At 44.7% G+C, this 57,671-nt stretch carries 48 protein-coding genes and 1 pseudogene (2 of these 49 cut by a window edge); 13 read left to right on the top strand and 36 right to left on the bottom strand.

Annotation, left to right across the window (positions count from 1 at the left end; all coding sequences use genetic code 11):
- The 10 genes from MKY97_RS14615 to MKY97_RS14570 all read right to left on the bottom strand — a co-directional run.
- Positions 1-1,175, bottom strand: the 5' portion of a protein-coding gene (locus tag MKY97_RS14615) for a sensor histidine kinase (RefSeq protein ID WP_342556116.1). Its footprint begins 580 nt before the window's first position; the window shows 1,175 of its 1,755 coding nt (coding positions 1-1,175); it begins with the start codon at positions 1,173-1,175; the stop codon falls past the left edge of the window.
- Between the two features lie 11 nt (positions 1,176-1,186).
- Complete coding sequence (locus MKY97_RS14610; RefSeq protein WP_342556115.1) at positions 1,187-2,911, bottom strand: response regulator; 1,725 nt, start codon at positions 2,909-2,911, stop codon at positions 1,187-1,189.
- Between the two features lie 249 nt (positions 2,912-3,160).
- Entirely contained in the window at positions 3,161-4,519 is a 1,359-nt protein-coding gene (locus MKY97_RS14605) for a glycoside hydrolase family 30 beta sandwich domain-containing protein (RefSeq protein WP_342556114.1), read from the bottom strand.
- A gap of 15 nt (positions 4,520-4,534) precedes the next feature.
- Positions 4,535-6,178 carry a sugar ABC transporter substrate-binding protein gene (locus tag MKY97_RS14600; protein ID WP_342556113.1) on the bottom strand — a complete coding sequence of 548 codons (1,644 nt, stop codon included), beginning with the start codon at positions 6,176-6,178 and terminating at the stop codon, positions 4,535-4,537.
- A gap of 52 nt (positions 6,179-6,230) precedes the next feature.
- A complete protein-coding gene (locus MKY97_RS14595) occupies positions 6,231-7,118 on the bottom strand; it encodes a carbohydrate ABC transporter permease (protein ID WP_308721788.1) in 888 nt (295 codons plus the stop codon).
- 14 nt (positions 7,119-7,132) lie between these two features.
- Positions 7,133-7,996: an ABC transporter permease subunit gene (locus MKY97_RS14590; RefSeq protein ID WP_205127951.1), complete on the bottom strand. Its 864-nt coding sequence runs from the start codon at positions 7,994-7,996 to the stop codon at positions 7,133-7,135.
- 259 nt (positions 7,997-8,255) lie between these two features.
- Positions 8,256-9,281 (bottom strand): LacI family DNA-binding transcriptional regulator, encoded by a 1,026-nt coding sequence (locus tag MKY97_RS14585; RefSeq protein ID WP_342556112.1) that lies wholly within the window; start codon positions 9,279-9,281, stop codon positions 8,256-8,258.
- 214 nt (positions 9,282-9,495) lie between these two features.
- Positions 9,496-11,874, bottom strand: coding sequence for a glycoside hydrolase family 95 protein (locus tag MKY97_RS14580; protein ID WP_342556111.1), 2,379 nt, complete (start codon positions 11,872-11,874; stop codon positions 9,496-9,498).
- A gap of 298 nt (positions 11,875-12,172) precedes the next feature.
- Entirely contained in the window at positions 12,173-13,162 is a 990-nt protein-coding gene (locus MKY97_RS14575) for an alpha/beta hydrolase (protein ID WP_342556110.1), read from the bottom strand.
- A 367-nt stretch (positions 13,163-13,529) separates the two neighbouring features.
- On the bottom strand, positions 13,530-14,828 hold the full coding sequence (locus tag MKY97_RS14570; protein WP_342556109.1) for an NCS2 family permease: 1,299 nt from the start codon (positions 14,826-14,828) through the stop codon (positions 13,530-13,532).
- A gap of 432 nt (positions 14,829-15,260) precedes the next feature.
- Here MKY97_RS14570 and MKY97_RS14565 point away from each other — a divergent pair, with 432 nt between their 5' ends.
- Positions 15,261-16,631: an alkaline phosphatase gene (locus tag MKY97_RS14565; RefSeq protein ID WP_342556337.1), complete on the top strand. Its 1,371-nt coding sequence runs from the start codon at positions 15,261-15,263 to the stop codon at positions 16,629-16,631.
- A 155-nt stretch (positions 16,632-16,786) separates the two neighbouring features.
- Here the strand turns inward: MKY97_RS14565 and MKY97_RS14560 are convergent, their stop codons facing one another.
- Both MKY97_RS14560 and MKY97_RS14555 read right to left on the bottom strand, forming a co-directional pair.
- On the bottom strand, positions 16,787-17,986 hold the full coding sequence (locus tag MKY97_RS14560) for a macrolide family glycosyltransferase (protein ID WP_342556108.1): 1,200 nt from the start codon (positions 17,984-17,986) through the stop codon (positions 16,787-16,789).
- Between the two features lie 63 nt (positions 17,987-18,049).
- A complete protein-coding gene (locus MKY97_RS14555; protein WP_342556107.1) occupies positions 18,050-19,477 on the bottom strand; it encodes an MFS transporter in 1,428 nt (475 codons plus the stop codon).
- 184 nt (positions 19,478-19,661) lie between these two features.
- On the opposite strand from MKY97_RS14555, the gene MKY97_RS14550 reads away from it, so the two are divergent.
- On the top strand, positions 19,662-20,885 hold the full coding sequence (locus MKY97_RS14550; protein ID WP_342556106.1) for an FAD-dependent oxidoreductase: 1,224 nt from the start codon (positions 19,662-19,664) through the stop codon (positions 20,883-20,885).
- A gap of 168 nt (positions 20,886-21,053) precedes the next feature.
- Here the strand turns inward: MKY97_RS14550 and map are convergent, their stop codons facing one another.
- From map to MKY97_RS14525, 5 genes are all read right to left on the bottom strand, one after another.
- Entirely contained in the window at positions 21,054-21,794 is a 741-nt protein-coding gene (map, locus tag MKY97_RS14545) for a type I methionyl aminopeptidase (protein WP_342556105.1), read from the bottom strand.
- Between the two features lie 281 nt (positions 21,795-22,075).
- On the bottom strand, positions 22,076-24,124 hold the full coding sequence (locus MKY97_RS14540) for a glycoside hydrolase family 16 protein (protein ID WP_342556104.1): 2,049 nt from the start codon (positions 24,122-24,124) through the stop codon (positions 22,076-22,078).
- Positions 24,125-24,330: 206 nt separating this feature from the next.
- Positions 24,331-25,779, bottom strand: a complete 1,449-nt coding sequence (locus MKY97_RS14535) for a family 1 glycosylhydrolase (protein WP_342556103.1) — start codon at positions 25,777-25,779, stop codon at positions 24,331-24,333.
- 15 nt (positions 25,780-25,794) lie between these two features.
- Positions 25,795-26,634, bottom strand: coding sequence for a PRD domain-containing protein (locus tag MKY97_RS14530; protein WP_342556102.1), 840 nt, complete (start codon positions 26,632-26,634; stop codon positions 25,795-25,797).
- A 44-nt stretch (positions 26,635-26,678) separates the two neighbouring features.
- Entirely contained in the window at positions 26,679-28,580 is a 1,902-nt protein-coding gene (locus MKY97_RS14525) for a beta-glucoside-specific PTS transporter subunit IIABC (protein WP_342556101.1), read from the bottom strand.
- A 292-nt stretch (positions 28,581-28,872) separates the two neighbouring features.
- On the opposite strand from MKY97_RS14525, the gene MKY97_RS14520 reads away from it, so the two are divergent.
- From MKY97_RS14520 to MKY97_RS14510, 3 genes are all read left to right on the top strand, one after another.
- Entirely contained in the window at positions 28,873-29,058 is a 186-nt protein-coding gene (locus MKY97_RS14520) for a hypothetical protein (RefSeq protein ID WP_342556100.1), read from the top strand.
- A 78-nt stretch (positions 29,059-29,136) separates the two neighbouring features.
- Entirely contained in the window at positions 29,137-29,592 is a 456-nt protein-coding gene (locus tag MKY97_RS14515; RefSeq protein WP_342556099.1) for a hypothetical protein, read from the top strand.
- A 121-nt stretch (positions 29,593-29,713) separates the two neighbouring features.
- Positions 29,714-30,184, top strand: a complete 471-nt coding sequence (locus MKY97_RS14510; protein WP_342556098.1) for a ferritin-like domain-containing protein — start codon at positions 29,714-29,716, stop codon at positions 30,182-30,184.
- Between the two features lie 142 nt (positions 30,185-30,326).
- Here the strand turns inward: MKY97_RS14510 and MKY97_RS14505 are convergent, their stop codons facing one another.
- Positions 30,327-31,214 carry a cation diffusion facilitator family transporter gene (locus MKY97_RS14505; protein ID WP_342556097.1) on the bottom strand — a complete coding sequence of 296 codons (888 nt, stop codon included), beginning with the start codon at positions 31,212-31,214 and terminating at the stop codon, positions 30,327-30,329.
- Between the two features lie 196 nt (positions 31,215-31,410).
- Here MKY97_RS14505 and MKY97_RS14500 point away from each other — a divergent pair.
- Positions 31,411-31,648, top strand: a pseudogene (locus MKY97_RS14500) (hypothetical protein).
- 161 nt (positions 31,649-31,809) lie between these two features.
- On the opposite strand, the gene MKY97_RS14495 reads toward MKY97_RS14500, so the two are convergent.
- The 3 genes from MKY97_RS14495 to MKY97_RS14485 all read right to left on the bottom strand — a co-directional run bounded on the left by MKY97_RS14495 (position 31,810) and on the right by MKY97_RS14485 (position 34,788).
- Entirely contained in the window at positions 31,810-32,529 is a 720-nt protein-coding gene (locus MKY97_RS14495; protein ID WP_342556096.1) for a hypothetical protein, read from the bottom strand.
- 127 nt (positions 32,530-32,656) lie between these two features.
- On the bottom strand, positions 32,657-34,051 hold the full coding sequence (locus MKY97_RS14490) for a HAMP domain-containing sensor histidine kinase (RefSeq protein ID WP_342556095.1): 1,395 nt from the start codon (positions 34,049-34,051) through the stop codon (positions 32,657-32,659).
- A gap of 29 nt (positions 34,052-34,080) precedes the next feature.
- On the bottom strand, positions 34,081-34,788 hold the full coding sequence (locus tag MKY97_RS14485) for a response regulator transcription factor (RefSeq protein WP_342556094.1): 708 nt from the start codon (positions 34,786-34,788) through the stop codon (positions 34,081-34,083).
- Between the two features lie 157 nt (positions 34,789-34,945).
- Here MKY97_RS14485 and MKY97_RS14480 point away from each other — a divergent pair, with 157 nt between their 5' ends.
- Positions 34,946-35,203: a GlsB/YeaQ/YmgE family stress response membrane protein gene (locus MKY97_RS14480; protein WP_342556093.1), complete on the top strand. Its 258-nt coding sequence runs from the start codon at positions 34,946-34,948 to the stop codon at positions 35,201-35,203.
- 102 nt (positions 35,204-35,305) lie between these two features.
- Here MKY97_RS14480 and MKY97_RS14475 read toward each other — a convergent pair whose 3' ends face one another.
- Positions 35,306-36,073, bottom strand: a complete 768-nt coding sequence (locus tag MKY97_RS14475) for an alpha/beta hydrolase (RefSeq protein ID WP_342556092.1) — start codon at positions 36,071-36,073, stop codon at positions 35,306-35,308.
- Positions 36,074-36,211: 138 nt separating this feature from the next.
- Between MKY97_RS14475 and MKY97_RS14470 the strand changes: the two genes are divergently transcribed.
- Entirely contained in the window at positions 36,212-36,847 is a 636-nt protein-coding gene (locus MKY97_RS14470; RefSeq protein WP_342556091.1) for a TetR/AcrR family transcriptional regulator, read from the top strand.
- A gap of 103 nt (positions 36,848-36,950) precedes the next feature.
- Here MKY97_RS14470 and MKY97_RS14465 read toward each other — a convergent pair whose 3' ends face one another.
- From MKY97_RS14465 to MKY97_RS14440, 6 genes are all read right to left on the bottom strand, one after another.
- Positions 36,951-39,602, bottom strand: a complete 2,652-nt coding sequence (locus MKY97_RS14465) for an FtsX-like permease family protein (RefSeq protein ID WP_342556090.1) — start codon at positions 39,600-39,602, stop codon at positions 36,951-36,953.
- Positions 39,595-40,287, bottom strand: a complete 693-nt coding sequence (locus MKY97_RS14460; RefSeq protein ID WP_342556089.1) for an ABC transporter ATP-binding protein — start codon at positions 40,285-40,287, stop codon at positions 39,595-39,597. Before MKY97_RS14460 ends, MKY97_RS14465 begins: the two co-directional genes overlap by 8 nt.
- Before the next feature lie 112 nt (positions 40,288-40,399).
- A complete protein-coding gene (locus tag MKY97_RS14455; protein WP_342556088.1) occupies positions 40,400-41,644 on the bottom strand; it encodes a HAMP domain-containing sensor histidine kinase in 1,245 nt (414 codons plus the stop codon).
- On the bottom strand, positions 41,644-42,345 hold the full coding sequence (locus tag MKY97_RS14450; RefSeq protein ID WP_342556087.1) for a response regulator transcription factor: 702 nt from the start codon (positions 42,343-42,345) through the stop codon (positions 41,644-41,646). Before MKY97_RS14450 ends, MKY97_RS14455 begins: the two co-directional genes overlap by 1 nt.
- Before the next feature lie 246 nt (positions 42,346-42,591).
- Positions 42,592-42,780 carry a hypothetical protein gene (locus tag MKY97_RS14445; RefSeq protein WP_308721801.1) on the bottom strand — a complete coding sequence of 63 codons (189 nt, stop codon included), beginning with the start codon at positions 42,778-42,780 and terminating at the stop codon, positions 42,592-42,594.
- A 73-nt stretch (positions 42,781-42,853) separates the two neighbouring features.
- Complete coding sequence (locus MKY97_RS14440; RefSeq protein ID WP_342556086.1) at positions 42,854-43,594, bottom strand: methyltransferase domain-containing protein; 741 nt, start codon at positions 43,592-43,594, stop codon at positions 42,854-42,856.
- A 139-nt stretch (positions 43,595-43,733) separates the two neighbouring features.
- Here MKY97_RS14440 and MKY97_RS14435 point away from each other — a divergent pair, with 139 nt between their 5' ends.
- Both MKY97_RS14435 and MKY97_RS14430 read left to right on the top strand, forming a co-directional pair.
- On the top strand, positions 43,734-44,936 hold the full coding sequence (locus MKY97_RS14435; protein WP_342556085.1) for an MFS transporter: 1,203 nt from the start codon (positions 43,734-43,736) through the stop codon (positions 44,934-44,936).
- Positions 44,923-45,570, top strand: a complete 648-nt coding sequence (locus tag MKY97_RS14430) for a TetR/AcrR family transcriptional regulator (RefSeq protein WP_342556084.1) — start codon at positions 44,923-44,925, stop codon at positions 45,568-45,570. The genes MKY97_RS14435 and MKY97_RS14430 overlap by 14 nt, the downstream gene beginning before the upstream one ends.
- A gap of 188 nt (positions 45,571-45,758) precedes the next feature.
- Here the strand turns inward: MKY97_RS14430 and MKY97_RS14425 are convergent, their stop codons facing one another.
- A complete protein-coding gene (locus MKY97_RS14425) occupies positions 45,759-46,796 on the bottom strand; it encodes a 2-dehydropantoate 2-reductase (protein WP_342556083.1) in 1,038 nt (345 codons plus the stop codon).
- A 13-nt stretch (positions 46,797-46,809) separates the two neighbouring features.
- Entirely contained in the window at positions 46,810-47,556 is a 747-nt protein-coding gene (locus tag MKY97_RS14420) for an acetoacetate decarboxylase (protein WP_342556082.1), read from the bottom strand.
- Between the two features lie 164 nt (positions 47,557-47,720).
- Between MKY97_RS14420 and MKY97_RS14415 the strand changes: the two genes are divergently transcribed.
- Together MKY97_RS14415 and arr are read left to right on the top strand one after the other, a co-directional pair.
- Entirely contained in the window at positions 47,721-48,605 is an 885-nt protein-coding gene (locus MKY97_RS14415; protein WP_342556081.1) for a LysR family transcriptional regulator, read from the top strand.
- 316 nt (positions 48,606-48,921) lie between these two features.
- Positions 48,922-49,338, top strand: a complete 417-nt coding sequence (gene arr / locus MKY97_RS14410; RefSeq protein WP_342556080.1) for an NAD(+)--rifampin ADP-ribosyltransferase — start codon at positions 48,922-48,924, stop codon at positions 49,336-49,338.
- 1 nt (position 49,339) lies between these two features.
- Here the strand turns inward: arr and MKY97_RS14405 are convergent, their stop codons facing one another.
- The 4 genes from MKY97_RS14405 to MKY97_RS14390 form a co-directional block, all read right to left on the bottom strand.
- Complete coding sequence (locus MKY97_RS14405) at positions 49,340-50,518, bottom strand: MFS transporter (protein ID WP_342556336.1); 1,179 nt, start codon at positions 50,516-50,518, stop codon at positions 49,340-49,342.
- A gap of 142 nt (positions 50,519-50,660) precedes the next feature.
- Entirely contained in the window at positions 50,661-50,963 is a 303-nt protein-coding gene (locus tag MKY97_RS14400) for a metalloregulator ArsR/SmtB family transcription factor (protein ID WP_342556335.1), read from the bottom strand.
- Positions 50,964-51,173: 210 nt separating this feature from the next.
- Positions 51,174-52,418: an MFS transporter gene (locus MKY97_RS14395; protein WP_342556079.1), complete on the bottom strand. Its 1,245-nt coding sequence runs from the start codon at positions 52,416-52,418 to the stop codon at positions 51,174-51,176.
- 3 nt (positions 52,419-52,421) lie between these two features.
- Positions 52,422-54,098: a family 43 glycosylhydrolase gene (locus MKY97_RS14390; RefSeq protein WP_342556078.1), complete on the bottom strand. Its 1,677-nt coding sequence runs from the start codon at positions 54,096-54,098 to the stop codon at positions 52,422-52,424.
- 301 nt (positions 54,099-54,399) lie between these two features.
- Between MKY97_RS14390 and MKY97_RS14385 the strand changes: the two genes are divergently transcribed.
- Positions 54,400-55,311 carry an AraC family transcriptional regulator gene (locus tag MKY97_RS14385; protein ID WP_342556077.1) on the top strand — a complete coding sequence of 304 codons (912 nt, stop codon included), beginning with the start codon at positions 54,400-54,402 and terminating at the stop codon, positions 55,309-55,311.
- 171 nt (positions 55,312-55,482) lie between these two features.
- Here the strand turns inward: MKY97_RS14385 and ascB are convergent, their stop codons facing one another.
- Entirely contained in the window at positions 55,483-56,949 is a 1,467-nt protein-coding gene (gene ascB, locus MKY97_RS14380) for a 6-phospho-beta-glucosidase (RefSeq protein ID WP_342556076.1), read from the bottom strand.
- An 87-nt stretch (positions 56,950-57,036) separates the two neighbouring features.
- Positions 57,037-57,671: the 3' end of a beta-glucoside-specific PTS transporter subunit IIABC gene (locus MKY97_RS14375; RefSeq protein WP_342556075.1), read on the bottom strand. The gene runs 1,348 nt beyond the window's last position; 635 of the gene's 1,983 nt are visible here — the last part of the coding sequence; its start codon lies beyond the right edge, outside the window — the gene reads right to left on this strand; the stop codon is at positions 57,037-57,039.

Below are 57,671 nucleotides of genomic sequence, written 5' to 3'. Positions count from 1 at the left end.
GTGTTATACAGAAAGTGAGGATTAATCTGATCATGCAGTGCCCGCATCTCGGCGGCAGCCTTCTCAATCTCTTCCTGCTGCATTCGTTCCACCATACGTTTTAATTCATGAGACATGCGGTTAAATCGGGTGGATAAATGACCGATCTCATCGCGAGAGCGGATGTCCTGCACGTGTTCGAACTGCCCCTTTTCGACAAGACGAATATTATTGAGCAGCTTTTTGATGGGACGAGTAATAACATGAGATAAGAAAATGGAAATAACCGCGGCAAAAAGAGACATCACGATAGCCAGCGTTACCAGGTTTCGGCCTAATATTTTACCATCAGCGGTCAGCTCTTCTAGCGGCATATAGACATATGTGGTCCATTTCTGCTGACTAAGCGGGCTCTTCACGACCACATTGGTTGCTTCGGGCGGGCGAACGTTATCCCGAAACAACGTGCCGATCAACTGGTCATTCACGTTGTAGACGATCTTTTCATCCTCGTCGATAATCATAAATCTGGACCTGAGCCCTTCCTGCAGATTGCGGTTGACGATCTCGATAAATTTGATATCGATGCTGACAACGATTACACCAAGCAGTTTGCCATTGGTTACGTCGTGAATTTTCCGTGCATGGGAGACGGCGAGTACTTTATTTTCCAGCTGCTTATCGATCCGGGTCGTCAAAGTGATCGTTCGGTCGTCTTCATGCATAAACTTTTTGAACCACAATTCATTTCTTACATTAAAGGCGGGGTCAATCGGTTGATGCGGACTCACAAACAGGTCCTGCCCACCGTTAAGGTTGTATAGATATATGGAAAATACACGATCTTTCATCATAATGTAATTCATCAAAATGTTGTATGCGGCAATCTCGTTCTCTTCGTCACTTACACGCAGAAAATCCTGAATCGGAAAGCTGCCTTCATGAGTCGCAGACAAACTGTCGCTAAGCCCGTTACTGGCGAGAAGTGTGATTTTTTCGATTTCTTTGAGAAATTCGTCAATGCGAATATTCGTTTGTTTGGTCAGATCACTGAGCAGTGTGGTGTAATTTTGCGATAACAATCGTTCAGAAGAGTAATAGGAGTTAATCGTCATAACAAAAACAGGAAAAATAATGACAATCATACAAATGATAATAATTTTGTATCTGATCTGAAAAGGCTGGGTAAATTTCATGAAGTGCACCTCTATTCACGGATGACATGAACCTGCTGTTGTTCTCGGTATTCCTCGGGGGTAAGACCCGTGTTTTTCTTGAAAATTTTGCTGAAATACGTGTAGTTGTGGTACCCGACTTTGTCGGCTATTTCATATATTTTCAGCTCTCTGCTCAGCAGATAAGCCTTCGCGTGTTCAATGCGAATCCGGGTTAAATAAGAGATGAAATTTTCTCCCTTTTCCTGTTTAAACAATCGGCTTAGATATGATGGGTGAACGTTAATCTGGCTGGCTACACTCTGCAGCGAAAGATCCTCTGCGTAATACTTGTTGATCATGTCAGCAGCGAGTTCGGTATACGTAAGTTCCTGAGTGGTTCTGGAATAGGCACCGAACGAATCCTTGATATGGGTCAGGACATCCTGGTGAATATCGTGCCAGCGCTCTCCGTTCAGTACAATCTCATAAGGTGACTTTCCTGTGAACGAAAGCTTGCTACGGGATGTGATGTTCAGTAAATGGGCGTGCATCGTCTCCAGCAGTGCAATGTACTGTTGGCGGATGCTGTTCTCGTCAGCTTGTTTAACCTTCAGGGCAGTACGGATTTCTTCAAAAAACTGCTCGGCTTTTATTTCGTTTTTACTAACACAAATTTTCATGAAATGCTGTTCCTGCTGCGGACTTAAAATGATTGCAGTGTCTTTCCTGCTAGGTGCTTCGCGCACATCTGCAGCATATAAGATTTGGCTGCCGCAAGTAAAAAAGCGCTCCTTGAGAGCATACTCTGCTTCCTTACTGGCCCTTCGCATCGATGTAAAATCGGAAACCACTGAACTAACACCCGCTGTAAGGGATAAATTCATAAAATCCTTAATAGACGACATCATTTTACGTATAAGCTTATTCAGATCAGCATGTGCAGCGTTAAAGGGATCGGTGGAGTTAGCATTAACAAGCCTGCTGTTGTTAAAAGTGTCGGGGGTTGTGCTGCTGTCGATCTCGGTGGTGATTTCGGTATTGGAGTCTGGATGCACGTTTACAACTACCCAATATTCGAACGAGCTTTCCACAAATATCTCCTTAGCCCACCTTGAAGGAATAACCTCTTCCATGATATTAAGGATGGAGAAGCGGAGCAGCTGCTCCCCTTTTTCAATATACTTGCGCTTAACCTGCTCGTATTGATTAACGATCAATTTAATGACCACCAGGTGGTCAGATTGGATGCGAAAACGCAGTTCTTCTGCTTTGGCAATCAACTCTTCTCCATGGATAAATCCGCTTACAGTATCTTGAAAGAAACTGTCCTTCAAGTAACGGATGCTCTTGGAATAATCTGATGATGCTTTGGGTAAAGGAGTGAATTGTTCCTGTTCACGCTGCAGCTTCTCTCGAATATTCGTGAGCAGCTGGATCAGAGACTGTTCGCTGACTTCACTTTTGACCAGGTAGTCCACCGCACCAAGCTTTAAAGCCGTTTTCACATAATGCAGTTCATCGAAATTGCTAAGAATAACGTATTTACAGTTCTTTAATGAACTTGATACTTCTTGAATCAGCTGCAGTCCATCCATCACAGGCATTCGGATATCCGTAATGATCAGGTCCGGGACTTGTTCCAGCGCAAGCTCCAAAGCTTCTTTCCCATTGCTGGCCTCGCCTGCCAGACAAAAGCCGTAATCTTCCCAGTTCAGCATGGAACGAATGCCCACCCGCATGAGCAGCTCGTCCTCTACAATCAGCAGTTTATACATGAATGTCCTCCAAAGTTGATTATTTATACATGAGCTGACGCCCTGAACCCTGATGGGTATGTGCAATCCATCTTCTAATTTATTCGTACTCGAATCGCGAAATCCCCTTAGATTGGTGAGAAAAATGAAAAAGACCGCCGAATTCGGCGGTCTTTCTTGTTCGTCAGGGAATATGCAGGAGTATACACCTATGGTGGAAAAGCATGTTAAGCCAGCTGCACTGTTCGCAGGTTAATCGCCTGTGCTGTATTATTTGGGTTTCATTAAGATGGACATTGCGCATTTAGGCTCCATATGCAGGGACAGCATCTCCTGATCCCGCAATTTAATCTTCACATCCCTGGATTCCAGCGTATCATTGAAAAGCACTAATCCCGTAGACCCGTCTGTATTGCGAAAGGCTGCTGATAACAGAGAAGCGTCACTGGAGATGGAGTCGATATATACCGCTTTGGGACGGATAACCGTACTGAAGTGAGCCAGCGCGTAATAATCGAGCGTGTAGGCAAGTTCTCCCGTTTGCTGGTTGATCTGTACGATTCCCCGGCAGGTGCTCTCCCCAAATCCAGGTACAGTCGGACCGTTCTGCTCATCCAATGCCATGTTCCATAGAACAAGCGACTTGCTGTAATTTCGCAGAATCTGAATCCCGGTTCGCATCACGTTGGAGAATGCCTGCTCAAAGGACGGAATCCATTCTCCCCCGGAACCTTCGGTAAAATGCACTTCTTTTCCCGAAAAAGCTTCGTATACCGTGGACTGAGCTTCCGAACTGCCGCCATACCAGTGCCAGGCAACCCCGTCAACCGCTTCTCCTGCCTGTTCAAGCACAGTCAGCGGATAATCGGGTCGATCCCAGTTATGGTCATAACAAAGGATTTTAGTATGGAGGCTGCTGCGCACGAAAGCAGGTTTCAGATGATTTTGAATAAAATCAGCTTGTGCCTCGGCTGGCATGAGCATACCTGGATAATGTCCTGGCTCATATAAGGCTTCATTCTGCGGGGTGATCGCATAGATCTGCAGGCCATGTGCAGCATAAGACTGAATGTATTTTACGAAATACTCCGCATATGCCGGGTACCATTCCGGCTTTAGCTGACCTGTGATCATGGAGCCGCTAGTTTTCATCCACCCGGGGGCACTCCAAGGGGAGGCGAACAGCTTCAACTCGGGGTTCAGCGCTAGAGCCTTCCGGGTTAAGGGGATGATATCCTGCTCATCATGTGCAATGCTGAATCCGCTTAATTCCGGGTCTGTATGCTGGTCAGGCAGGTCGTTATAACTGTATACCGTACGGGCATAATCAGAAGCGCCCATCGGATTACGAAGTACCGACAAGCCGATGCCTTTTACAGGATGGAACAGCCGCGTCATCACTTCCTCAAGCTGTTCTTCTGTTAATTTTTGATTCATCAGATAGGCTGCAGCATCCGTAAACGAAGCTCCAAAGCCGTCCATCTCCTGCCGTGTCTGGCGATCATCCAACTGAACGGTTGCGGTTGAAGAATCATCGTCTGCAGCTTCGAACGGATCGTATTCCTCGGGGCTGACGGGTCGAAACAGGTCATTCTCTCCCGTAGTTTTGAATATTTTAAATGCTGTCATCGCGAAGCCTCCTCATTATTGCATGCCTAATTTCTCTTTGTTCTGCTTCATCTTCTCGCTGCGGATCTTTACAATGTCAGCCCAGCGCTTTTCTTCCAGGAACGATTGATATGCCGCGAGCGCATTGTCAAACGAGGCATCATCCTTCGAACGCAGCATGCTTACCAGCGTGGAGTTCCATTTGGTGTTAATAGCGGATAAGGCACGGGCTTCAGCTGTTCCCAGGTTCGGATTAATATTTTCCAGAATAAAATGAGGTGTCAGTTTACCTTTGCCCCAGGCCTGCATCTGTTTGATCGCTTCGGGGAAGGCATCGGCGCTCAGCGCTTTATGGCGGTCATGACCGAAGAACATAAACTCACCAAGACGATAATCCTTTTTGAATTGATCCGCATTATGCAACTGCATGTCCTTCACCGCCGGAAGCAATTCCACTGTTCCATCTGCCTTTTTCTTAAACGTCTCGCCTTCAATGCCATAGTTCATCAGAATCTGGCCTTCTTCGCTCAGCAAATACGTGAAAATCTGCATCGCTTTGGCCGGGTCTTTGGCATCTTTGGAGATGAAATTGATCATCCAGCCTGTAATACCGGATTGATTCAGTGTTGGTGCATGGCCCTTGGTGCTCTGCGGCCCATCAATGGCAATGTACTCCTTGCCTTCGTTATCACTCATGTAGATCTGAAGATTTCCGCCCTGCTGCGGTGTACCGTCGAGCAGCATCGCCGCATATTTGCCGGATTTCACTTTTTCTTCAAAGGCTGTACCGTCATCCGCAAAACTGTCATCACTAATATTGCCGTCTCTATACACGGCGTTTAATGTTTTCAGCCAAGTCAGATAATCTTCGTCCAGATTGCGGTCATAGAACTCTCCGTTTTCCGTCTCCAGGGGTACACCGATAAAATCCTGTAACGCATCGCCAAGCGAACCGGTACCTCCACCGATGGCGTTGAAGCCAAACGGAATGAGCGATGGGAACTTTTCTTTGATCTGTTTCATCACACTCTGGAATTGCTCCGGTGTTCCCATGACTGGACTGCCTAACGCTTCATATACATCCTTGCGGATGATAAAGGCGGTCTTGGCTGGAATGTTACCGCTATCATAATCCGCTTGCGTATTGGAATAATTCGGATAACCGTAGGTCTTACCATCCGCTTGCTGGAACCACTTCAGCGTGTCCGCAGCTGCGACCTTGTTGAAATACGGATCATATTTCTCAGCCAAATCATTTAGAGGTATGGCCCAGGTTGATGCTTTGCTCACGACTTGCGAATTGGAATCAAACACCGTCAGCAGGTCAGGCATATCTCCACCAGCAAAAAAGGTATTTAATTTGGTATCATCGCCTGTAATGAATTTGATGTTAATGTTCAAGTCTTCCTTGATCTTTTTGGTGACGATATCTTTGCCAAAATCGGTATTCCACCAGTCGGCATTGACGTACCAGGTCAGATCGGTCACTTCTTCCTTTTTATCGAGCTGCCATGCTGGCTTCTCCGGATCAACCGTGTAGCGATCCTCAATGGATACCCAGTTTGCTTCACTCGATCCGCCGGAACCTCCGCTGCATCCCGTAACCATCAACACAGCTGTCAGTAATGCTGCACAACCTTTAACCCCTCTTTGGCCCAGTACCCGGTGAATATTAAACATGTGTTTTCCCCCTCGTAGTCGAATATAAAATCATTGATGTAAATCTATCGTTTTATTCCTTAACAGCTCCAAGCATCATGCCTGAAATGAAATATCGCTGTAACAAAGGATAGATCAGCACAATTGGCAATGTCGTAATAACGATGGTGGCAAGCTGCACGCCTTTGGTTGTTGTTTCGATCACGACAGACCCGCCCACGTTCTGCATGGACTGTGTCTGGGATTGCACAATAATTTCATATAACATCATCTGCAGCGGGTACAGTGATTGGTCTGTGATATACAATTTGGTCGTCATAAAGTCGTTCCACTGCCCTACCCCATTAAATAAAGCGATGGTCGCCATTGCTGGCATAGACAGCGGGATAAAGATTTTGAGAAAGATATGCCAGTCTCCAGCTCCATCCATCTTCGCCGATTCTTCCAGTGAATCCGGTACATTACGGAAAAAATTCATCAGGATGACGACATCGAAGAAACTGAACAAAGCCGGAATAATATACACCCAGAAGCTGTTCAGGAGACCCAGTGCCTTAATGAGCAAAAAGGTTGGAATCATGCCGCCGGAGAAAAACATTGTAATTACACCCATAGCTACATACAATTTGCGACCTCTCAGGTATTTCTTGCTTAATCCGTATCCGACCATGGCACAAAAGAATACATGTGTCACGACACCAATCATGGTTTTGGACACAGAGATGAAGAACGCCTGCCAGATGTTTGAATCATTAAACACCGCTCGGTAGTTTTCCAGCGAGAACTCGGGTGACCAGAAGATGAATCCACCTTCCGCGAGTGCTTTGCCTGAACTAAAGGACGAGATGATGACATTCCAGAGCGGAACGATAATGACAATGGTACAGATCATTAAAAAAATAATATTGAGCGTATCAAAAATCCGGCTGTCCAGATCTTCTTTGGCCGCTTTTCCGTTCATGAGGGAACCTCCTTCTACAGCACAGACTGGTTGTCATTTAGCTTGCTAGTTATTTTGTTTGCCGTGACGAGCAGAATTACAGAAATGATGGAAACACCCAAACCTACTGCGGTAGCATACGAGAAGTCACCTTGCGACATCCCCATACGATAGACATAGGAATTAATAACTTCGGCCTTTTCGCGGTTCTGTGAGTTCATGAGCACCAGCGTTTGATCGAGATTCGAACCGAGTAGTCCGCTGACCGTCAGGATCAGATTCAGACTGATAATGGACTTCATATTAGGCAGGGTGATATTCCAGATCTGACGCATCCGGCTGGCTCCATCGATTTTGGCGGCCTCGTAATAGGTAGGATCGATCTTGGACATGATGGCTAGATACAAAATGGTGCCCCAGCCAGCTTCCTTCCAAATATCCGATAACGTAGCGATCCACCAGTACTTGCCTGCGTCCAGCAATATGTTTTGCGGCTGTGATATGATGCCAAGACCGAGCAGGAGTTCATTGAACAAGCCGGTTGTGGAGAACCAGGTGATGAGCATACCGCCCAGCACGATCCATGAGAGAAAATGAGGTAGATATGAAACCGTTTGCACGAATTTCTTGAATCGTCCGCTGTTCAGCTCGTAGATCATAATGGCCAGAATAATCGGAATGACAAACCCGATCCCCAGCTTCAAAAAGCTGATGCCCAGCGTATTCACAACGGCATCCCAGAAGTATTTGTCTGACATAATAATTCTGAAGTTATCCAGCCCCACCCATGGGGCACTGGACAGTGTATCAATGACGGTGTAATTTTTGAACGCAATCGTTAATCCGTAGATCGGTATGTAACAGAAGACAATCATGAACAGAATGCCGGGTAGAACCATGGACTGGATCTCCCATTGTCTGGCGAAATCGACCCAGAATGTGTTGAACCGCTGCTTGAAATGTTTTTTTCCACCGGGTTTAAGAGGCTGCGGCTGTCTGTCTGCTGTAGTCGTCAAGTGACTCATCCTTTGTTGCTCCCCTCTGTATGTGTCGATAGATGCATTTATTCCGTTTTATAAAAACGTTTTTATTTCGTTCCAAAAAACTCCCTTCCTTGTAATATAAAATGAAAAATGGACCCGACGAGCCTCTCACACGTTATTTACGGCCATCTTTCCGATTGTTCATTTTCACATGACTTGAACCGCGTACAATAAGTTCTCCAGATAACTTTTGCGCTATCCCTTGTTCCTGTCCCTTGATCATATTGACCAATTGCGTGACAGCTAGAATACCTTGTCTTGCAATTTGATTCCGAACGGTCGTTAACGGTGGAGAATAATACGGAGCGATATCGATATCATCGAATCCGACCACACTGATATCACTCGGAACCTCATAACCATGAGATTTCAATGCCTGGATGCACCCGATCGCACTCAGGTCATTACCGGCGAGAAAGGCATCTGGTAACTTGCCTGGATGCTTATGAATGAAGGATTTGATGGCATTGTAAGTGGCCTCTTCTTCAAAATACCCCTGAATGATGTAGTCCGCATCGATGGGGAGTTCGTATTCTCGAAGGGCCGCCAGATATCCCTCCCGACGCTGTACACTGTCAAACATCTCATCTACGCCGGAGATATAAGCGATTTTCTGATGACCGAGCCCGATCAAATATTGGGTTGCTTCATAGCTGGCTACGTAAGAGTCAAAGATGACACTTCCCATTCGTTCGCTCTCGTACACACGATCCAGGAAAACCGCTTTAATCTTGTCTTTTTCCATCGACAAAATATCCTGCTCATCAATTCGAAGCTCTTCATAGATGATTACACCATCTACCCGCCTGCCGAGAATATTGCTCATAATCACATGTTTATCTTTGGTTACAAACACATTGAGTCCGTAACCGAGACGGTCACATTCACGCGACATGGCCTCGACTAACTTGTAAAAATACGGACCGGACACACTTGTTGTGAAAAAACCAAGCATTTTGGTCTGACCTGATTTCAACAGTTTGCCATTGAGATTAGGGATGTAGTTTAAACGTTCTGCCACTTTGAGCACATGTGACTTCGTTTCCGGATTCAGTACATCCACACCATTTAAGGCATTCGAAACGGTAGAGATCGACACACCGGCTTCCCTTGCAACATCTTTAATTGTGATTTTTCCCATACATTCAGGTTCCTTTGCTATTAAAACGTTTTTATACATTCAAAATAGCATAAAACCGTTTTCAATACAACACTTAACTTTTCAAATGTTATAAAAGAAAACCGCTGATCAACATTGATCAGCGGCTTCATCTCTTAAGCTTGCTGCTCCGAAGGTGAATTGATTTATTGAATATAAGTTATTCACTCGAACAGCACTAAGATTCAAGTTCATTTTATTCAAATGAAATGGTATATGTTTGTCCTTTTTGCGTTGGCAGACTAACTTGATCGTCTTTCTCCTGAACGGTTTGTACAACCGTATCCCCTTGATATACTTTCAAGCCAGGCTCAACCTGCAAATAACATGTATTGCCCGTATGTGAGAGGATTTCTGCTTCAACCAGCTTACCGTTCTCCCAACTTAGGCTAACCTCAAACCCGCCTCTTGCTCTTAAACCTTGAACAGAACCTGTAGACCAGCGCTCAGGCAATGCTGGCAGGAATTCCAGATAACCCTGATGAGACTGCAGCAGCATCTCGGCAATACCGGCAGTTGCCGCAAAATTACCGTCAATCTGGAACGGAGGATGGGCATCAAACAAATTGGCGTATACTCCGCCCTGCTCATGTTTGCTGGGTTCATAAGCTTTAACCAGCGTTAACAGATTGGAAATGAGCTGTTCAGCACGATTGCCCTCTCCAAAACGGGCCCACAGACCGATTTTCCATCCCAGACTCCAGCCTGTGCCCCCATCGCCGCGAATTTCCAGTGAAGTGCGGGCAGCTTTCATGAGATCAGGAGATTTTTTCTGTGTGATCAGACGTCCTGGGAATACTCCAACCAAATGGGATACATGACGGTGCTGCGGGTCTTCTTCCGTGAAATCCTCGCTCCACTCCTGAAGACGTCCCTGTGCATCGATCTGCAGAGGCAGAAGCTGTGCTTTCTTCGCTCGCAGAAGATCCGCGAATTCGTAGTCTGTCTGCAGCACTTCAGCTGCTTGAATACAGTTATCGAACAGTTCAGCAATCAGTGAAATATCCATTGTAGTCGCTTCACTTACAGCTGCATGCTCTCCGTTCACAACAAATTTCATCTCTGGTGACGTTGAAGGTGAGGTGATCAGTTGTCCTTCTTTATTCTCAATGAGCCAGTCCAGACAGAACAGAGCCGCATCCTTCATAAGCGGGTAACCTGTTTCCTGCAGAAACTCTTTATTCTCTGAGAAAGCGTAATGCTCCCATAGATGCTGCGTCAGCCATACGCCGCCCATCATCCACAGCGCCCATACGGGATCACCGGCACCGTAATCGCCAACCGGAGCAGTCTGCCCCCAGATGTCCGCATTGTGATGCGCTACCCAGCCTTGAGCGCCATAGTTAATCTCAGCCGTCTTACGCCCATTCACCGCAAGTTTGCCAATGAAATCAAGCAGCGGTTCATGCAGTTCAGCCATGTTGCATGTCTCTGCAGGCCAATAATTCATCTCCGCATTAATATTCAGTGTATAATTGCTGCTCCATGGCGCACGTGTGTCCTGATTCCAGATCCCCTGCAGATTGGCTGGCAGCGTTCCCGGTCTGGAGCTGGCGATCATTAAATATCGACCGTAATTGAACAAAAGCTCTACCAGACCCGGGTCACTGCTTCCATATTTCTCGATCCGTTCATCGGTAGGCATGTCCGCAGGCGCAGTGCTGTCACCGAGATGCAGCTGCACACGATTGAATAAAGCCTGATGATCCTGCACATGACGCTGCAGCAAATCATTGTAATTGGTTGCCATAATCTGCCCAATAACATCTGCGGTCTTGGCTGCTGGAGAGATCAAAGTCTCCTGGGGTTGATCTGCGGCCGAGTAGCTTGTAGCTCCTGCAAAATAGATCACCGCTTCTGTGGCATCAACAATCTGCAGCTCACTTCCAGTTGAATGCAGCGTACCTCCGGTATGAGATACAGCAAGTCGGCCGTGGAAAGACATTGCACGTGTCGTTCCGGCATCTCCATAACGTACAGGTACTTCAACATCGTGATAGTTCGGCGACACATACTCTGGAGCCGTTCCGGATAGTTCATATTGAGCATTCACAACAGATGTCTGGTGCCTTAGCGGGCTGCTCAGTCTGGTTCGGAAGTTTAATCGACCTTCCTTGCTTGACGTCAAACGAATGACGATACCCTGATCCGGATGGGAAGCAAACACCTCACGATCATAGCGTACACCGCCGATTTCATAGGAAACGCTTACAACACCTGTTGACAAATCAAGCTTACGCTGATAAGTTTTCCGTTCACATAACTGCCCATGTTCCATCACAAGCTCCAAATCACCAAATGGCAGATAGGATTGCGTAAAAGGCCCCATCATTTTTTTACTAAGCAGATCAGCCTCTACGTACTGTTTACGAGCAATCAATTCTCTGATCCGAGGCAGTACCTCTCGTGCCTCCGGGTTGTTCCAATCCTGGGCATAGCCCGACCATAACGTATCCTCGTTCAATGCAATGCGTTCTTTTTCGATACCACCAAAGACCATTCCACCCAATTTGCCGTTACCGATAGGCAGCGCTTCAACCCAATAGGCGGCTGGAGAATTAAATTGAATATTCATGCTGATCGTTACCTCCGAATGCACTCTTTTTTTGGATATATTCTGATTTTACTTGTTCAGCAATCATTATATCTTTCAATGCACAGGGAAGATATATAATTTGATGAAAATGGTCCAGAAAAGCTTAAACCAATGACAAATAACCCTTAATATCCCAATTGAATGAATTAATCTCCCGTTGAATCCCCTCTCTTCCCCGTTCGGTGAGCTGAGATATTTGAGGCAGGATAACCCAAAAGCGGCACCAGATTTGGCACCGCTTTTTAATAAAGTGTTGAGTGTGTAATTCCTTCCCTTGCTATTGTAATTGGAGCTCTTTCATGAAGGCTTTAAATTGTTCAGCAATTTCCTTAAACTTCGTATGATGCAGATAATGCGAGCCTTCCATTGGAATCATTTTTCCCTGAGCAGATTTTGCGGCTTGCTGCTCATGCAGAGGCAGCCACTGCGGGTTGTGCTCATTATTAGACTGCACGAAGAGCAAAACAGGTAACTCACGAGGATAGGTCATGTTCTCTGCATTTTTAAAGTTGGAACCCAGATGTTTCAGTTCATTCGTCATTGTCGAGTTACTCGAGACCCGGTTCGAAATCAGGTTCATTTGCTCTTTGGTGTGCTCATCGTAAGCCATGGGAGCATAAGGATCAGCGCTCAACTTTTTAGCCAATCGCATCAGCCCTGATGATTGAAGAAACTGAAGTGATTTTAGAGGTAATTTAACGTCCATGCCGGGCTGGTTAGGAACACTGCTGTCAATACCGACAAAGGCGATAACTTCGTCTGGATAACGATCTACATAAGACACGCTGTACAGTCCTGCAATGGAGTGTCCCATAAGTATATAACGATTAAGACCAAGCTGTTCTGCGGCTTCATGAATTTCACGGACAATATTCTCGGTGGTGCGTTCCTGATCCGTTTGATCACTTAATCCATAGCCGAATGGCTCGATCGTGACGACTTTATAATCCGGGGTCAGCTGATCAATCAGCAGTTTAAAATCTAACACAGGTGATGCTGTTCCCTGACCCGGCAGCAGCACGATGGTCTGTTCTCCGCTGCCCTGAATGGACACATTCATTTTTTTACCGTCCACCTGTACATACTGTCCATAAGCTTCAATCTTATCTTTCTCCAGCCCCTTGCTGATCACATGCACCACAAATACGATGCCCAAGAATAACACGAGTGCTGCGATGATACCTCCGAATATTTTTAAGATTAAGCTGCGCTTCTTGCCGCGTTTCTTCTCCGTTTGTTTGATCTCTACGTTTTCTTTCACTCTCATCTTCTCCTGTCTTGAGTCTGTGTAACTGTCTTGGTGACTTATCTACAGTATAATCAGACAAGATGTCGCCATCATGACGCCAATATGAACGGAACATGAACTGGCATATATAAGTTACTAATAAAACGATATAAAATGAATGATTATTTACACAGAAACGGAGAGGACAGAAAAAACCTGGAAAAGCGGAGCGCTCGCCTTTATCACCGGATTTTTCCCTTTCGAAAAGGGAATCAAGAAAATCTGGGGATAACAGCGATTGGAAGGTTATTCTGTCATCGAAGTGCTTGTGTAAACCAATTCAAGTATATAAAAAAGAGAACTGCTTATATAAAAGCAGCTCTCTTTGTCATATGAAAGACTATTCTTAATGGTCGAGAAATACAAGTTGAATGAAGAACAGGATCGCGAAAATATAAAATATGGGATGAACATCTCTGCCTTTGCCGCGAAGCAGCTTGAGCACCGGATAGAAAATAAAACCGATCCCGATTCCTGTTGCAATACTGTGCGTCAGCGGCATCAGAATAATAATAAGGAATGCCGGGAATGCCTCTTCCAGATCGCTCCAGTTCATTTTTCCGATCACACTAATCATAAAGAAACCTACAATAATCAGTGCCGGAGATGTAATGGCCGGGATGCTGGAAATGACACTAACGATAGGGCTGAAGAATAAAGTTAAAGCGAGCAGCGCACTTACCGTTACGGCGGTTAGCCCTGTTCTTCCCCCTGCAGCTACACCTGTGCTGGACTCAATGTAAGCTGATGTCGGGCTTGTTCCAAGCACTGCCCCAGCTGTAGTACCCACAGCATCTGCCAGCAGCGCGCCGCGGGAACGCGGGAACTTGCCGTCTTTCAGCAATCCGGCTTGTTCTGCTACACCGAGCATCGTACCTGTCGTATCAAACAAGGTGATGAGCAAAAATGTGAAAATAATCGTATACAATCCGTTGGAGAAGACTCCTGCCAAGTCCATCTGGAATGCGGTTTCGCCAAGTCCTGACGGCATCGCCACAATTGATGCAGGCATCTGAAACAGTCCCATGAACCAGGCGATAATGGCTGTAATGACCATTCCGATGAACAAATACCCTTTTACATTGTAAGCCATCAACGTAACCGTAATGATCAGCCCGATAATCGTCAGATACGTCATAGGCTGTGCCAGATTTCCGAGTGTAATCAGATTAGATTCGGAATTGGCAATAATTCCTGCATTCTGCAGCCCTACAGTCGTGATGAATAATCCAATTCCTGCCGTGATGGCATGTTTGAGACTTGCCGGAATGGCATCCAGCAGCATATATCGGAATGAAGTAAGCGATAGAATAATAAACAAAATACCCGCAATGAACACAGCGCCGAGTGCTGTCTGCCAGGTTACACCATAGCCTTGTACCACACTAAAAGCGAAAAACGCATTTAATCCCATACCTGGTGCAATAACGATCGGATAATTAGACCAGAGTCCCATAATCAGCGTTGCCACAATACTCGCCAGAATCGTAGCAATAAATACACCGTTAAAGCTCATTCCCGTTCCGCTGAGAATTCCGGGGTTCACAATCACTATGTATACCATCGTGAAAAATGTTGTAATACCTGCAATGATTTCAGTTGAAATCGTAGTGCCTCTCTCTTTGAGCTTGAACCAGTTGTCCATCGTAAAGCCAGCCTCCAACTTTCATATTGTTCTTCATGAGACAACGCAGCTAAAAACAAAAAATCCTAATGACCTATAGGATTAGAATTCTAAAGCTCCTATATTCGTCATTAGGGTCCGAACAGCTCCGAATTATTGAATATAAGGAAACATAGTTTCTGTTTAACCTGATGTCCCTTTCGAATTTTATTAAATATAACGCCGGATGTCAATGAAATAAGCCATTTGTTCACATTAATTACGAACTATTCGTATAAAATAGAAGTTTTCATTCGTCTATTTAGTGAGTTTACGCTCGTTTCAGATACATACTTATTTTACACTCCTCATACAATTGTGATGGTTTTTATTAACAAATGAATGCTAATCTTCATAAGGATGAACAAATGAACAAGACTTCATGCATTCATATTAAAGAGATCACGAGGAGGAATTTTTTTGAAGTTTTCCAAAAAAGCATTACCCGCATTAGCACTTACGCTCGCTGTATCGGCATCGACACTATGGCCTGTCGGACAAGCAGGTACCGCTCAAGCCGCAGGCGCAGAGAAAAAACAGATTAAAAACATCATTTTTCTCATCGGGGATGGCATGGGAACCTCGTATACGTCTGCTTATCGTTACATGAAGGATGATCCTTCCACCAAGGTGATGGAGAAAACCGTTTTTGATCCCTATCTGGTCGGAGCGCAGATGACCTATCCTGACGATGACAAGCAAAATGTAACAGACTCCGCTTCTGCAGCAACGGCCATGTCTTCCGGTGTAAAAACGTATAATGCAGCAATCGCGGTAGATACGAATAAAAAGTCTGTCAAAACCGTACTGGAGCAGGCCAAACAAATCGGCAAATCTACAGGTCTGGTGGCGACCTCGGAGATTACGCATGCAACCCCTGCTGCCTTTGGTGCTCATGACATCAGTCGCAAAAACATGGATGCCATTGCGAACGACTATTATGATGAGCTGATTAATGGCAAACACAAAGTGGATGTACTGCTGGGCGGTGGCAAAAGCAATTTTGTCCGTAAAGACCGTGATCTCACCAAAGAGTTCCAAAAAGCAGGGTATAGTTATGTAACTGATCGCGCATCGCTTCTTGCAAATAAAAACAAACAAGTTCTGGGATTGTTTGCAGATGGCGGACTGGATAAATACATTGACCGGACCAATGCGACGCCCTCTCTTGCCGAGATGACAAACGCAGCGATTGATCGTTTGAAAACGAACAAAAAGGGATTTTTCCTCATGGTCGAAGGAAGTCAGATTGACTGGGCTGGACATGACAATGATATTGTAGGTGCCATGAGTGAAATGGAGGATTTCGCCAAAGCCTTCAAGGCAGCTGTTGATTTTGCCAAAAAAGATGGTCAAACGCTCGTCGTTGCTACAGCTGACCACTCTACAGGCGGTCTCACGCTCGGCAAAGATGGAGAATACAATTTCTTCGTAGATCCGATCAAAGCTGCGGTGCGCACGCCTGACTTCATGGCTGCTCAAATTGCCAAAGGGGCTTCGGTTGAAGACACGCTGAAACAATATCTCAAACTTGAGCTTACAACGGAAGAACTTCAATCCGTAAAAGAAGCAGCTGCAGCTGCCGATACCGATGTCACAAAGATCGATAATGCGATTGAAGCGATTATTGATAACCGTTCGTTTACAGGCTGGACAACGGGCGGACACACAGGTGAAGATGTACCCGTTTACGCATATGGCCCGGGAAGTCAGCGCTTCTCCGGTTTAATTGATAATACGGATAATGCAAAAGTGATATTTGATATTTTGAAAAAAAGCAAATAACTAGTATCGACTTGTGCCTGCTAATCTCTACTCATCCTTATCTAAATACAAGCTATAACGTAAAACCCTTCTCTACTTTCGACTGAAAGGAGAAGGGTTTTTGCATAGATGTTAATTGTTATTAACTATCCTATAAGGTTGAACGATGCCCTGGTTTATACCTTGGCGAACTGCTGCATGATGGCTGCCGCAGCACGCTGATAACCACCAGCTTGTCTCAGCGATTCACCGATCAGATGCGCTTTCTCTTGGTAAACAGGATTGTGCAGCACCTCCTTGACTGCCTCACGTAAACGGGATGCGTTCAAGGTGTGGTGATTCAGCACGAGTCCTGCTCCCAGTTCTTTTACACGACCTGCAACGAATGGCTGATCGGAAGTCATAGGAATCATGACAAGCGGAACATCGAAGTATAAAGCCTCACTTACGCTGTTCATACCTGCATGGGTCACAAAAACGTCGGTATGCTGCAGCAGTTCAATCTGTGCAACGTAAGGTTTCACAATGAAGTTATCCGGGATCAGGTCTAGTAGAGATTCCATGTCTGTGTATTTGCCAGAAGATAACACAACGTTGATGGGAAGTTCTTTAAATGCATCAAAGCACAGCTTGTAAAATTCCAGGTTTTTATTCAATATCGTTCCCATGGAGATGTACACGGTTTGGCTATGACGTTCGCGAAGTATATCAAACGGAAATTCCGGAGCATCCTGGCGTGAAATTATGGAAGGTCCTGTGAACAGATAATCGTCATGCAGTTCATCGGCACGCGGCTGAAAATAACGGCTGGTGTATACGATCTTTAATTGCCCTATATGTGCCACCATGTCTTCCACAGCAGGCAGACTGACTTGATGCTCGGCTGCGATCTCACGGGCGGTGTTCATTATGGCTTCATACATTTCCTGTGTATCTACATCATCTTCACTGCTGTTCAAAGGCTCAACTGAAGCAAAGGAAGCCGTAGTACATACCGCCGGGATGCCTAACTTCTCAGCTAGTATGCTCCCTCCCCAGCCCATCAGGGAGTCATAGATCAAATAGTCAAATGTCTGACCTTCTATCACACGAAGTATTTCGGGAATCATTCGCGGAATCATACCGCATACGATCATGTGTATAAACTCATATGGATGGCGATATTCGAACGGCTTTAAGATTGGATCATGCGAAAAGGCATCCTGCAAGAAGGGGTACGTCAATACCTTAGCCCCTGTCTGCTCCACTCGTGAGCGGTACTCCTCTACACATACATACACAACTTCCTCTCCAAGCTTCACCAGCTCCGTGATTAATCCAAGGGATGGATTCACATGACCTTCAGCCGGTGTAATAACAGCCAATACACGCGCCATACTGCGCACCTCCTGAATGTAAATTCCCCTCCGATCTGCTTGTTGTCTGACCGGTTGCGATGGTTACATCGGAAGTGTATCTATTTGCTGACCAGCAGCCTGATATTCCTCACGAATAAGGACAGAGATCCGTAACGAGGACAAGAAGCTGAATACAACCAACAGGAGCTGAAGTGTCAGCACCATTAAAATTCCTGTCGATATCCCCCACCCCATCGTCTCGGCTAATGCAACCAAGGCGCCGCTTACCCCAATACTCAAAGCCACATAGAAGGAATCGACAAACTGCAGATTAGCAGACATCTTGCCTTCATGTCCGGATTCGGCATACTGCAGCGCAATGACAGCTGTAGTCGGGTTCGCCAGACCGACACCAAATCCAATAATGATCTGGGAGATTAGAATAAGCGTGATGCCGGTGCCCGGTAAAAATAAAGCGAGCATGACCAATATGACTCCACCGATCATGATCCCAATGCCCAGCATCACTCGCTGCTTACGCCCTGTTCCCCTGTCTTTTGCATCCAATCTGGCCTGCAGCCATGCTGCGCCAGACCAGCTTAAGGAACCCGCTGCGACCAGTAAGCCGGCGATAGCTGCCGCCATGCCCTTAATCTCGGTCAGGCCCAAAATAACGAAGCTTTCTGTAGCAAAATAACAAGCAACATACAATCCTCTGGTTACAAGCGCTGCCGGTAAACCGGATTTGACCTGGAACGTCCCTCGAGGCAGCAGCTGCTGCATTAACGGAATCATGATCCCTAATCCACCGATGGCAAGAGCTATGCCCTCCCACTTCGTCATCATGCCAAGACCTGTGAGCAGCATGCCGGTTCCGATGGATAACAGGATGGCTTTCCCTATTTTCGAATCAACCGCTCGGCGTCCCTCCGTAACCTGCTGATTTCGCTGTAAATCACGAAACGATTGATATGTAAGAAGCAGAGCCAGTGCGATTAAAGGAATAACCATCCAAAAAACAAATCGCCAGGATTGGTAAGAAGCAATGAGTCCCGCAGCATAGGGTCCGATTAACGAAGGCAGCACAAAAGCCATTGAGAAAGCGGCCAAAATCTGAGTTCTCAGAGAGTCGGGATAATATAACGTTACACAGGTGTAGACACATGTAATTAAAGCTCCGGCACCAAATCCTTGAAAGACTCTTCCTCCAATGAGCATGTACATATTCACGGAAGCTGCTGCAGTGACGGTTCCGAGCACAAAAACCGTAATCGATACAAGTATGGAGTTGAATATGCCCCGCTGATCTACTTGCTGGCCCATAACCAGTGTCCCTACAAGCTGAGCTAACAAAAATGCACTGAAGATCCAGCCGTATAAATGAATTCCCTGCATCTCTTGAGCTATTTTCGCGGCAATGGTCGTAATCGCCAGCCCTTCAAATGCTGAAGTTGTCAGTACCAACATAATGCCAATGGTCATGGTCCTGTACTGTCTGTCAAAAATGCCGATCGGCCTGCTTGCTTTCATCCACACCTCCACAAAATTGTAATATTAGTAAATTACACCTGCAGATGTATCTTTAATATAGATCAACCTAACTACTTTGTAAATAAAAATGTTTAATAAGTAGCTTAAGCAAAAGAACATGCTGCATTGATTACCAGCACATTGCTCATACTACGTACCGAATATGTATAAGGGGAGATTGCACATGGATCTGCAGAGCGGCAAATTATATTGGCCAACAACGGTAACGAATCCGCCATCCTATCCTAAGCTGGACGAGGACATCAACTGTGATGTTCTCATTATCGGTGCAGGCAGTTCAGGTGCACAAAGTGCTCATTTTCTATGTGATCAAGGATTATCTGTCGTTGTTGTTGACAAGCGTAAGGTTGGTGAAGGCAGCACAAGCACCAATACCGCGCTGATTCAATATGCCGGGGAGAAAAGCTTTGTATCGCTCCGTTATACCTTCGGTGAAGAAGCGGCTGCTCGTCACCTTAAATTATGTGAACAGTCCATTAATCATATGGAGCGAATCAGCAGCGCACTCCCAATCGATCCCGATTTTATCCGGCGTGACAGTTTGTATTACGCAAGTTATCAAGAGGATATCACTTCATTAAAGGAAGAATACGCCCTTCTTCAGAAGCACGGATTCCACGTTGATCTTTGGGATGAACAGCGCATAGCGAGTGTATACCCTTTCCGTAAATCGGCTGCGCTTTATTATCATAATGATGCGGAGATGAACCCGTTAAAGTTCGTGTACGGCCTTCTGGAGAAGGCCAAGTCACAAGGCGTGCGAATTTACGAGGAAACCGAAATTACAGGTAAACGTTTTGAACAGGATGCTGCTGTTTTTTATACCAAAGATCGCCGTGAAATTCGTGCCAAACATGTCATTATCGCTGCGGGTTATGAAGATAAGGATTTTAAAGTGGAGAAAAATGCGACGCTGTCCAGCTCTTATGCCGTCATTACCAAGCCGGTCGCTGATCTGGAAAACTGGTACAAACGCACGTTAATCTGGGAAACCGCTCGTCCATATGTCTATATGCGTACAACCCCGGATCATCGGATTATTATCGGCGGCATGGATAAAGATACAGCCTACGCCGAGACGAGAGATTCCAAAATGCTGGCCAGCAGAGATAAACTGATCACTGAGTTCGGCAAACTTTTTCCGAATATTGAGGTAGAACCAGAGTATTATTTGGGAGCCTTTTACGGCGGGACACATGACGGTTTGCCGGTGATTGGTCAATATGACTCCTATCCGCATTGTTATGTTATTATGGCATACGGTGACAACGGAACCGTGTATAACGGAGTTCTTGCGAAGATCGTCACGGATCAGATTTTGCATGGCTCCAGCCCGGATATGGATCTTTATTTGCAGAATAGACCGCTTGTTGAGAAAAGAAAATAACTCAATCATCCGTTTCGCCAACACGGTGACTTTCATCATGCAGAAGATGCCATCAGCTGCTTTATCTCATTGCTTCATCATGCATTGCCCTTAACGCCAAAAGCCGATTCCCCAACTGGAATCGGCTTTTAAGCATAACTTTTTTAAAACATTCAATGCGCTCTATATTTACAGCGTGATAATGATCGGTCCCTTTTTGGAAAGAATGATCGTATGTTCAATCTGTGCTACATGGCTGTTCTTCGTAGCAAAGGTCCATCCGTCGTTTTTTTGATACACTTCTTCTTCGGAAGTTGAGATAAAGGGTTCAAACGCAATTACCATGCCTTCTTTTAGCAGCTCATCATCGGATGTATCATTGTAATTATAGATATGATCCGGTGCTTCATGAATGGCACGACCAACCCCATGCCCTGTGAGATTACGAATAACCGTAAATCCGTGCTGGCGGGCTGTCAGGAAAACAGCTTTCCCAAGACCACTTTTTTTGGATCCGGGGTTTGCTTTTTTCAATCCTGCTTCAAAAGCCTGCTTGGCTGCCTCACAGATTTTCGTTAACACTTCTTCTCCCTGACCCACAACAAATGAAATGCCTGTATCTGCGAAATATGCATTTTTGGAGCCGGAAACATCAATGTTGACGATATCGCCTTCTTTGATGACCCGATCACCTGGAATCCCGTGTGCGACTTCTTCATTGACACTAATGCATGTATAACCGGGAAAGTCATATTCACTTTTGGGAGCGGAAATGGCGCCTTCTTTCTCAAAAAGTTCTCCAGCCAAATTATCGAGTTCTTTTGTCGTTACACCCGGAACGGTCCGCTCAACCAACGTATCTCTAATGGAAGCAACAATCCTGCCAATTTCTTTTAAACCATTAAAATCCTCTTCTGTTTTTGCAATCATAACCGGTACCTCACTATTCTTATCATTATTAACATGGTTCACTTTGATTGCATCATAAATCACCGCTGTTTGCAACATTTTTAGGATTTGATGTACTCGCACAAAGGAAAAAATCAACTATTTGACATCTACGTCTTTGATTACGTGCTGGCCCTTACCTCTCTTACGTGTGCAAAAAAGAGGTAAACCGAAGTTCACCCCTGGTAAATAACGTTAATGATCATGCTGCATGATAAATTTCGCTCTCGCTAAATTAACTCAAGTGAACTACATTAAAACCATTATTGCTGTTTATATACCCGAACATAGTCCACCTGCATGGTTGCAGGAATATCCGAAGCATCCGGAATGCGGCCACCATCGAAATTACCGCCGATGGCCAAGTTCATGATTAAATAGAACGGTTCATCAAATGGAGCATTAGGGTTGTTCGGTGCAGTTGCAGACGACCACTGCTGATTGGTAACTTTGTAGAAGAATTTACCGTCCACGTACCATTTGATGTTGTCCGGTTCCCAAACTACTGAATATACGTGATAATCGTTAGCAATAGTTTGTCCTGCGGGAAAGTGATACTCTCCCCCTGTATACTGATTGGCAGGCCATTGCCCGCCAAAGTGAATCGTTCCACTGGTTGTTCCAGGCAGACGACCTCTTGCCTCCATCACGTCAATTTCACCTGATGCAGCCCAAGTGCCATATACCGAATCTTGCGGCAGCATCCAGAGTGCAGGCCAAATGCCATCTCCTGTAGGCAGTTTGGCACGGAAATCGACACGCCCGTACTTCAAGGATAACTTGTCTTTGGTATTTACCTTACCGGAGGCATATTTCGCAAAACGATTCGGGTCTTGAGGGAATGATTGATTACTATGTGTTGCACGGATATTTAATTTTCCATCCTGAACAAAAATATTTTGCGGACTGGTAGTGTAGTGCTGCATCTCCGCGTTGCCCCAACCCCAGGTTCCCGGATCATCATTGAGATAATACCCTGTTTCTATATTCCATTTGCTTGTGTCCAGCGAAGAACCACTGAACTCATCCTGCCAAATAAGATTCATGCCTTCAATCACCGGATTGTTCGGTGTACCGATGGAGATATCTTCTTGGTCCGAACCATCGGGACGTGGGGCATCCGGGTTACCAATGAGTGTATAGTTCACATAGTTGCTGCCCACGTTTCCACCGGGCTGTCCGTTAAGCGGATAGCCGATTCGAATTTGCATATTTTCCTGAATAGGTCTAAACCACAGACCATAGATATGATCGGCCCAGTATCCCCACTGATTGGCATCGGAAATCGGATTGTAGCCATTGCCGGAATACGTAAATTTACTTTGACCACTATTACTTAAGTCTACCCATTGACCATTGATATTGATTTGGTATACAAAATTTTGTAATTCTTTCGCAATAGGTGCGCTCCCGCCAATCTTGGGCAATGGGATACCTATGGAACCGCTTCCATCTGCTGTGAAAGTTGTCCCTTCATAAGGAGTAACCACAAATGAGTTACGCACAGGTTCATTGAATGTAATGGTGTAAATAATGTTCGCATCGGATGTTTTGGACTGCAGCTTGACGTGAATAGATTCGGTTACGTTAAACCAGTACCCTCCTCCACCCTCAGAGAATTGGCCGAAGTTCTGGTCGTAAATCCAGCCGCTGGATGCGTTATTGTCAATATCAATCCACGTGCTGCTCTGAACAGGTTTCACATACACCTTGAGATCCTGAGCGACGGCTTCATAGGTGACTGATGGATTATTGTTAAAGGTGGGATACGTAAAGCCGGCGCCTCCGGTGCTGCTGGCAATGATGTCAGGCCCCTGTGTAGGGCTCATTGCTGTGATCGTTGTTTCGTTAATGTTTTGAAAGACCAGTCGATAATCCAGCTTTATTCCGTTCGCTTTGGAATACAATTGAACATCGGTTGTTGAGGAGAGAGTGAACCAATATCCTTGAAAGCCTGCGTCAGTCCAGTGACCCCAGTTTTGGTTGTACGTAAAGTTTTCTGCCTGATCAATATCCACCCATTGGCTTCCTACCTTCACATTAACACCTAAATCCCCGTTCACTTCGCTCCACGCAGCAGAACCCCCATTAAACTTAGGCATCACGAACCCGAAACTGGCCTTGCCCACCCCCGATTTGGATATGACCGGTCCGTCAGCAGACGAAAAGTACTCCATGGATGTAATCGTCTTCCCGGCAGCCTGAGCCGTTGAGCCAGGCCCTAGCAAAACACTGACCAGCATGATGAATAAGAGCAGCACACCCATCCTTCTGTACACCAATCGTCTCTCCCTGCAAGCCGCTGATTTCATTCATTCTCCTCCTTCAAATCATTTTTCCAATCTGTTATCAATAAGGAAAAAGATTACAGATCAGATAACTATATTCTACCGAAAAGAAGAATGTGGTGAAAGATATATTTATAAATTGTATTAGCCTGCCAATTCATGTTACGAATGGAAAGAGATGATTCCTTTAAGACAGAAATCATCTCTTACTTTCACTCTTTGGCATACGTTTAAAGTCCGTTATTGGCAATCAGATTTTGGTACCAGAAGAAGCTTTCCTTCCGTCTTCGCGCAAGTGTGCCGTTTCCGTCATTATCTTGGTCTACATGGATTAAACCATAACGCTTTTCCATTTCCGAAGAAGAATAGCTGATCAGGTCGATGATACCCCAGACGGTATAGCCTATAATTTCAACGCCATCCAGCAGCGCCTCATGCATTTGTTCGATATGGGAACGCAGGTATTCAATACGATAAGGATCACGAATCGTTCCGTTCTCTTCAACGGTATCATAAGCCCCCAGTCCGTTTTCTACAATGAACAGAGGAACCTGATAACGGCTGTACAGATTGTTAAGCGCGAGTCTCAGACCAATTGGATCGATCTGCCATCCCCAATCACTGACAGGCAGATAGGGATTCTTGATGCCTCCCATCGTATTGCCGCTAACCGTTTCCAAGCCCTCGCTATCTGCGCTGGCCACAAAGGAGTTGTAGTAACTGAATGATATGAAGTCAGCGGTATACTTGTTCAGCAATTCGTCGTCACCCGCAGCTTTTTCGATAACGATATTCTGTTCTCTAAAATATCTCTCGATGTAACCTGGATAAGCGCCGCGCACCTGCACATCGGTAAAGAACAGATTAAATTGATTATTTTTATGAGCGGCCAGCACATCCAGCGGATTACATGTATGAGGATAATGCAGCAGGCTTGTCAGCATACATCCGATCTTGGCGTCTGGAATAATCTCGTGGCACAGCTTTACGGCATAAGCGCTCGCAACGAATTGGTGATGCAGCGATTGGTATACTGCTAGCTCAACATTCTTGAACCGATCTGGAACAATACCACCATTGGTAAACGGATGACGCACAATGCCATCAATTTCATTAAATGTGATCCAATACTTTACTTTATCTTTGTAGCGGTTGAACACCACTGTGCTGAAGCGAACAAAGAAGTCGACTACCTCTCTGGATGTCCATCCACCGTAATGATCGACCAGATACATCGGCATCTCATAGTGAGACAAGGTCACCAGAGGTTCAATACCATTTTTAATCATCTCATCAAAAAGACGATCGTAGAAAAGCAGCCCTTCTTCGTTTGCATTCGTTTCATGCCCATTCGGGAAAATCCGAGTCCACGCAATGGAAGTGCGCAGCGTTTTGATCCCCATCTCACCCATTAACGCCAAGTCCTCCGGGTAGCGATGATAAAAATCAATTCCTCTTCGTTTCGGATAATTCACGGTAGATTGATCCTGGAGCGCTGCCGCGAGCTGCTCCGAGTTTACAGCATTTTGCTTTTTGTAGTCACCTATGTTTTTCTTATTCATTGCCGTATCAGCGGTAGATATGCCTTTCCCTGCTGTGTTCCAGGCTCCTTCAGCCTGATTCGCTGCAATTGCTCCGCCCCATAAAAATCCTTCGGGAAATGTTCTGATGGTCGTCATGTCATACTCCTCCTGTTAATGCGCTCTGTCCATCACACGACTAATGTGAATGATGAGATACAATCTCTCTTCGTTGGACATAAATCGTTCGAATTTCGCGCCAATATAATTGTTGATCTTGGAAACACAATTGCTTTCCTCTGGATATTTACTCGAAATTCGTTCCAGCAGTTCATCATCCTTGGATTCAAGCATCGTGTTCTCCAATAACCGCTGCACAAAAAACTGCAGATGCGTTAGAAAGCGTGAATAGTTAATGCTTAATGTATCCAGTTCAATTCCGTAATGAATTCGAATGATATTAAGAATATCCTTCACGGTGTTGGTCATGATCATGACCTGACTCATGTTCTGTTCCGTTTGCTGCGCATTGACCAGATGGAAGGCAATATTGGCTGCCTCCTCCTCGGGCAGATCCAGTTCGAGCCGATCTTTGATAAATTTCAACGCCTGTTTCCCGATGAGAAATTCTTGCGGGTAAAACTTCTGAACTTCCCATAACATGCGATTTTGAATCTGAATATTAGATTTGAACCGTTTGGCAGCCATATGAAGATGGTCTGTCAATGAGAAGTATAGATTCTCGCTTAGATCCCTCGATAACGCTTGCTTAGCATAGGATATGATTTCGTCTGCCAAAATTAAATACTCTTTCGGCGTCTCTTTCATCAGCGCTGTCATATCCGAGGACATTCCTTCATTCTCAACGACATATACCTTTTCAATCTCATGATCATGAATCATGTCTCCGGGTCTGCTTCTGAATCCGATTCCCCTGCCCATAGCGATAACCTCTTTATTATCATTCCGCTTGGCCAAAACAATGCTTGTATTGAGAACCTTAACTACTCTCATATCCATGCTCCTCTATGTTCAGGGTGAGCTTCACCCCATAATCATTACAAAATGGTTATAAGCGGCGTCTCTGGGCCTATTTTTTCCGATTTCTCGTGTCCCAGAATCTCCAGATAATCGCCACTGTTTGTTACAATCACCGGTGTTGTTGTGTCGTAGCCGGCTTTTTCAACAGCGTCCATATCAAACTCGATCAGAAGTTGACCGTGTTTCACGATGTCACCCTCTTGAACAACAACATTAAAGTGCTGTCCTTTTAACTTTACAGTATCAATCCCGATATGGATCAGAAGTTCAATGCCTTCTACTGATTTCAAACCGATGGAGTGTTTGGTGCGAAACACCGTTTGAACTGTTCCATCAAATGGAGCCACGACCTGCCCTTTGGCAGGTTTGATTGCCATGCCTTTACCCATCGCTTCTTGGGAGAATGCTTCATCCTTCACGTCTTTTAACGGAATGGCCTCTCCTTCAATCGGGGCGAAAACAACCAGACGGGATTGCAGTTTCTCTTTCTTCGGAGCTGCCTGAGATGTTGTTTCCACTTTAACAGATTCTACCGCGGAAGCTTGTGTATCAGACGCTGCTCCGGGATCGTTAAAGCCGATGAAATAAACGGCAACGGGAGTAATAATGATAGAAATGGCTGCTGTAATCAGCGCATAAGTAAAGTTATTTTCAGCTCCGATAAACATCGGTAAAGAAGCAAGACCCGGCCCTACTGCAGCATAGGCCTTTAAATTGACAATCCCTGCAAAGAGCCCTGCTGAACCCGCTCCGATCATACAGGCAACCAAAGTGCGTTTCAACCGCAGATGTACCCCGTACAGGGCTGGTTCGGTAATGCCGAACAATCCAGATATGCCGGCTGGCAGGGCAACCTGCTTCAATTTTTTATCTTTCGCCAAGAACCAGACTGCAAGTGCTCCGGCACCTTGTGCCATGTTAGAAGAAAGCATCGCACTGTGAATTAACGTTTCATATCCTGGTGAAACCATGGCTGCAAAAATAACGGGATAAAACACTTTGTGCATTCCGAACATCACGATAAATGGTAAGAATACAGCCAAGATAACAACGGTTAACCAGCCGATTTTACCTTGAATCCAGAATAAACCGTCAGACAAACCGACACCCAGATAGTTACCAATTGGTCCAAGAACCGTAAGTGCGAGCGGTGCCATGACAAGAATAACAATCAGAGGTTTAAGGAAGATTTTCACTGGTCCTGGAGACACCTTATCTGCAAATTTCTCCACATAAGACATGAGCCAAACGGTCAGAATGATGGGTAATACGCTGGACGCATAACTGATATTAGGTACTGGAATACCAGCGATTTGTACGGGCACTTCTCCTCCAAGTAATGTGATCATTTTAGGATGCAGTAAAACCCCCGCCAGTGTGGCTGCAATATATGGATTGGTTTTGAATTTCTGTGCACTTGAGTATGCCAGCAGAAAAGGCAGAAAATAAAAAGCAGAGTCAGCGATATTAAGCAGCAGCGCGTAGATCTGACTTTCTTTTGACAGTAGACCAAGAGATGTGCTTAACAAAAGCAAAGCTTTAAACATCCCTGCTGCTGCGATTGCCGGAATGATCGGCTGGAAAATGCCCGTGATCAATCCGGCAAAACTCTCAAACAAACCTTTGAAACTCATATCTCTTTTCTTGTTTGGCTCCGGGTTTTCATCTGTTTTTATAGTGATCATTTGTTTAAGTTCATTATATACATAGCTTACATCATTCCCGATAATAACTTGATATTGTCCGCCGCTGTATACGGCTCCCATGATGCCATCCATGGCTTTAATTTCATCTGTTTTTGCTTGATTTGGATCTTTCAGATTCATCCTTAATCGGGTGGAGCAATGGAGAAAATCATTGATATTTTCTTGTCCGCCTACGTTGTCAAGGATAGCCTTAGCGGTTTCTTTGTAATTCATGTAAACACCTCACCCTGAAATTGTGCATAAAAAAAGGCCTAAATTGCGTGGGTATAATAAATATACAGACCACCCAATTTAAGCCTTGCCTGCCGAACAGTAACACGCCAAATTGAATCATATATGATGTTGTTTAAAGCAAATATAAACGTTTACATCGATAATGTAGCATGGATTTCGACAAAAAGCAACACTTTATACGCAAAGGATCTTATTAGCATTTATGAATTACCTTAAGATTTAATGGGCATCTTAACCAGATGATATATGTACGCGACGGGGGTTATAAACAATGCAGCACATTAATGATTGGTTAAAACACATTGCACATGATTACATTTTGGTGATTATCGCTGCAGTTCTCTTCTTTGCAGTTAAAGCCATTGTAGGTTGGTTCACTTACAAGCACTACGATCGAAAACTAGATGCCATTGCGGAGCAAGTCAACCGTCTCCTCGAACAGAAAAAAACAGATTAACTCGTAATATACCACGTATAAACGCTATTAAATCCGAAACAGAAGTCGACGATCAGAGTTAGATTTGGAGGAAAAGATATGCTGGGTAACTGGGTTCTAGGTATGTTCATCCCCCTGCTGCTGGGTACGTGGATTTTAAGACGTCATTACTACTTGCTCGTGTTATTTTTCCCCCTTGGGGTGGCCATATCGGCTTGCATTAACAGTGTCGGGTTTAATTATTTTTGGAATATTATGCCGAATACAAACAACCAGTCATATGCTGCTCTGCCGATGGAACTTGGTATTTATCCTATTACGGGGTGTATCATGATGTACATGATTCTAGTAAAAAAGACCAGACCTTGGTCAAGCATCTTTATATCAGCACTTGTGCTGACGCTGATTGAGTGGTGTGCTAAGTTGATGGGGCATGTTGTTTATTTTAACGGATGGAATATCTTCTGGACGTACTGGTCCTATTTCCTTCCTTTTGTGCTAGCCTATGGCTATAGTAAGCTTTTTAAAAAAGACATTTCCAGACGCTATCGTTAAGCGTTCCAATCGTTAGAATGCCGGGGTAAGAAATGTCATATAGCAATTGTAACGAAAAGAAGGTTAACGCTGCTGGGCATCTGTGCATATCATAACTCATCATTGTTATGGAGGGATTGGAATGTACACGGCGTATCCTTATCTTTACAGAAGTGCTTTTACTCCAGTATGGGCGACATCCACGGCTGAAGCACTTGGATTAATACAATCGGCTGTTCAAGGTGAACGAAATGATGAAATCTTCTATGATGCTCTCATCCGCATGGCTCCTGACTCTACCCAAGCAGCTATAATTACAAGCATTCGTAATGATGAGCGCGGACATAATCAGATGTTCAGACAGATGTACAAAGATCTTACGGGTCAAGAAATTACGGGGGTAAGCAGTGAATCTCCGGAAACAGTTTCCTCCTATCTCGGCGGCTTGCAAAAGGCATTTCAGGGTGAACTTGCCGCTGTAGAGAAGTACAGAAAAATATGGTTTGGTCTCCCCTACGGCATATACAAAGACACAGTGTGGGGTATTATTCTGGATGAACAGAAACACGCGGATAAGTACAATAATCTAATCATGTACAATATGCCCAAATAAATGCAGCATGAGGACACTTTCATTAACACGGGAGTGTAAAAAATGTGAAAGAATTTCGAAGGTAACAATATCAAAAAAACCAGTAAACATTATTGTTTACTGGTTTTTTGCGTATTCTTGCCCTTTTATATTTCGAACAATATCACATGTATTCTTTGACTGCTTCCGGCTCGACATGAACGTGTACCGTATACACATCATGCTCTTCCAGAAGCTCGTTTTCCACATCGGTACAAATATCATGAGCTTGCTGCAGATCCAAATCTCCACGAACCGTGATCACCACGTCAACCACGGCGTTGCTGCCGTAATTACGTGCTCGTACATCTTTAACCGTCTCTACACCGTTGATTCCGGCGATGGTCTCCCGGTATTCTTGAATCAACTCTACGTCAAATCCATCTGTAAGATGGTGCGTAGCTTCTCTGAAAATATCCCAGGCCGTTTTGCAGATCAGCAAACCGACGATAATCGCCGTTACAGGGTCAAGCCACGGAAGGCCGAACTGGGAACCCACGATCCCGACGACGGCACCGATACTCACCCAAGCATCGGAAATATTATCCCGTGCGGCAGCCATAACTGCCTGGCTTTTGATACGTGTGGCCAGTCTTTTATTGTATCGATAGACTAAAACCATAACAACTGCGCAAAAAATGCCTGTATACGCGGCAAGGAGATCAGGAGATTCGTGCTTACCCTCGAATACGGAAGTGAAGGCTTCAAATAATACCTGCAGCCCCACAGCCATCATGATGAACGAAGCGACAAGAGAAGCCACCGTTTCTGCCCGCCAGTGCCCATATGTATGATCTTTATCGGCCGGACGCTGGGCGAATCTTAAACCAATCAGTACGGCGATGGATGCGACAATATCCGTTGCATTATTCAAGCCGTCTGCTTTGAGTGCTTCAGAGCCAGCAATAGTGCCAATCACCAGCTTTATTGCGGTCAAACATATATAAGCGATGATACTGATGATCGCCCCACGTTCCCCGAGTTTTAAGTTTTCGTATCTTACTTGATCCACATTCCGTTCCTCCCGCAATCTTCAACTCTCTTAACACTTGTATGATGGTATCATTGAACATTTGTGTGGGTCTAGAGAAACGTTTTGAGTGTAAGCAAACATAGTCTGAGTGCCGCAAGAGTTTAACGGGCATCCAAAAAAGTTGCGTAAGGAAAACTTGTACCCTTTATTCTTCAAGCACTTTTCTAAGTAATTAATGCTTTTAAACATGGGAAATAGTAGAATTCATAAGGAACATTTGTTCTACACTTCTATGGGTTTAACTGAAAATTGGAAAATAGAACGCAGCTTGGAGAACGGCTCTGGCTGGACAGTAATAAGTTTAAAATTCCCTCAAAAGGACAGTTCTGAAGAACTCCCTTTGCAACGGAGTCTGGAATATAGCTGTAATGAAAGCCCCTGATGAAAATGTGTTTGTATTAGTTGGAAAGTAACTTGAAAATATAGAGATGTGTTCATTTCACTATGGTTCGTCTATTCTGACCAACGTTATCAACTCATAACGACATAAAACCTGCCCAAACTTTTGGGCAGGTTCGAAAAGTAAATCTTATAAAACCGCTCTGTGAATCAAAGAAGTGAGTCGATTGTATATTTAGTCCAGCAGGCTGAAGATCTGAATACTCTCAACCTTGGCATCTTTGATATGGAACGACATGACATCTATATAGTTTGATGGCTCGTAACGGAAGTCATCTTCCTCGTCAGGTGCCCCATCCCCCACTAGCTTTCCTTCAGGATAAGCTTTTTTAAGTGTGTCCAAGCTGTCCCCTGCTTTAATGTTTCGAACTGTCGTATACTTGGGATCGGTAATTTGGATATTAAAGATCGAGTCTTGTTTGCCTTCAGGTACACTGATGGTTTTAATCTCCAGACCAGGGTACGTGTATACTTTTTCCGTAAATCCGATTAAATTATCCATATTGGTTCCATCACCTTCAGTATACGTATGGGATTTCACGTTATCCGGTTTACCCAGCATCTGCTCCATCTGCTCTTCATTCGCTGTATCCGAGATCGCAATCGTGTGTTCGTTATAGACAAAAGCAAGCTCCTTCAGCACCACATTGCCTTCCTTCTCCACTGAACCTTCTTTAATGACGGCACTATCTTCTCCCTCTGATTTCTCGGAAGCAGGGGCATTTGAATTTGCTGCTCCTTCGTCTTTGTTCTGCTCCTTCGATGTACCTGGTTCAACCGAGTTCTGAGCAGGCTCGGGAGACTCGGCATTGCTGGACTGACAGCCCGTCATTGCCATCGTTAGGACAATACTCAGTAGGATAAAACCTGCAGCTTTCTTTGTAGACTTCATCATTTAATCCCTCCATAAATGTGTGATTTGTTCTTATGAAGTCATTATAAAAAAAGCATTTGTTAGTCTTATAACAGAAATGTATCAGTCTTGTAACGGAACTTATTAGGGCTTCCATATGGGAGAAAGCTTAAGCACGGGGCAGCACAATGGTCACTGTCGTGCCTTGTCCTAACTCACTTTCCACGTCGATATATCCATTGAACCGCTCGACGATCTCTTTACAAATGGACAGCCCGAGTCCTGAACCATTCGCTGTGCTTGCATTTTTCGCCCGGTAGAAGCGTTCCTGTACTCGCTCCAGTTCGTCACCCGCGATTCCGATGCCTTGGTCACCTATCTTTACAACAACCTCGCTTGACGTATGTTCCATCTGCACTTCAATCGTAGAATGGCTGCCTGAATATTTGATAGCGTTATCCATAAGGTTGGCGATTGCATGGGATATGAGCATTGGATTGACATTCGCGTAGACTTTTGTCAGATTTTCATCTGCCGGGTCTCCCTCCGCTTGTTTAACCGTGATCCTGATCTTTTTCTCCTTCGCCTTGGCTTCCATATTCGTGGCGACTTGCTGGATCAGCGAGTTCATTTCTGTCTTTTCGACTTCCAGTTCGCTTGAACCTGTCTTATCAAATCGGGATAACAACAACAGTTCATTGATCAAACGGGTGAGCCGATCCGATTCCTGCAGCAGATGCGCATAGATTTTTTGCAGCTCTTCGTTCTCATTCTCCCCTTCGTACAAGTATTGAGAGAAACCACGAATCGCTGCCAGAGGTGTTTTTAATTCATGAGATACGTTGGAGACAAATTGTTTCTGGTATTGAATGTAATTATGAAGCTGCTGACCCATTTGATCTAACCCTTCCGCCAGCATGCCCAGCTCATCCTTGCGGTTCAGATGAACTCGGCGAAATTCTTGTTTGGAGAAACTTTGTGCGGCACCCAGGAGCACCTTAATCGGTTTGGTTGTATTGCGTGCAATCCACAGACTGGCTAACGTAATCAGCACAATGAATCCGCCTGCACCCGCAAATAAGACATAACGGATTTGATCCATGATCGCATAAAAGTACGAAATGTCCTCTACGAACTCATACACATATGCATTTTCGTAAAATTGATTCTGAATGGGTGTTGCAAAATAAAGCAAATGGTCATCCGTTACAGTGTAGGCATAACTTCCGCTCAGAGCTTTTTCAATATTTTTCTCGAAAATGTGTGGTTTGCCATCATTAATGATGATGCCATCTACAGCCAAACCGAGCAGCTGCTTGGAGCTGTCATAGATCCGCACTTCCTTGCCTGAAGCTTTCAGCTTCTCCAGTGCAAGTCTGACGATTTCTTTCGTCTGCGGCTCCCCTGATGATGATCGATGCTGTGCCAGCACCTCACGGAAGGACAACTCAGACAGATCCGCCTTCTCCATCATCTGTTTTTCAATGGTAATGAAGCTGTAGTAATCAATGGCTTTATTAATAGCAAATATGATAATGCCAAAGGACAGCACGGAGAAAAACAAATAGTTCAGCAGTAACCGGGTTGCGTACTTCAGGCCCCGCCACCTCCAAGCTGATAGCCGAACCCATAGATCGTTCGGACATATTTCGGTTCGTCCGCGTTATCCTCCAGTTTCTTCCGCAATCGCATGATGGTCATATCGACGCTGCGGCTATCCCCCATAAAATCATATCCCCATCCGATCTGTAAGAGCTCATCCCGAGTATAGATTTTGTCAGGCCTTTTAAGTAAAGTTTCGAGAATTTTAAACTCTTTGGCTGTTAGGGAGACAGGCACATCGTTTTTCAGCACTCTTCGGCTTTCAAGATCAAATGTCAATTCTTCATGAACGATACGTGTCGTTTGCGATTCTGTCCCTTCACCAGCTTCTACCTTGCTCTCGTTTCTTCTCAGAACCACTTTGATTCGAGCGAGCAATTCCCGATTGTCAAAGGGTTTGGTCATATAATCTTCCGCGCCAAGCTCTAGTCCGAGCACTTTATCTATAATCTCATTTTTGGCAGAGAGCATAATCACTGGAAGAGAACGTTTGCCCGTTATTTCCTTGCACAAGTCATATCCGGAGCAATCTGGCAGCATCAAATCAAGCAGCACCAGGTCGGGTTGAAATGATTCTAACAATTGCAGTCCGGTTTTGCCATCTTCTGCGGTTTTCACATCATAATTTTCTCGCCGTAGTACAAGCTCAATCAAATCTCGAATGGCGACTTCGTCGTCAATGACAAGTATTTTCTTCAATGTCTGTACACCCCTTCTATCCTTGTTCCCCAGCCTGCATCCTAAGTACTCTCATCTTAGCACAGACCATTTAAACTCCTCCACCAACAGGAAGATGAGGTATATTCCACTGAGCCCGACATAACTTGTAATAAACCCGAAGAAAGGAGAACAAACCATGGATCTGCTCTGGGTACTTATTGTTGGTGGACTTATTGGCTGGTTAAGCGGCAGCTTGATTGGGCGGGATGTACCGGGCGGTGTACTTGGGAACATTGTTGCGGGTTTTATCGGTTCCTGGCTAGGAACGGAATTGCTTGGACCGAGGGGACCGGTGATTGGCGGATTTCATATCATTCCGGCGATCGTTGGCTCGATTATTGCGCTGCTCCTCTTTTTTGCTCTGGCACGCGGCGGAGCTTTCCGAAGACGTTAACCAAGAGAAGCGGAGATCGATCCCGTTGTTCAATAGAAAATCAACAAAAGACCGACAGCATTCATCGTTTGCAGATGAGAGCCTCGGTCTTTTTTTACTTTCTCATGGTTTTAATGATTTTATCCATTCTTCCAATGCCTGAACAACCTGCTTAAGCTGTTCCTGTTCTGTGATCTTAGGTTCATTGTCTCCCTTCTGCATTCCGTAGGAGCCAAATTGACCATGGTTACCGCCTTCAATACTTACATATGTCGTGTCAATCGGAAGATTGGATTTGGCTTTTTCCCACGATTCCCAGTTCAGAACACCATCCTTGCTGCCCGTCATTTGCAGTGCGGACAAGTTCGTTCCGTCCAGTCTCCCGCCATCATCTGCATAAGAAGCCAGGAAAAAGACACCTTTGATCTGGTCTGTGTGTGCCGCAGCATATCTTGAAGCAAACACACCTCCTAATGAATGCCCACCAATAACAAAGCTTTCACCCGCATGTTCCGCGAGAAACGAATCGGCCCGTTTCCCCCCGAACATCGCCAAGTTCAGCGGCATCTTTGTAATATATACACGATGTCCATGCTTCGCTAGTGCCCGTGCCATAGGCGCGTAACTTGCCGGCTCCACCAAACCTCCGGGATAGAACACAACATTCGGCTGTGAGATGTGCTGCCCTTTAGGTTCAAATTGATAACCGTTCTTCACTTCGCTGACAACGACCTGATTGTCACTTTTCATTGCCGCTTCCGCTTGTTCCGATGGGCTGTAGGTTACCGATGCCAAGTAGGCAGACATTCCTGCAACCAGGGCAATAATCACTACACTGGTCCATATCGCAATTTTTTTCCATCTGTTCTTACGCGCTGCTGTCCTTACCATAATTCTATTGCCCTACCTTTAAACGTATCATTTTTAATTACAGAATTAATTATATTTACTGGTAAGTAAAATTACAAGACTCTTTGCTTATATTTATGATTTGACATAAAATATTGTGGAAGGAGTGTGTACGAATCTATGCCAGAGCAAGTACCTAAACGTTTGCGCGGGAGACCCAAGCAGACGGACAATGACATTTCCATGCAGCAGACTATTATCTATACGGCATCCACCCTATTTAAAGAATTTGGCTACGAGATGGTGACCCTTCAGCAGATCGGCAAGAAATGCGGCGTATCCAAACCAACCATATATTATCATTTCGCGGGCAAAGCGGATCTATTCGTGGCAGCCATGACAACGATGCTGCAGAACGTTAGAAAAATTACCGCGCATATGCTGGATGAGGCGGAACATCTGCGAGACGGGTTAATTCGATTAGCAGAAGCTCGTCTTGCCAATCCGCATGGTGAGATCGAAATGATGATGCGTGAAGCGGAGCCTTTTCTGGAGGAAGAACAGATTCATGCCATTCGTGAAGCAGAACATCAGATTCATGAGGTGTTAGCCTCGCATTTTAGAAAAGCCATGGATAAGAAAATCTTTCGTGAAGAAGAGCCGCTATTCTTGGCAGAAGCTTTTTCGACTCTAATGTTGATGGGGAACCGAGAACATGATCAGCAAAAATATGAGTCTCATCGCGTCCTAGCGGAGAAAATTGTACTTGTTTTTCTTAAGGGAGTAACGAGCTCTTCATCCTCGGATTTGATCTGATGTTTAATTCTATAATTTTTCTCCTGTCTATTTCAGAATTTATTCATGCCAAAAAAAAGCTCGGTTGTTCGTTTTAAAGCGAACAACCGGGCTTTTTGACGCGTTAATTTTCCCCGCGCAAACCATCTGTAATCTGGATTCGTTCAAGACGTCTAAGCGGCCAGTAGGAGGCTAAGAGTGTGGCTGCGATAGCACCCAAGCTGCTAGTGAGAATGCTGCTCCAAGGCATAACCCATTCGATCTGCACAGCATTCCTCATCAGATAAGATACACCGTAGCTCAAGGCTGTACCGAGAAGACTTCCGTACACAGCTGCAAATACGCCATAGAACACACCCTCAAGCAAAACCATTTTGCGAATTTCCTTTTGCGTCATACCAATCGCTTTTAATACGGCGAACTCCTTCGTTCGCAGAATAAGATTCGTACTCACCGTATTCAAAATATTCAGAAACGCAATAGCTGCAATGACACCTATGAAGCCGTACAGGAATATATTTAACGTCATCGCATCGTTGCGAGCTTGTTTCATTTCCTCTACCCGATCACGGTAACTATACCCTGCATCCTGCTGCACAAGACTTTTGAAATAACCCACAATTGCCCCGTTATCTGTCTCAGGATTGGCTTGAAGTAATATTCTGTCATAAGCATTATCACTCGTGATGTTTTCAATCACCTTTGGTGTCGTTATCATTTGAATAATAGCACTTTCGGTGTATTCACCAGAAAGAGGACCTTGATCTGCGGTTCCGACAACAGTAACCGTTTTGTAAGGCTGATTGTCATTCATTGAGCGAACTTTAATTTTATCCCCAACCTTGAAACGGGTCTGGTCAATGATCATGTTAGTTCCTTTTTCGGTGGTCATGCTGATTTTCTGGATAACAATGACACCATTTTCATCGTTCATTTGGCTTGCATCAATGCTTCCGGAGGTGAGTTTGGGACGAAGCTCCTGAAGTCCGTTTATACCGTAAGACATGAGAAAGTTGTTATCCGTCCGATATCCGTTCTCCATTTCAACACTGTACATTTCTTTCTGCTGCTGGTAGTAATTCGGATTCAATTTTTCTTTCGGAATGATCGCTTGGAGCTGATGATTGTAGAAAGAATAAGCCTGTTTAACTCCATCAAGTGTAGCCAGCTTGTTATATACCGAATTAGGGATACGTTTACTCATACCCTGATAGTCCAAAGAGTAAGAGTAATTGATACCTGATGCAGAGGTTGTACCCAGAACGTTCACCAAGCCGCTAAACACAATGTACATGACCATGCTGATAATCATTGAAAAAGCCGTAATGCGAAATCTCTTTCGGTTCCGCCGAATATTTCGGCTGGCAAACCGGCCTTCAAACCCGAGCCATTTGCTGCCTGCAAAAGACAATCGCTTGAAATCCCCCTGCTCTACCACCGTGCTGCCTGAGGTTTTCAGTGCTTCAAGTGGTGAGACGCTGGATGCCAGCTTGGCTGGACCCAGCGCTGACACATAAACAACAATCAGTCCTAAACCTGCCGCTGCAAGTAGAATAGGCACTGAAATAATCATGTGCATGTCGTTCAAGAAACCTAATGTCAGCATACTGATGTTATAGAATAACACTTTCATCAAAATGGTTCCTGTAAATAAACCGATCGGAATGGCAATCAGACTAAGCACAGTCGCTTCTTTGAATACAATTCTGCGAATCTGAGCGGGTGCTGCACCGAGACAGCGCAGCATGCCAAACTGAGAGATGCGTTCGAGCACTGAAATATGAAACGTATTGTAAATTACTGCGCTTGTGCATCCCATAATGATAAGAACAATGGCTGCCAATGCATAAATTGAACTTTGGTTAACGTTGGAATAGGTGCTTTTGCCAAAGAGTTTGAGCAATTCATTGTTGTATTCAATGCGTACATTCTTTATAACGGTTTCCCGGTTCAGCTCCTGAGCGGAACCTTGATCAACATTCCCCAAACCCGATGAAGACAGAATGGCTTCGCTCTTCTCCTTTATATTGTCCATCGATTTCATGGTCGCATAGATAAAAAAATTCTGAGACGGATCGATTTTTTGATGATCATCATACGTAATCGCTGAATAGATAAAAGTGGATGACCACGTTACATTTTTGGCTGTTTTCATCACCCCGACGACGGTATATTGCTGTTTCATGCGTGGTTTGAATTTCTCATCCAGGTCCCACCCATAATCACCAACGGAGTTCGCACTCTTCACCTTTCCTGTGGAAGCTTCGAGCCGATCTCCCAGGTTTAGCGTTATCTTATCTCCAATTGCTGGTTTCGAAGCGAACGTATTCAGGCTCCAGGATGACAGGATGATTTCGTTAGGCTTTTGCGGCAAACGTCCACTCTCTAACTGAACTTGAAGCTTGGACATGGCTTGCGCGTCGTATCCTTTCACATTCAAATAACGATACGGTGCAGCAAACGGGTTTTCGTTTTTCTCCTTTTCACTCGTTGAACTTATGATGGCATAACCAATACGATGAATGACTCCCGCACTGCCTATGGTGGCTTGATTCACGATGCGAGGCACGTCTTTGCCCGGAACTCCATTGAAGGACACCTCATAATCTCCGTAATCTTGAATCGTCTGACGTACCAGTTTGTCCTGATAACTCATCGCTAGTGTGCCGACAGCCGTAAGCAGCGTTACGGATAGAATGATGCCAACAATGGTGAGAATGGATCTTTTTTTCTGTCCAAGCAAATATTTCTTCGTGAGCTCCGTATACTTACGCATCGTGCTGACCCTCAAGCTGCTGATCGAAAAGAACCCCGTCTTTAATGTTCACAATACGGTCCGCTCTCCGGGCTGCATCGGAATCATGTGTAATCATAATCAAGGTTTGATTGTACTTTCGAACCGAATAGGTGAGCAAATCTACAATTTCCTTGCTGTTTTTGCTATCCAGATTTCCCGTCGGTTCGTCAGCCAGAATGATGGAAGGTTTGTTAATCAACGCCCGTCCGATAGCTGTGCGCTGCTGCTGCCCACCCGATAGCTGGTTAGGGAGATGATGCTTTCTGTCTTTTAGGCCGAGTACATTCATTAATTCGTCTGCATAGTCTTCATCGGCTTGACGATGATCGAGCAGCATAGGCAGTTTAATATTTTCCTCTGCGCTTAGAACCGGAATCAGATTATAGGCCTGGAAAATGAAACCGACCTTTCGTCTTCTGAAGATTGCTAAATCCGTCTCGTTTAGAGAATATAGATCTGTCCCATCAATATTAACTTGTCCACTGGTTGGGCGATCCACACCTCCAAGCAGATGCAGTAACGAACTCTTTCCCGAACCGCTGGCACCAACAATAGCAACAAATTCACCCTGTTGAACCGTTAAGTTAATATCTTTCAGGGCATCGACTTTGGCGTCATTGCTTCCATATGTTTTACATAAGTCATTCGTTTTTAAAATTTCCAAAGCATGTGCCTCCTTCAAGAGCTTGAACAATTGATGTATTCATATGGGTTATTATAAGCTTGGAAGCTTACGTTAAAGTGAAGAGGAAGCTTACGTTATTGTAAGCTTCCTCTCAATACACAGTTTTCATGAAAGTAATTCGGAATTCCGTTCCTTCTCCAGGCTCGCTGGATACCGAGATCATTCCACCCAAACCTTCAATAATGGACTTGGTCAGTGACAGGCCTACCCCGGTACTGTGGGGTTTAGCATTGCTTCTCCCAAGGTAAAAACGCGTGAATACATGGGGAATCTGTTCCGGCCTGATCCCTTCCCCTTCATCCCGGATGATAATCGAGTGTAATAATCCTTCATCCTCCATCGTAATGTACACTTTGCCTGATACCGGAGAGTGTTCCAGTGCATTTTTAGTCAGATTAATAATCGCCTCGGTTAACCATTCCTCATCTGCATGCAGCAGCATGCCTTCGCCGCCTTGAACGATGATCCTCTGTTTCTTCTGCTCCGCCAAAGGCTGCAAGGTCTGCACCGTTGATTCAATAATGTCTTTGGGTTTAATGTTTTGCAGTTGAAAAACGATAGCTCCCGCTTCCACTCGTGCCAGCTTCAACAAGCTGATAATCAGCCATTCCATGCGTTCAATCTGCTGCCTGCTTCGTTCCAGAAAAGTGGTACGGATCTCTTCTTTCATATGTGGGTCATGCAGCATATTTTCATTAAACACAAGCAGCGATGCAAGCGGTGTTTTAAGTTGATGTGATATATCGGTAAGCAGATGGCTGAGAAATGTTTTCTCCTGCTTCAGCTGATCTACACTATGACTTAGTCTGCCTGCCATCATGTTAAAGCTATGACCAAGGGTACTGAAGTCTCCCTCTGCATTCTCAGGCAATGAAGTATCGAATTGACCTTCCACCACCTGTTCCGCTGCATGTGTAACGCGGCGAATTCTGGAAAACAACTTGCGGTACTCCCAATATAAAAGCAGCAGCACCGGGATACCGCACAGAAAAAAGACCAACGCTGTATTCCCGGGCAAGGCTGTTCCCGATAGGGCAGGCTGATCCTGAATATTCATATGCTCTGTATACCCGTATCGAGACAATATCTGTTTACCTAACTTAAGATCCTGCTCTTCTGTACCTTGAGTGATCGTATGAATGAGCTGATCTTCAAGCTGCGGCTGCTTGCTTAACACTTGTCCGACAAAGGCCGCTTGCTGGTTCACAACCGTTTCATTGATGCTTTGGATCTGCAGATTCATCACAACGTAAATGATTGCAGTCAAACCTAATTGAACAAGGATAAATTTGGTGTACACAGATTTCCACTCCGGATTACGGATGACTTCAACCATCAGCGGTATGCTCCTGTCGTTTCGGCGTTCCATTTGTATCCAACCCCGCGAATCGTAACAATATACTTAGGCGCGGCTGGCGTTTCCTCCACTTTTTCCCTTAATCTGCGTATATGTACGGACAATGTATTATCATCAATGAATTCACCAGAGACATCCCATAACTTCTCAAGGATTGATGTCCTGCTGCATATTTGTTTAGGATGGGACATTAACATGAGAAGCAGGCGGAACTCCAGCGTTGTCAGTGCAACTTCCTTTTTATTTTTGAAAACAACACCTTCCAGCACGCGAAATTCAAAGTCGTCGGATTTCCATATGTTCGAATGCTGTTCAGGTCGGGAATGACGCCGTAAAACAGCCTTGATTCTGGAAAGAAGTTCCTTGGTACGAATCGGCTTCGTCATATAATCGTCAGCACCCAGATCTAATCCCGCGACCACATTCATCTCTTCATCCAGCGCGGTGAGAAAAATGATCGGTACCTGTGAGTCCACACGAATTTCTTTGCATAATTCATATCCCGTTCCGTCAGGCAAATTAATATCGAGCAAAATGAGTTCTATTTCGGTCTGCGCAAGAGCATCGCGAGCTTCCTTCAAGGTTCCCGCATGAGTGACCTCATAACCTTCATTGGTTAACGTATATTCTATTCCAAACACAAAATTCTCATCATCTTCAACAAGTAAAATGTGGTTCATTGCTGCACCCCTATTCTAGCGTTACCTCTTAAACTCAAGTGTATGTGCTTCATCATTCTACTAAATGTAACATTTGAAATACAAGCGGGGTCTCGTTTGCCGTTTGTATGAAGATATTCTGTGCTTAAGGAAAAGCCAAAAAAGACAACCGATATATGTATCGGCTGCCTGTAACGAAAAATGATAAAACGGTTATGTCGTACTAAACGTGCAGGATTGCTTTTGTATTCTCTCCCGAGAATTATTTTATTTCACCAACTTCTCCGGGTTTTTCACTTTAATGGAAACGACCTCACCGCAGTTCAGACAGATCGTATACACGCGTTCAGAACCAAGCGACATCTTTTTATCCAAAGGCCTCAAATTAATAAAGTCCGTTGCCTCCACAAAGGATGTACCTCCGCAATCGTTACAAGTTCTAGATGTTGTTGTCATATCCAATATTCCCCTTTCTACTTATGTAATTTCAACCCATCATTTCAATCATTTTAATCATTACGATGCATACTTACCCTTTCTTACATACACTAATTACCATTGGACTTGAGGGTTGAAACGTTGTTTGATCCCAGTTCGCATACTGTCTCTCTAAGGTAAAACCTTGCTTTGACAGCAACTGCTTAAGTGTCTGCACATCCGTAAATCGGCAAGCAATGCGTGACGTCGTTTGGCGATGGCCCCAGTCCCGAACGGTTGTCCAGTGCATGATCTGTTTCTCGGCATCATATGTCTGGCTGCCAGATACATTAACCGTCACGCCATCCACATCGACAAATGTGCCCCAGTGCTCTTCTTCTTCATCCGATAAATCATTGCCGTCCGGATTCCGCATCTCAAATGCAAATATGCCACCAGGCTCCAAATGATTATACGCCGTTTGCAGCAATGCCTGCTGATCCTCATCGCTCAGAAAAGCCTGAAATGCATTTCCTGTCAGAAAAATCATGGAGAAGCGCTGATCGGATTCAAACGTACGCGCATCTGCTTCGATAAAAGCAACCGGTAGATCCTTCGCTTTGACCCTCGCATACGCGAGCATAGGCTCTACGATATCTACACCGCTAATTTGAACTCCTCTTTCGGCTAAATAAAGTGTGGCTAATCCTGTTCCACAAGCAAGCTCCAGCACATGTCCCGGATTTTTCTTGGCAAGTTGAAGGAAAAATTCGTATTTGTCCGTCTCACCGCCAAATTCCAGATCATAGTTCATTGGATCTCGGTACTCTTCCTGATTGTTGTGATCAATCAATACGTCTCACCCTTTTTCCATCAAAAATGTATTTACAACAGGAATTATAACACACTATAATGGTTTACATTGAGTAAAGGTTAACGATATGTAAACTATAAAAAATGTGTACATGATGGAGAAGGAGAAATGTAAACGTATGCGTACGATGACACAATCCACCCGCTTTCCGATGTTTATTTTGATGTTAAATCTGTTTATTGCTTTGCTCGGACAAGGGATGCTGATTCCGATATTACCGGAGTATCTCAAGCTGTTCCATGCAGGAGGCACCGTTGCCGGATTTTTGGTCGCGGCCTTTGGCGCAGCTCAGTTTCTATTTTCTCCCCTAGGAGGACAATGGGCTGACCGTTTTGGACGCAAAAAGCTGATTATGGCAGGTATGTTTCTGGTTGTCGTGTCTGATCTTATTTTTGCGGTATCCACATCTCTCCCTCTTCTCTATATCGCTCGTTTTATCGGGGGAATCAGTCTAGGTCTGATGGTTCCAGCCAATCTGGCTTATGTGGCCGATATTACAACGCCGGAGACCCGTGCCAAGGGGATGGGTTATTTTGGTGCATCGATGAACCTGGGTATGGTACTTGGGCCTGGTCTTGGCGGTTTTATTGCCGAGATGGGTGTACGTATGCCGTATTTCGTTGCTTCCGGTTTGGGTTTGGTTGCGGCACTGCTCACCCTGCTCTTGCCAGAGACTCTTCCACCTGAAAAGAGAACGACCTCAACGTCGAAGAATAAAGGGTTCACAATAGGCGAGCAAATCCGGAGTTCGTTCAAGGTCCCTTATTTCGGATACTTGTTGATTATTCTTGCGATGACCTTTGGTCTGATGAGTTATGAGACGGTCTTCTCGCTATTTGCGGAGTATAAATACGGTTTTAATGCTTCAACCATCTCCATTATCATTACGATGGGAGCGATTATCGGCATCGTGGTCCAAATCTGGCTGCTGGACTTTTTTGTGAAACGCTTGGGCGAAATCAAACTCATCCGTCTGTCCTTAATCATGACCCCTATTGCTCTTCTGCTCATGTTAATTAAGGTAAGTCTGGTATTTCTGTTATTTGCATCGGCGCTTTATTTTGCATTTAATGCATTCCTTCGACCAACCGTCAGCTCCCTGATATCCAAAAGCGCGGGGGATCGTCAAGGTTATGCATCCGGCCTGAATACGACGTATTCGAGCTTAGGTACCGTGTTTGGACCCCTGGCTGCCGGTCTACTGTTTGACAAAAACGTGAACTTTCCGTATATTTTTGGTGCCTTTATGTTACTGGCGGCATTATCACTTACGATGAGCACACAACGTTCGAAGAAAGGAAAACGATATGCAGGCGAATGAAAATTGGCATCAGCAGTTAAAAAATCAGAATCGGGATGAACTGATCGAAGCGGGCAAGCAGCTTTTTCTAAAGCACGGTCTGCTTCAAGTGAAAATCAAAGACATTTGTGCCGAAGCGAATCTAAGCCGAGTGACCTTCTATAAACATTTCCAATCGATCGATGAGCTGCTGCTTACCATTCAGATGCAGTTGGTTGAATCCATGACACAGTATGTCGGACAGGCTGCAACCCCAAATGGTAGTGGGCATGAACAGCTTGCAGCAATGCTGAACGCATGGGTTTCTTTTGCTAAGGAAAATCCGGACCATATTCGTTTTATTCAATTATTTGATATCAATTATGAGGTGGTTCATTTTCAGCCGGAATTAAAGGATACCTATGAACGGTTTATCCAAAACGGTAAAGAGAACCACTTCCTGCTTCAAGCATTGATTTCAGGAGCTGCCGACGGCAGTATCCGTAATGCGACCCCTCCGCTTAAGCTGGCGCAGTTCATATTTACGGTGATGATGGGTATGCTGCAGAAGATGTTTACACACCGATCTCATGAACTTCATCAGCTGGATGATCAGATGACGAGACAGTTAGTTGATATGCTGCTGCATTATGCTGGCAATGAGGACAAAGGGTAGTTAATTTGTGGAGCAGGATTAGACCGTTTGAACAACGATGCCTGAGATAGACTTGGCAAAATAAAGAAGCCCTCCCTAACATGTTTACATCTTGTGCTCATGTGGTAGGAAAGGCTTTTTTATATGTGTTCTATCTGTTATTTGTCTTATTTGTGTTATGAGTTCGTAATTACATCAAGCTTCAAGCTTTAGACCCGTGACATATTCAAAAGCTGTTCAAAAGCTTGGATGTTGGTTTTAAACTCAGGTACGTTGCGTGCTTCTTCTGCGGCTTCGACCAGTTGAACGACCATATCATTATACGGCGTTGCAATCCCGGTACCTTTAGCCTTGCTCGAAACTACACCGTTGATATAGTGAATCTCCGTGTTACGTTGTTTCTCCAGATCCTGCAGCATGCTCGCCTTAAGCAGTCTGGATGGTTCCATTACATGACGTAACGTTTCAATACGTGCGGGGATATCATTTCCGCTCTGCAGCTCCAGTGAAGCCATATCGAATCCGTTCATGGTGACAAAAGAAACACCGTTTGCATGTCCGACCTTGATCGTTTCGTCGATGATATGAACAGCACTTCGAATGCCCGCTTCATGATCCAGAATATCTCCATACGTGCCATTCAGTGCAGCGGACAAGCCGCTAAAAGCATTGTTGATCAGCAGTTTTGACCATTTCGTCCCTACCAGGTTATCCGAAATATGTGTACCACCAACGAGATCCAGCACTTCCTTTACACGCTGAATTCGCTCGGTCGTCTCCCCGTTCAATTCCCCGATCTGGAATGCGTACTGCTTGAATTGAGGATACGCCGTGGTCAGACTGGATACGCCAGGTTCCATGAATGTAGCGCCAAACTCCACCGAACCCGCGATAACTCGCTGCGCACCAACGATAGATGCCACGTTATCTTCCGGAATCCCGTTTTGCAGAGAACATACGACACTGTCCTCATGCAGATATGGAAGCAGTTCTTTTAACACAGACTCATTGTAGAGCTGTTTCGTTAATAATAATATTAGATCATACTGCCCTGACTTTTGATCAGGAGTGATGGCTTTTACTTTCGCCTGGAACTCAGTCGTACCGATTACTTTCGCTCCTGTCTGATTAAGTGCATCGACATGTTCCTGATAGGCATCAATTAACTCCACGTCCATTCCGCCATCTGCCAGATAAGCTCCAACGATGGTTCCAAGTGAACCCGCACCTACAATTGCAATTCTCATATATGCTGCCTCCTTATTTTTCTTCCAGATAGTTGTATACAGGTTGTGCTGCATTCAAAGTTAAGTTCGTCAGGATGTGGGAAGCAGACACGACTTCAAGCACCGGCAGATCAGCTAAAGGCGCAAGTGCATGCTCAAACAGCTGCAGCCGAGCCGGGCCTGTCCACGCTTCCTTCACCTCGATATCGGTAATTTGGGTACGAATCAAGTCGCAGATGCGAAGATTGCCTGTATAATCCGTGGCGATTTTGATCATAAAGTTGGGACGGCAGATTTCTTTTTTTGCAAGCTCTTTATCCATCTCCACATGTTTGAAACCCATCGTTGCGGTGGCTGCTCGCAGTGATCCATAGTCGAGTGTGCCCACAAGTGTGTCAGAGTCTGTGTACAGCTTGGGAGCACCAAGCTTTTTCGGATATGCGGTCAACTCTCGGCCGCTGGCGATCGCAGGGAAGTTATCCACGTACATCGAATGCACATAATCCCCTTCTTCTCCATTGAACTGAACCGGGATGACCTGTCCAGCTTCCGTGTATGCACCAAGTCCGGAGACGTCCGGCATCCACATCACTTCGAATTTCACCAAGGGTTCGGTGATTTGCAATGGCTCAGGAACAGCTGCCCGCAGAGCCTGTTCATCCGTTCGATAGATGATGTTCAGATATTCGCGGTTGACGAATTTATAAGGTGGCATCGGATATGCCGGAGCAGTTAAAGGGGTATTCAGGTTTTTAGCAATATTGTTTACATCGATTTTCATGAAAAAGACACCTGCCTTTGCATCAAGTTATTGGGGTATTGGTTTAAATGTAATTTGAATTTGTTGATTTGCTTATAAAAAAAGTCTACATCATTCTTTAAATTTAATATAATACATAATAAGTACTATATATATTTATTGAAATAAATAAGGAGTGCATACCAATGGAGCTTCTCCAGCTAAAATATTTTCAAACGGTGGCTTACACAGAACATATCTCAAAAGCTGCTGCCCAATTAAACATTGCTCAACCTTCGTTAAGTCTCACGATTAAGCGGCTGGAAGACGAAATGGGTACTCCCCTTTTTCATCGGAAAGGCAGAAACATTGAGCTGAATGCCGCTGGAGAAATTCTGCTGAAACATGTGAACCGCATTTTTGTTGAGCTGGAGAATGCCAAGCTGGCCATTACGGAAAAAGAGGATGAACTGTCAAGGTTGATCCGGATCTCCATCTCCAATTCAAGATTTCTATCAGGTCTGATACGTGAGTATATCGAAGTTTTCCCCGATTCCCAGCTTCATCAAGGTATTGCAAGCCGAAATGACATTATTACACAGCTAAAAAAAGGAGACGTGGATCTGGGGATCACCGGCTACCCTGTTCAGGATGAGGAAATCGACAGCCGTGTGCTGGTCGAGGAGGACATTGTGCTTGTCCTGCCTGCTGATCATGCTTATGGCAGTGAACAGCAAATCTCATTACATGCCGCTGCGAGTGAACCTTTTCTTTCTCTCGCCAATAACGATGAATACCGACGTTTCACCATGATGCTGTGTGAAAGGGCAGGTTTTGTTCCCCATTTGGCATTCGAGGTCGATTCTCATACGTTGGTCGAGATCATCAGACTGGATCGGGGGGTTGCACTGCTGCCTGTCTCTGTCTGTCGTAATCTTGGACTGCACTATGTGCCGATCGCTGACGATGCTGCCGTATATCCGATCAGCTTGTCATGGATGAAACATCGAAACCTCTCTTCATCATTGGAGCAATTCCATCATTTTATTATCTCGTATTACGCTTCCAATGCCCCGATGTTTAAGGTGTAATATAAAAAATAATCCGATGGCAGATAATGGATGCAGCCCAAGTGTTTCGGCTGACTGCTGTTCGTATTAAAAACAAAAAAAGCCGCTAAGTTAGCGGCTTAATGGAAACAATTATGGTCCGTTCAACAGGACAGTATCTTCTACTAGTGAATGCTTTACATTAATGATTTCAACACAAAGATGAGACATATCGGCTCGATCATCTTTCCTCTACTCTAATTATAACGTTTACGAAAATAGAATAACAGACTGTTTTTTCACCGATGCCTGCACTATACTGCTAAATACAAATCCAATAAAAAAGAGGTGTTTCGGCATGGATGACACAAAGAATATTTTGGATCAAGGCCCTTTTTTCCACGGTACCAAAGCAGAACTAAACATTGGCGATTTATTAGAGCCGCAATTTTTATCCAATTATCAAGACAAGAAGTCGAATCACATCTACTTCACCGGAACCTTAAATGCTGCTAAATGGGGTGCTGAATTAGCACGATCTGATTCAAAAGAACGAATTTACATCGTAGAACCCTTAGGAGATTTCGAAAATGATCCCAACGTAACGGATAAACGGTTCCCTGGAAACCCGACCCGATCCTATCGATCCAAATCCCCACTAAAGATCGTCGCTGAATTAGGTTCATGGGAACGACACACGGATGAAGAAATTGATCATATGACTTCATCTCTGAAAAAGTTAAGTGATGAAGGTAAAAATGTGATCTATGATTGATTCACCCTAGTTCATGATTGACATTGGCTTGTTTAACGACATTTACTTGATTAAGAACGATCAACGCCATAACTGCGATCGCAATCCCGCCAGCACCAATCCAGGTTATCGATGAGAGAGAGAACGTTTCAATAGCGATTCCTCCCATGCCAGCACCCGCGGCCATAGCAAGCTGCATCATGGACTGATTAAGACTAAGCATAACCCCTGAAGCTTCCGGTTCAATGGTTGTTAAATGATATTGCTGCGTTGGACCGGATGACCAGGCGGAAAAGGACCACAACAAAAGTACGAGCATTACGCCCACTAACGTATGAGTTACAATAGACAACAGAATCAGCATGAGAATATGCAGTGCAAATCCACTGAATAATGTTCGATTAACTCCCCACCGATCCGCACTGAAGCCCCCAAGTTTGGAACCAATCATGCTTGCTATACCAAATATGAGTAAAGCTCCACTGAGATATTGTTCATTTAATTCTGAAACGTGAAGTAAGTAGGGTGAAAGATAGGTATAAGCAATTGAGTATCCTCCCAGCCAGAAGAAAGTGATCGCCAATCCTAATGCGACTTTAGGTTTTTTCAACAGCCTCAGCTGCTGCTTAAGCGGCACAGGCGCGTCCCCCTCAATACGGGGAATGACGAAAGAAAGAATGATCATAGCCAGCATTCCTAAAATCGCAATTCCTGCAAACATGGATTTCCAACCTAGAGTGTCGGCTGCAACTCTCCCGAGGGGGACACCAATGATTAATGACGCTGTGAAACCCATAACCACTGTAGCAATAGCACTTGCTTGTTTACCTGACGGTGCAATTTTAGCAGCAATGTTCAAAGCGGTGACCACGACAATTCCTGCTCCGATTGCCATCATGATCCGAGCAGCTGCAAAGAGTCCATATCCTGGCAGGACAAACGCAAGGATATTAGAAACAACAAATATCCCCATACTGATCATAATTAACTTTCTTCTGTCCATACTCGCGGTGAGTGCCATTAGGATTGGTGTACAAAGAGCATAAATCAAAGAAAAAATGGTGATTAACTGACCTGCTGCAGCCAGTGAGACATCAAAAGAGGCAGCCACTTTATCTAAAATACCCGATAAAGCATACTCGGAAGTACCGACTAAAAAACTGACTATGGCTAAAATGTAAACTTTCGAATGAGATGACATCAATTCAATCCACTCCTTAACGAATTTATAAATTGTTATATCTAAATTTGTAGATATAATGAAACATAAAAAGACATATTGGAAATTGTCGATATGAAGAGGTGAAGAAAAACTGAATTCCGGTTAAGAACTCAGTTGCAACTTACATATCACTCATCATATAACGAGTAAATTCAGCTATCGCTTCCTCGTCTCTCTGATAATACGTAAATTTGCCTATGCGTTTGGTTGTGATCAGCCCTGCCCGCTGCAATATCGTAAGATACTGGGAAGCGGTCGACTGCGTCATGTTAAGTTTGTCGGTGATTTGACTCACACACACCCCTACTTCATTCATATCCACTCCTTCATGGGGTTTGAAGTGTTCGTATGGTTCTTTGAGCCATTGTAAGATCTGAAATCTGGATTCATTCGAGACAGCTTTTAATATTTCAATTGGATTCATAACCATTATTATATCGATCTTTTGCGATATGTCAATTCGAAAAGGGTTAATTCATTTTTTTGTTAAACTTAAGAGCGTGAGATCAAATAATCGAGTAGGACGGGGCGGCTAGCCCCCGACCTCTCAAACCACCGTACGTACCGTTCGGTATGCAGCAGTTCATGAAATATTCCGTAGTGAGTTGTGAGCTTTGTTCCTATCCTTCGAGACTTATCTGGATACTGACTTGATCATCAGAATACAGATTCCTCCAAAGATAGACAGTACAAATGACATCATAAATATGGATGAGAAACCGATCTGTGAGATCAAAAATGCTGCGATTACTGGTGCAATGGCCTGTGTCAACGTATTGCCTAGGTTGTAGATACCCAGAAACAAACCAACACGGTTTTTGTCAGGGATAACGTTGAGGTTCAACAAGTTGTCCAGGGAGTTCCATATTCCCATCCCTAAACCAGCCAAAAAGGCATAGATAATAATTCCCGTGTCGTTTTGCAAAAAGTACAAACATAGTGCACCAATACCCAAAGATATGGTAGACAGACCGACAGGATACTTTAACACGTTAAACTTGTCCGATAGCGGTCCTGCGACAAATCCCATCAGTATACCGAAAATCAGCATGATGATATTGATTAACTGAATGGACTCTTGTGTGGACGAGCTATCTTTCTGAAGAAAGTCTGTCATGATAAACAGGAGATACCCCGTAATGGCAAAGTTTCCGATCCCTTGGGATAACTTCCCGATGAGAGCCAAGTAATAGTCCCGGCCAACAGACCATTTTGGAAAAACGGCCATCGCCTCTTTCAGGGACAGTTTCTGGCGAGTCGATGAATCCTCTCGATCCGTTGTTTCATGCAGATTGGATGGCTCACGGGCAATTAACGCTGCAATAAGTGTACCCACAAATGTGATAATACCAAAAATGATAAAGCCCAATCTGAATTGACCCAAAAAGAAAGCGGCCAGAATGGTGAATCCGTTATTGCCCAAAGCCATACCAAGGCCGCCGTATGCAGATGACGCAGAGCCTCTTCCTCCTTCTGGAGCCAAATCAATCCAGGCAACCATCGGTGCTACAATGAAGTTTAATGCCACTTGACCTATCATCCAGCTAAGGAGCAAAATCGGCACGTTTGGACTTATGGAGGCAAAGATCATGGCTAACATAAATACAAATGATCCAGCAACGAGCCAAGGAGTTCTCTTTCCAAAACGCGATCTTGTCCGATCTGACAAATAACCGGCCGCCATGTTGGATACAGCGGCTGCAATCATGCCGAGCGCTGAGAAAAGGGCTAAAATATTAATTTTATTCGCCGCATCTAGATGCTGGATCAGAGCCGGCAAAAACAAACTAGACATCGCAATATATGGTCCCAGCCAAGTGGCTGGTCCAATGATTAAACTTGGAATCAAACGTTTTAACGGGATTGTTCGGGTATTCATGTCCTACTTCCTCTCTAGATGCTGTTCATTTTTAACGGAATAGTATTTAAAATCTGCAAATGAATCATGCTGGTGGGCATCCACAGAGCCAATAAAATTAAATAATCCTGTAAAGCCACCAATTTCACCTGGCTCACCATTAACGCCTTCATCCGACAAATACGTTACATCAATTGCCCTCAGCAGTACTTGCCACTCCATCTGCTCTTCAAAACGATACAAAATGTCTGCAAAACCTTCATTGTAAACCAGTTTAAGTTCTACCTGATGTTCAGGCACAAGCACCTGATGATGGACATACTCGATACGTTCCCCAAGCTTCGCTTGAAGTACCGTGAGAATCATTCCTTCAGTCCGTTCGGAATATGTCAGATGCGCGTATAGCCAGTTATTTGAATCATAATAGAGTCCCAAGCCAGCCGTTTCGGAATAGTGATCTGCTTGAAACTGTACATGCGTCTTCAACTCATACTTGAAAGATGCAGCTCGTGTCGCCATAATGGCAGGATTGACTTGTGAAAACAAGGAATTTTGTCCGTAAATCCGCAAATGGCCTGGACGTTCCGTTGTGTTTACCCATTCCTCTTGCTGCTCTCGATAAGGTGTCATAAAATGCAGCCCTGGTTTCTCCTGGTCAAAATCGTCGAACACATCATGGGACACGCAGCCTGCACTCAATAAACCTGCCATTCCTTCGGTTTCCATCTTCGCCACATTGGAGCCGTCTTTCATCTGCAGCCATCCATCCTCTGTCCACTGCATTTTCTGAATGGAAGTCTCTCGCCCTAGCGGATTGAGAAGTTTTTCCTCCAATGGACGCGACATTAAATGAGCAATATACCACTCGCCGGTATGCGTTTCCACTAACGAGCCATGACCTGCCTTTTGCATGATAGAGTTCGGATTATACATCTCAAAATGTCCTGCATCCGGATCACCGAGTGAAAATAGATGCTGCGGTGAAGAAGTAATGATCGGTTCTCCAGATGGATGCGGCTCGTAAGGACCAAAGACATGCTTCGATCGTCCAATCTCGACACCGTGCGCATAACCTGTTCCACCAGCTGCTAAAAGCAAGTAATAGTATCCATTGCGTTTGTATAGTTGAGGTGCTTCTGCACATCCCCGTGTCGTGAAACCTTGCGTTACCCGGTGCCATGTACCGATGATTTTTCCACTGTCCATATCGAGCTCGGCAATGACAATATGCCCCGGAGCCTGGTACCCCGTGCGAGTCTCCCATTCCAGTATGGCAGCATAATGTTTACCGTCATCATCGTGATAAAGAGCAGGATCAAATCCGATGGAAGTGAGATAAATCGGTTCTGACCAAGGACCTGTAATATCTTCTGCCCACATGATATAAGAGTCAGCGTTAAATTCTCGCCCAGCCATATTGACCATATGGGAAAAGGTTAACCAATATTTTTGACTGGCAGCATCGTAAGACAGATGCGGAGCCCAGATACCCGCTGGTGTATTGGTTCCGCGCAGATTGATCTCACCTTTGTTCAAAGCTGATCCGATCTGCTCCCAATTCGCCAAATCACGGGACTGAAACAGTTGAATTCCGGGATTCCAATGAAAAGTAGAGGTTGCGATATAATACATTTCGCCAACACGAATAATGGACGGATCAGGAGCCATACCCGGTATGACTGGATTAATAATACGGTTCATATTCATTTTCCTTTCAAATAAAAATTGGTAATTATTGTTTCTAAGCTTGTTCTTTGAAGCGATTACAAATAAGCGCTTTCTTTTTCTTGACGTGTGAGTTTACCCATTTTGCTAAATTTATGTTCATTGATCACGATCACGGGTTTGGCTATAATAACAAAGGCATTCGTTCAATGAAGTGCAATCTCTGTCAGGAAAGCGGTTTCTCATCACTTGATACATATTATAAGCTCAATAAATCGATCAATTCGATTGTGTCAGTACAGATTAATTTACCCTTATCAAAGGTGGATTCAATTAAATGGAAATGAATAATCAGGATTATATGGTGGGTGACCGAACGGACCTTCTTCCACGGATTGATTGGAATATACGTTTTTTCGGTGCTCACAAACAGACGGTTCGTTCCGGATGGTCGATGACAAAAGAATTTCACCATGCTTTTGAAATTTTAATTGTGCTTGACGGAATGCAGGAAACCAAACTGGAGAGTGAGTCTTATGAGGTACATTGTGAGGATATTCTTCTCATCCCTCCTGGCTTTGAACATACAAACACGAACTTTTCACCTGCGTCGATGACCTATTTCTGTGCACATTTTGATGTGGATGAACCTGCGCTGCGTATGAAAATCATGAAGAATTGTGACTGGGTGTACACCCCTTCCAATCCGTCTTATAGCCGGTTAAGAGCTTGTATTCAGCAATGGCTTGATCTCTTTGACGATCCGGATATGACGGTATCCAGAGCTAAATTGAGAGCACAAATCGTTTTGTTTGAATTGTTGGGGATCTTAATCGACTTACAACCTGGGAATACAGAAACGCATGCGAATCAGTCGATGACCACGGCCAAACATGCCCGAGAAATTGCCGAGGCCATCAAAAGTCATTTCAGACAACAGGTGCGCGAAAAAAACGGTGACGCAGACGAGGATGATACAGTTCATATTCAACCGATTATCGCATCGTTAGGAATCAGTCCTAACTATGGATTGGAGATATTCCAAAAAATCTATCATATGTCTCCGCGAAAGTATCTGTCTGATCTGAAGCTCCAAGAAGCCAAGATGCTGCTGCAGCAGCCTGAGATATCCTTGACCGAGATAGCCCTGCGTTTGGGGTACAAAAATCTGTCCCATTTCAGCAGACAGTTTAAAAAGTGGACGCAGCTCAGCCCCACGGAATTTCGCAAACTAAAAGCGAAAACGTAATAAACTGCTTGCTGAAATTGGTGTATTCATGATTACGTGTCATATTCAGGTAACAAAAAAGGAGCGGCCTGTTTAGGCCCTCCTTCTTTTGCGCTGTATGACAAGATTAAAATCTTAGTGTGGATTTGTATCTCTTTTTATTTGAGGTTAGAAAGTATGAATTCCAGATGCTTAGAGGATATCTCCATTGGACTCAATCACTTGTTTGTACCAGTAGAATGAATCTTTGCGGGTTCTTTCAAGCGATCCATTGCCCGCGTTGTCCTGATCTACATAGATAAAGCCATAACGTTTACCCATTTCGGATGTAGAACAGCTGATGATATCAATGGGTCCCCAACTTGTGAAGCCCATCAGTTCCACACCGTCTGCCACTGCTTCTTTCATCTGTTCAATATGGCTGCGCAGGTAATCAATGCGATAAGGGTCATGCACAGATCCATCCTCTTCGAGCGTATCGGTAGCGCCGAGTCCGTTCTCTACAATAAAGAGCGGCATACGATATCGATCATACAACCGGTTCAGCGCGATGCGAAGGCCGATTGGATCGATTGGCCAGCCCCATTCTGTGGCTTTCAGATGCGGATTTTTGATCTGACTTACCAGCATACCGGAGTTGCTGTTGTCGTTCGGGTCGTATTTACCGATATACGTCATGTAATAACTGAAAGCAATAAAGTCCACCGTATTGTCGCGGATAATCGCATCATCCTCAGGCTCTTTCACCAGTTCAATGCCTTGTTCTTCAAAGTATCTCTGCATGTAAGACGGGTACTCTCCACGTGCCTGCACTTCCGGATAGAACAGGTTCATCTGATCTTCTTTCATGGTCTGCAGCACATCTTCCGGTTTGCTGGATGCAGCATATGTCTCCAGACGGCAGATCATGCAGCCAATCTGAGCGTTAGGCATTTTTTCTTTACCACTTTTCACAGCAAGCGCACTCGCTACAAACTGATGGTGTGTTGCCTGATAGGCTACCTGCTCCGGTGTACCTTTGATTTTATCTTCCAAAATGCCGCCGCCCGTGTACAAGCTGGTCAGCATCATATTCATCTCATTGAAGGTGATCCAGTATTTCACTTTGTCTTTGTAACGGTCGAACAATGTGTTCGCAAATTTCAAATACAGATCAATCATCTCACGGCTTTCCCAGCCGTTGTATTTGCGGGTTAACTCAATCGGCATTTCGTAGTGAGAGATTGTCACCAGCGGCTCAATGCCGTACTTCAACAGTTCGTCGAACACTTTATCGTAAAACGCAAGTCCGGCTTCGTTAGGAACGGTTTCTTCTCCTGTCGGGAAGATTCGCGGCCAAGCGATGGAAAGGCGGAATACCTTGAAGCCCATCTCGGCAAACAATGCAATATCTTCTTTGTAGCGATGGTAGAAATCGACGCCATTTCGTTTCGGGAAATACACATCCGTACTGCCGCTTAAATACTGCTCCAGTTCAACGGAGTTTACGTCAAAGGTAAAATCTTTGCCATCACGCTCCTCATGAGGAACATACGGTGCCATATCCGAGGTAGAAAGTCCCTTACCGTCAGCGTCAAATGCACCTTCCAGCTGATTAGCAGCCGTAGCTCCTCCCCACAAGAATCCTTTAGGGAATGCGTGTTTTGTTGTTTGTGTCATGATGGTTTCTCTCCTTTTTTGTGTAAATATAACGTTAAATTTTATAACTCGGTAAAATAGAAAGCCTTCATTCGTGTAGTAATAAACTTAACGAACGGTGAGCAGCAGCAATTCATTCAATGGAATCACCCCCTTCACCTTAACGGGAACTACATCAAGATAATCTGGCGTGTTGGCTACAATAATCGGGGTTGTTAGATCAATGCCGGCAGCTTGAATGCTTTCAAGATCAAACTCCAGCAGTAAATCTCCCTTGTTCACTCGTTGTCCGATAACAACCTTCTCTTCAAAAAACTTACCTTTTAGAGACACCGTGTTAAGTCCAACATGAATGAGAATGTCGATTCCGCTGTTGGATGTCAGCATAATCGCATGTTTGCTTTTGGCAATCATGGTTACTGTTCCATCAAAAGGTGCCGTTACACGTCCCTCTTTGGGATAAATCGCAATCCCTTTGCCCGTCATTTCTTCAGCAAATGTAGGATCAGGCAGTTCTTTAAGCAGCACCAGATCACCTGTTAGCGGGCTGAATATTTCGCCTTTCTTCTCCTCAATGGAATGAACGGTTACAGGCGGCGGTGAAAGTGCTTGATCAGGTTGTTTTGCTGATTCGGATGCTCCTGCAGTTAATGCTGTTGTCGTATCAGCTGCCGTCAATTCGGCTGCGCTTCCCTCCTCGGAAAGACCTGATACAGCGGGTAGAGTCATATTGGGTTCATCCC

The sequence above is a fragment of the Paenibacillus sp. FSL R7-0652 genome (assembly GCF_038595045.1).
GTDB lineage: Bacteria > Bacillota > Bacilli > Paenibacillales > Paenibacillaceae > Paenibacillus.
Note: the sequence above shows the minus strand (reverse complement) of the source record. Positions and strands in the feature narration are given on the sequence as shown.

What these genes read in the sequence shown, in the direction of transcription:
- arr (WP_342556080.1), top strand. Translation starts at nt 48,922, where the DNA reads ATGGATGACACAAAGAATATTTTGGATCAAGGCCCTTTTTTCCACGGT.
- MKY97_RS14525 (WP_342556101.1), bottom strand. Translation starts at nt 28,580, where the DNA reads ATGAATTACAAAGAAACCGCTAAGGCTATCCTTGACAACGTAGGCGGA.
- MKY97_RS14610 (WP_342556115.1), bottom strand. Translation starts at nt 2,911, where the DNA reads ATGTATAAACTGCTGATTGTAGAGGACGAGCTGCTCATGCGGGTGGGC.
- MKY97_RS14515 (WP_342556099.1), top strand. Translation starts at nt 29,137, where the DNA reads ATGCTGGGTAACTGGGTTCTAGGTATGTTCATCCCCCTGCTGCTGGGT.
- MKY97_RS14450 (WP_342556087.1), bottom strand. Translation starts at nt 42,345, where the DNA reads ATGAACCACATTTTACTTGTTGAAGATGATGAGAATTTTGTGTTTGGA.
- MKY97_RS14480 (WP_342556093.1), top strand. Translation starts at nt 34,946, where the DNA reads ATGGATCTGCTCTGGGTACTTATTGTTGGTGGACTTATTGGCTGGTTA.
- MKY97_RS14570 (WP_342556109.1), bottom strand. Translation starts at nt 14,828, where the DNA reads ATGGACAACTGGTTCAAGCTCAAAGAGAGAGGCACTACGATTTCAACT.
- MKY97_RS14395 (WP_342556079.1), bottom strand. Translation starts at nt 52,418, where the DNA reads ATGAATACCCGAACAATCCCGTTAAAACGTTTGATTCCAAGTTTAATC.
- MKY97_RS14430 (WP_342556084.1), top strand. Translation starts at nt 44,923, where the DNA reads ATGCAGGCGAATGAAAATTGGCATCAGCAGTTAAAAAATCAGAATCGG.
- MKY97_RS14560 (WP_342556108.1), bottom strand. Translation starts at nt 17,986, where the DNA reads ATGGCGCGTGTATTGGCTGTTATTACACCGGCTGAAGGTCATGTGAAT.
- MKY97_RS14555 (WP_342556107.1), bottom strand. Translation starts at nt 19,477, where the DNA reads ATGAAAGCAAGCAGGCCGATCGGCATTTTTGACAGACAGTACAGGACC.
- MKY97_RS14520 (WP_342556100.1), top strand. Translation starts at nt 28,873, where the DNA reads ATGCAGCACATTAATGATTGGTTAAAACACATTGCACATGATTACATT.
- MKY97_RS14400 (WP_342556335.1), bottom strand. Translation starts at nt 50,963, where the DNA reads ATGAATCCAATTGAAATATTAAAAGCTGTCTCGAATGAATCCAGATTT.
- MKY97_RS14540 (WP_342556104.1), bottom strand. Translation starts at nt 24,124, where the DNA reads ATGAAATCAGCGGCTTGCAGGGAGAGACGATTGGTGTACAGAAGGATG.
- MKY97_RS14390 (WP_342556078.1), bottom strand. Translation starts at nt 54,098, where the DNA reads ATGAACCGTATTATTAATCCAGTCATACCGGGTATGGCTCCTGATCCG.
- MKY97_RS14420 (WP_342556082.1), bottom strand. Translation starts at nt 47,556, where the DNA reads ATGAAAATCGATGTAAACAATATTGCTAAAAACCTGAATACCCCTTTA.
- MKY97_RS14425 (WP_342556083.1), bottom strand. Translation starts at nt 46,796, where the DNA reads ATGAGAATTGCAATTGTAGGTGCGGGTTCACTTGGAACCATCGTTGGA.
- MKY97_RS14550 (WP_342556106.1), top strand. Translation starts at nt 19,662, where the DNA reads ATGGATCTGCAGAGCGGCAAATTATATTGGCCAACAACGGTAACGAAT.
- MKY97_RS14535 (WP_342556103.1), bottom strand. Translation starts at nt 25,779, where the DNA reads ATGACGACCATCAGAACATTTCCCGAAGGATTTTTATGGGGCGGAGCA.
- map (WP_342556105.1), bottom strand. Translation starts at nt 21,794, where the DNA reads ATGATTGCAAAAACAGAAGAGGATTTTAATGGTTTAAAAGAAATTGGC.
- MKY97_RS14575 (WP_342556110.1), bottom strand. Translation starts at nt 13,162, where the DNA reads ATGAGAGTGAAAGAAAACGTAGAGATCAAACAAACGGAGAAGAAACGC.
- MKY97_RS14445 (WP_308721801.1), bottom strand. Translation starts at nt 42,780, where the DNA reads ATGACAACAACATCTAGAACTTGTAACGATTGCGGAGGTACATCCTTT.
- MKY97_RS14385 (WP_342556077.1), top strand. Translation starts at nt 54,400, where the DNA reads ATGGAAATGAATAATCAGGATTATATGGTGGGTGACCGAACGGACCTT.
- MKY97_RS14590 (WP_205127951.1), bottom strand. Translation starts at nt 7,996, where the DNA reads ATGGTTCTACCCGGCATTCTGTTCATGATTGTCTTCTGTTACATACCG.
- MKY97_RS14580 (WP_342556111.1), bottom strand. Translation starts at nt 11,874, where the DNA reads ATGAATATTCAATTTAATTCTCCAGCCGCCTATTGGGTTGAAGCGCTG.
- MKY97_RS14470 (WP_342556091.1), top strand. Translation starts at nt 36,212, where the DNA reads ATGCCAGAGCAAGTACCTAAACGTTTGCGCGGGAGACCCAAGCAGACG.
- MKY97_RS14595 (WP_308721788.1), bottom strand. Translation starts at nt 7,118, where the DNA reads ATGAACGGAAAAGCGGCCAAAGAAGATCTGGACAGCCGGATTTTTGAT.
- MKY97_RS14415 (WP_342556081.1), top strand. Translation starts at nt 47,721, where the DNA reads ATGGAGCTTCTCCAGCTAAAATATTTTCAAACGGTGGCTTACACAGAA.
- MKY97_RS14405 (WP_342556336.1), bottom strand. Translation starts at nt 50,518, where the DNA reads ATGTCATCTCATTCGAAAGTTTACATTTTAGCCATAGTCAGTTTTTTA.
- MKY97_RS14435 (WP_342556085.1), top strand. Translation starts at nt 43,734, where the DNA reads ATGCGTACGATGACACAATCCACCCGCTTTCCGATGTTTATTTTGATG.
- MKY97_RS14510 (WP_342556098.1), top strand. Translation starts at nt 29,714, where the DNA reads ATGTACACGGCGTATCCTTATCTTTACAGAAGTGCTTTTACTCCAGTA.
- ascB (WP_342556076.1), bottom strand. Translation starts at nt 56,949, where the DNA reads ATGACACAAACAACAAAACACGCATTCCCTAAAGGATTCTTGTGGGGA.
- MKY97_RS14455 (WP_342556088.1), bottom strand. Translation starts at nt 41,644, where the DNA reads ATGGTTGAAGTCATCCGTAATCCGGAGTGGAAATCTGTGTACACCAAA.
- MKY97_RS14465 (WP_342556090.1), bottom strand. Translation starts at nt 39,602, where the DNA reads ATGCGTAAGTATACGGAGCTCACGAAGAAATATTTGCTTGGACAGAAA.
- MKY97_RS14605 (WP_342556114.1), bottom strand. Translation starts at nt 4,519, where the DNA reads ATGACAGCATTTAAAATATTCAAAACTACGGGAGAGAATGACCTGTTT.
- MKY97_RS14530 (WP_342556102.1), bottom strand. Translation starts at nt 26,634, where the DNA reads ATGAGAGTAGTTAAGGTTCTCAATACAAGCATTGTTTTGGCCAAGCGG.
- MKY97_RS14585 (WP_342556112.1), bottom strand. Translation starts at nt 9,281, where the DNA reads ATGGGAAAAATCACAATTAAAGATGTTGCAAGGGAAGCCGGTGTGTCG.
- MKY97_RS14495 (WP_342556096.1), bottom strand. Translation starts at nt 32,529, where the DNA reads ATGATGAAGTCTACAAAGAAAGCTGCAGGTTTTATCCTACTGAGTATT.
- MKY97_RS14600 (WP_342556113.1), bottom strand. Translation starts at nt 6,178, where the DNA reads ATGTTTAATATTCACCGGGTACTGGGCCAAAGAGGGGTTAAAGGTTGT.
- MKY97_RS14475 (WP_342556092.1), bottom strand. Translation starts at nt 36,073, where the DNA reads ATGGTAAGGACAGCAGCGCGTAAGAACAGATGGAAAAAAATTGCGATA.